The sequence below is a fragment of the Paenibacillus fonticola DSM 21315 genome, from assembly GCF_000381905.1.
Classification (GTDB): Bacteria; Bacillota; Bacilli; order Paenibacillales; family Paenibacillaceae; genus Fontibacillus; species Fontibacillus fonticola.
Genome location: NZ_KB907256.1, coordinates 1 through 57,671 on the forward strand (window position 1 = coordinate 1; position 57,671 = coordinate 57,671).

Annotated in this window: 56 protein-coding genes, 4 pseudogenes and 1 other annotated feature; of the genes and pseudogenes, 45 read left to right on the plus strand and 15 right to left on the minus strand. The window is 46.7% G+C overall.

The genetic code is table 11. From position 1 onward, the window contains the following. Positions 1-847 precede the first annotated feature (847 nt). Both G358_RS0113175 and G358_RS33980 read left to right on the plus strand, forming a co-directional pair. A complete protein-coding gene (locus G358_RS0113175) occupies positions 848-1,726 on the plus strand; it encodes a CPBP family glutamic-type intramembrane protease (protein ID WP_019637702.1) in 879 nt (292 codons plus the stop codon). Then, on the plus strand, positions 1,705-1,887 hold the full coding sequence (locus tag G358_RS33980; RefSeq protein WP_240480022.1) for a MerR family DNA-binding transcriptional regulator: 183 nt from the start codon (positions 1,705-1,707) through the stop codon (positions 1,885-1,887). The genes G358_RS0113175 and G358_RS33980 overlap by 22 nt, the downstream gene beginning before the upstream one ends. Before the next feature lie 71 nt (positions 1,888-1,958). Here G358_RS33980 and G358_RS0113185 read toward each other — a convergent pair whose 3' ends face one another. Beyond that, positions 1,959-2,567, minus strand: coding sequence for a TetR/AcrR family transcriptional regulator (locus G358_RS0113185; protein ID WP_019637704.1), 609 nt, complete (start codon positions 2,565-2,567; stop codon positions 1,959-1,961). A 600-nt stretch (positions 2,568-3,167) separates the two neighbouring features. On the opposite strand from G358_RS0113185, the gene G358_RS0113190 reads away from it, so the two are divergent. Both G358_RS0113190 and G358_RS0113195 read left to right on the plus strand, forming a co-directional pair. Then, positions 3,168-3,950 (plus strand): SDR family NAD(P)-dependent oxidoreductase, encoded by a 783-nt coding sequence (locus G358_RS0113190; RefSeq protein ID WP_019637705.1) that lies wholly within the window; start codon positions 3,168-3,170, stop codon positions 3,948-3,950. A gap of 159 nt (positions 3,951-4,109) precedes the next feature. After that, positions 4,110-4,328 carry a hypothetical protein gene (locus G358_RS0113195; protein WP_019637706.1) on the plus strand — a complete coding sequence of 73 codons (219 nt, stop codon included), beginning with the start codon at positions 4,110-4,112 and terminating at the stop codon, positions 4,326-4,328. On the opposite strand, the gene G358_RS0113200 is transcribed toward G358_RS0113195, so the two are convergent. Next, entirely contained in the window at positions 4,284-5,156 is an 873-nt protein-coding gene (locus tag G358_RS0113200) for an SDR family NAD(P)-dependent oxidoreductase (RefSeq protein ID WP_019637707.1), read from the minus strand. The genes G358_RS0113195 and G358_RS0113200 overlap by 45 nt on opposite strands. Before the next feature lie 155 nt (positions 5,157-5,311). On the opposite strand from G358_RS0113200, the gene G358_RS0113205 reads away from it, so the two are divergent. Further along, entirely contained in the window at positions 5,312-5,665 is a 354-nt protein-coding gene (locus G358_RS0113205) for a winged helix-turn-helix transcriptional regulator (RefSeq protein ID WP_026342240.1), read from the plus strand. A 417-nt stretch (positions 5,666-6,082) separates the two neighbouring features. Here G358_RS0113205 and G358_RS0113210 read toward each other — a convergent pair whose 3' ends face one another. Further along, complete coding sequence (locus tag G358_RS0113210; protein ID WP_019637709.1) at positions 6,083-6,934, minus strand: aldo/keto reductase; 852 nt, start codon at positions 6,932-6,934, stop codon at positions 6,083-6,085. Between the two features lie 177 nt (positions 6,935-7,111). Between G358_RS0113210 and G358_RS0113215 the strand changes: the two genes are divergently transcribed. After that, positions 7,112-7,561 carry a MerR family transcriptional regulator gene (locus tag G358_RS0113215; protein ID WP_019637710.1) on the plus strand — a complete coding sequence of 150 codons (450 nt, stop codon included), beginning with the start codon at positions 7,112-7,114 and terminating at the stop codon, positions 7,559-7,561. Positions 7,562-8,057: 496 nt separating this feature from the next. Here G358_RS0113215 and G358_RS0113220 read toward each other — a convergent pair whose 3' ends face one another. Beyond that, complete coding sequence (locus tag G358_RS0113220) at positions 8,058-9,020, minus strand: NAD(P)-dependent alcohol dehydrogenase (RefSeq protein WP_019637711.1); 963 nt, start codon at positions 9,018-9,020, stop codon at positions 8,058-8,060. Between the two features lie 147 nt (positions 9,021-9,167). Between G358_RS0113220 and G358_RS0113225 the strand changes: the two genes are divergently transcribed. Continuing rightward, positions 9,168-9,728: a Crp/Fnr family transcriptional regulator gene (locus tag G358_RS0113225; protein ID WP_033404043.1), complete on the plus strand. Its 561-nt coding sequence runs from the start codon at positions 9,168-9,170 to the stop codon at positions 9,726-9,728. Positions 9,729-10,076: 348 nt separating this feature from the next. Here G358_RS0113225 and G358_RS0113230 read toward each other — a convergent pair whose 3' ends face one another. Beyond that, the gene (locus G358_RS0113230) at positions 10,077-10,418 is read right to left on the minus strand and encodes a winged helix-turn-helix transcriptional regulator (RefSeq protein ID WP_019637713.1); all 342 of its coding nucleotides are present in this window, start codon (positions 10,416-10,418) and stop codon (positions 10,077-10,079) included. 107 nt (positions 10,419-10,525) lie between these two features. Between G358_RS0113230 and G358_RS0113235 the strand changes: the two genes are divergently transcribed. The 5 genes and pseudogenes from G358_RS0113235 (at position 10,526) to G358_RS31720 (ending at position 17,514) form a co-directional block, all read left to right on the plus strand. Then, entirely contained in the window at positions 10,526-10,915 is a 390-nt protein-coding gene (locus G358_RS0113235) for a RidA family protein (protein ID WP_019637714.1), read from the plus strand. 793 nt (positions 10,916-11,708) lie between these two features. Beyond that, positions 11,709-12,695, plus strand: a pseudogene (locus G358_RS30120) (hypothetical protein); the annotation flags it as partial. Positions 12,696-12,803: 108 nt separating this feature from the next. Continuing rightward, positions 12,804-13,118: a hypothetical protein gene (locus tag G358_RS30125; protein ID WP_019637716.1), complete on the plus strand. Its 315-nt coding sequence runs from the start codon at positions 12,804-12,806 to the stop codon at positions 13,116-13,118. 21 nt (positions 13,119-13,139) lie between these two features. Next, positions 13,140-13,373, plus strand: a complete 234-nt coding sequence (locus G358_RS0113250; RefSeq protein ID WP_019637717.1) for a DUF2249 domain-containing protein — start codon at positions 13,140-13,142, stop codon at positions 13,371-13,373. A 742-nt stretch (positions 13,374-14,115) separates the two neighbouring features. After that, positions 14,116-17,514 (plus strand): stalk domain-containing protein, encoded by a 3,399-nt coding sequence (locus G358_RS31720; protein WP_019637719.1) that lies wholly within the window; start codon positions 14,116-14,118, stop codon positions 17,512-17,514. Positions 17,515-17,978: 464 nt separating this feature from the next. Here the strand turns inward: G358_RS31720 and G358_RS0113265 are convergent, their stop codons facing one another. Then, entirely contained in the window at positions 17,979-18,821 is an 843-nt protein-coding gene (locus G358_RS0113265) for a helix-turn-helix domain-containing protein (protein WP_019637720.1), read from the minus strand. Positions 18,822-19,016: 195 nt separating this feature from the next. Between G358_RS0113265 and G358_RS0113270 the strand changes: the two genes are divergently transcribed. Further along, positions 19,017-21,485 carry a beta-mannosidase gene (locus G358_RS0113270; protein ID WP_019637721.1) on the plus strand — a complete coding sequence of 823 codons (2,469 nt, stop codon included), beginning with the start codon at positions 19,017-19,019 and terminating at the stop codon, positions 21,483-21,485. Positions 21,486-21,758: 273 nt separating this feature from the next. Here the strand turns inward: G358_RS0113270 and G358_RS0113275 are convergent, their stop codons facing one another. Genes G358_RS0113275 through G358_RS34555 form a run of 3 tightly spaced genes read right to left on the minus strand, consistent with a single transcriptional unit; the run spans position 21,759 to position 23,313 of the window. After that, positions 21,759-22,136 (minus strand): VOC family protein, encoded by a 378-nt coding sequence (locus tag G358_RS0113275; protein WP_019637722.1) that lies wholly within the window; start codon positions 22,134-22,136, stop codon positions 21,759-21,761. Between the two features lie 57 nt (positions 22,137-22,193). Beyond that, complete coding sequence (locus G358_RS0113280; protein WP_019637723.1) at positions 22,194-23,057, minus strand: helix-turn-helix domain-containing protein; 864 nt, start codon at positions 23,055-23,057, stop codon at positions 22,194-22,196. Positions 23,058-23,103: 46 nt separating this feature from the next. Next, entirely contained in the window at positions 23,104-23,313 is a 210-nt protein-coding gene (locus G358_RS34555; RefSeq protein ID WP_084662797.1) for a DoxX family protein, read from the minus strand. Positions 23,314-23,449: 136 nt separating this feature from the next. On the opposite strand from G358_RS34555, the gene G358_RS0113285 reads away from it, so the two are divergent. The 14 genes from G358_RS0113285 to G358_RS0113350 all read left to right on the plus strand — a co-directional run bounded on the left by G358_RS0113285 (position 23,450) and on the right by G358_RS0113350 (position 36,015). Then, a complete protein-coding gene (locus G358_RS0113285; protein WP_026342243.1) occupies positions 23,450-23,779 on the plus strand; it encodes an ArsR/SmtB family transcription factor in 330 nt (109 codons plus the stop codon). Next, a complete protein-coding gene (locus G358_RS0113290; protein WP_019637725.1) occupies positions 23,776-24,177 on the plus strand; it encodes an SRPBCC family protein in 402 nt (133 codons plus the stop codon). The genes G358_RS0113285 and G358_RS0113290 overlap by 4 nt, the downstream gene beginning before the upstream one ends. Beyond that, positions 24,138-24,569 carry a ferredoxin reductase domain-containing protein gene (locus G358_RS33080; RefSeq protein ID WP_157274366.1) on the plus strand — a complete coding sequence of 144 codons (432 nt, stop codon included), beginning with the start codon at positions 24,138-24,140 and terminating at the stop codon, positions 24,567-24,569. Before G358_RS0113290 ends, G358_RS33080 begins: the two co-directional genes overlap by 40 nt. 117 nt (positions 24,570-24,686) lie before the next feature. Beyond that, a complete protein-coding gene (locus G358_RS0113300; protein WP_019637727.1) occupies positions 24,687-25,565 on the plus strand; it encodes an AraC family transcriptional regulator in 879 nt (292 codons plus the stop codon). 572 nt (positions 25,566-26,137) lie between these two features. Next, positions 26,138-27,097 (plus strand): sigma-70 family RNA polymerase sigma factor, encoded by a 960-nt coding sequence (locus tag G358_RS0113305; RefSeq protein ID WP_019637728.1) that lies wholly within the window; start codon positions 26,138-26,140, stop codon positions 27,095-27,097. 72 nt (positions 27,098-27,169) lie between these two features. Next, positions 27,170-27,595 carry an SRPBCC family protein gene (locus tag G358_RS0113310; protein WP_026342244.1) on the plus strand — a complete coding sequence of 142 codons (426 nt, stop codon included), beginning with the start codon at positions 27,170-27,172 and terminating at the stop codon, positions 27,593-27,595. A 328-nt stretch (positions 27,596-27,923) separates the two neighbouring features. After that, entirely contained in the window at positions 27,924-28,535 is a 612-nt protein-coding gene (locus G358_RS0113315; RefSeq protein WP_019637730.1) for a TetR/AcrR family transcriptional regulator, read from the plus strand. 7 nt (positions 28,536-28,542) lie between these two features. Beyond that, positions 28,543-29,139, plus strand: a complete 597-nt coding sequence (locus tag G358_RS0113320; RefSeq protein WP_019637731.1) for a GNAT family N-acetyltransferase — start codon at positions 28,543-28,545, stop codon at positions 29,137-29,139. 498 nt (positions 29,140-29,637) lie between these two features. After that, on the plus strand, positions 29,638-31,155 hold the full coding sequence (locus G358_RS0113325) for a UDP-N-acetylmuramoyl-L-alanyl-D-glutamate--2,6-diaminopimelate ligase (RefSeq protein ID WP_019637732.1): 1,518 nt from the start codon (positions 29,638-29,640) through the stop codon (positions 31,153-31,155). Between the two features lie 212 nt (positions 31,156-31,367). Then, a complete protein-coding gene (locus tag G358_RS0113330; RefSeq protein WP_019637733.1) occupies positions 31,368-32,339 on the plus strand; it encodes a hypothetical protein in 972 nt (323 codons plus the stop codon). A 27-nt stretch (positions 32,340-32,366) separates the two neighbouring features. Further along, positions 32,367-33,089 carry an ABC transporter ATP-binding protein gene (locus tag G358_RS0113335; RefSeq protein ID WP_019637734.1) on the plus strand — a complete coding sequence of 241 codons (723 nt, stop codon included), beginning with the start codon at positions 32,367-32,369 and terminating at the stop codon, positions 33,087-33,089. After that, the gene (locus G358_RS0113340) at positions 33,086-33,811 is read left to right on the plus strand and encodes an ABC transporter permease subunit (RefSeq protein ID WP_019637735.1); all 726 of its coding nucleotides are present in this window, start codon (positions 33,086-33,088) and stop codon (positions 33,809-33,811) included. The genes G358_RS0113335 and G358_RS0113340 overlap by 4 nt, the downstream gene beginning before the upstream one ends. A gap of 3 nt (positions 33,812-33,814) precedes the next feature. Next, positions 33,815-35,284: a sensor histidine kinase gene (locus G358_RS31730; protein WP_019637736.1), complete on the plus strand. Its 1,470-nt coding sequence runs from the start codon at positions 33,815-33,817 to the stop codon at positions 35,282-35,284. A 14-nt stretch (positions 35,285-35,298) separates the two neighbouring features. Next, positions 35,299-36,015, plus strand: a complete 717-nt coding sequence (locus G358_RS0113350) for a response regulator transcription factor (RefSeq protein ID WP_019637737.1) — start codon at positions 35,299-35,301, stop codon at positions 36,013-36,015. 204 nt (positions 36,016-36,219) lie between these two features. Here the strand turns inward: G358_RS0113350 and G358_RS0113355 are convergent, their stop codons facing one another. Continuing rightward, the gene (locus tag G358_RS0113355) at positions 36,220-36,777 is read right to left on the minus strand and encodes a TetR/AcrR family transcriptional regulator (protein WP_019637738.1); all 558 of its coding nucleotides are present in this window, start codon (positions 36,775-36,777) and stop codon (positions 36,220-36,222) included. Positions 36,778-36,912: 135 nt separating this feature from the next. Here G358_RS0113355 and G358_RS0113360 point away from each other — a divergent pair, with 135 nt between their 5' ends. The 3 genes from G358_RS0113360 (at position 36,913) to G358_RS0113370 (ending at position 39,728) form a co-directional block, all read left to right on the plus strand. Further along, positions 36,913-38,166 (plus strand): acyl-CoA dehydrogenase family protein, encoded by a 1,254-nt coding sequence (locus tag G358_RS0113360; RefSeq protein ID WP_019637739.1) that lies wholly within the window; start codon positions 36,913-36,915, stop codon positions 38,164-38,166. After that, complete coding sequence (locus G358_RS0113365) at positions 38,163-38,777, plus strand: hypothetical protein (RefSeq protein ID WP_019637740.1); 615 nt, start codon at positions 38,163-38,165, stop codon at positions 38,775-38,777. Before G358_RS0113360 ends, G358_RS0113365 begins: the two co-directional genes overlap by 4 nt. 99 nt (positions 38,778-38,876) lie before the next feature. Continuing rightward, positions 38,877-39,728, plus strand: a complete 852-nt coding sequence (locus tag G358_RS0113370) for a helix-turn-helix domain-containing protein (RefSeq protein ID WP_051107684.1) — start codon at positions 38,877-38,879, stop codon at positions 39,726-39,728. A 74-nt stretch (positions 39,729-39,802) separates the two neighbouring features. On the opposite strand, the gene G358_RS0113375 is transcribed toward G358_RS0113370, so the two are convergent. Further along, positions 39,803-40,204: a VOC family protein gene (locus tag G358_RS0113375; protein WP_019637742.1), complete on the minus strand. Its 402-nt coding sequence runs from the start codon at positions 40,202-40,204 to the stop codon at positions 39,803-39,805. A gap of 174 nt (positions 40,205-40,378) precedes the next feature. Next, complete coding sequence (locus tag G358_RS0113380) at positions 40,379-40,804, minus strand: VOC family protein (RefSeq protein WP_019637743.1); 426 nt, start codon at positions 40,802-40,804, stop codon at positions 40,379-40,381. Between the two features lie 117 nt (positions 40,805-40,921). Here G358_RS0113380 and G358_RS0113385 point away from each other — a divergent pair, with 117 nt between their 5' ends. The 11 genes and pseudogenes from G358_RS0113385 to G358_RS0113430 all read left to right on the plus strand — a co-directional run bounded on the left by G358_RS0113385 (position 40,922) and on the right by G358_RS0113430 (position 51,087). Beyond that, on the plus strand, positions 40,922-41,875 hold the full coding sequence (locus G358_RS0113385) for a helix-turn-helix transcriptional regulator (protein ID WP_019637744.1): 954 nt from the start codon (positions 40,922-40,924) through the stop codon (positions 41,873-41,875). Between the two features lie 116 nt (positions 41,876-41,991). Continuing rightward, positions 41,992-42,102 (plus strand): annotated as a pseudogene (locus tag G358_RS33085) (Crp/Fnr family transcriptional regulator); the annotation flags it as partial. Positions 42,103-42,168: 66 nt separating this feature from the next. Then, positions 42,169-43,023 (plus strand): ABC transporter ATP-binding protein, encoded by an 855-nt coding sequence (locus G358_RS0113390; RefSeq protein WP_019637745.1) that lies wholly within the window; start codon positions 42,169-42,171, stop codon positions 43,021-43,023. Next, positions 43,016-43,678 carry an ABC-2 transporter permease gene (locus G358_RS0113395; protein ID WP_019637746.1) on the plus strand — a complete coding sequence of 221 codons (663 nt, stop codon included), beginning with the start codon at positions 43,016-43,018 and terminating at the stop codon, positions 43,676-43,678. Before G358_RS0113390 ends, G358_RS0113395 begins: the two co-directional genes overlap by 8 nt. Beyond that, positions 43,675-44,040, plus strand: a complete 366-nt coding sequence (locus G358_RS0113400) for a GntR family transcriptional regulator (RefSeq protein WP_019637747.1) — start codon at positions 43,675-43,677, stop codon at positions 44,038-44,040. The genes G358_RS0113395 and G358_RS0113400 overlap by 4 nt, the downstream gene beginning before the upstream one ends. A gap of 321 nt (positions 44,041-44,361) precedes the next feature. Beyond that, positions 44,362-44,763, plus strand: coding sequence for an Rrf2 family transcriptional regulator (locus G358_RS0113405; RefSeq protein WP_019637748.1), 402 nt, complete (start codon positions 44,362-44,364; stop codon positions 44,761-44,763). A gap of 258 nt (positions 44,764-45,021) precedes the next feature. Next, positions 45,022-45,910: pseudogene (locus G358_RS31305) on the plus strand (methyltransferase domain-containing protein). Positions 45,911-46,147: 237 nt separating this feature from the next. Beyond that, positions 46,148-47,056 carry an NAD(P)/FAD-dependent oxidoreductase gene (locus G358_RS0113415; RefSeq protein WP_019637749.1) on the plus strand — a complete coding sequence of 303 codons (909 nt, stop codon included), beginning with the start codon at positions 46,148-46,150 and terminating at the stop codon, positions 47,054-47,056. 198 nt (positions 47,057-47,254) lie between these two features. After that, positions 47,255-47,842: a uracil-DNA glycosylase gene (locus G358_RS0113420; protein WP_033404053.1), complete on the plus strand. Its 588-nt coding sequence runs from the start codon at positions 47,255-47,257 to the stop codon at positions 47,840-47,842. Positions 47,843-47,978: 136 nt separating this feature from the next. Continuing rightward, positions 47,979-48,242: a binding site (T-box leader), on the plus strand. Positions 48,243-48,286: 44 nt separating this feature from the next. Continuing rightward, the gene (gene metG / locus G358_RS0113425; RefSeq protein WP_019637751.1) at positions 48,287-49,927 is read left to right on the plus strand and encodes a methionine--tRNA ligase; all 1,641 of its coding nucleotides are present in this window, start codon (positions 48,287-48,289) and stop codon (positions 49,925-49,927) included. 185 nt (positions 49,928-50,112) lie between these two features. Next, entirely contained in the window at positions 50,113-51,087 is a 975-nt protein-coding gene (locus G358_RS0113430) for a phosphotransferase enzyme family protein (protein WP_019637752.1), read from the plus strand. A 145-nt stretch (positions 51,088-51,232) separates the two neighbouring features. Here G358_RS0113430 and G358_RS0113435 read toward each other — a convergent pair whose 3' ends face one another. Continuing rightward, a complete protein-coding gene (locus G358_RS0113435) occupies positions 51,233-52,162 on the minus strand; it encodes a serine hydrolase domain-containing protein (protein ID WP_019637753.1) in 930 nt (309 codons plus the stop codon). 205 nt (positions 52,163-52,367) lie between these two features. Here G358_RS0113435 and G358_RS0113440 point away from each other — a divergent pair, with 205 nt between their 5' ends. The 3 genes from G358_RS0113440 (at position 52,368) to G358_RS0113450 (ending at position 55,803) form a co-directional block, all read left to right on the plus strand. After that, on the plus strand, positions 52,368-53,381 hold the full coding sequence (locus G358_RS0113440; protein ID WP_019637754.1) for a DMT family transporter: 1,014 nt from the start codon (positions 52,368-52,370) through the stop codon (positions 53,379-53,381). Between the two features lie 136 nt (positions 53,382-53,517). Then, positions 53,518-54,909, plus strand: a complete 1,392-nt coding sequence (locus G358_RS30150; protein ID WP_019637755.1) for an MATE family efflux transporter — start codon at positions 53,518-53,520, stop codon at positions 54,907-54,909. 342 nt (positions 54,910-55,251) lie between these two features. Next, the gene (locus G358_RS0113450; protein ID WP_019637756.1) at positions 55,252-55,803 is read left to right on the plus strand and encodes a hypothetical protein; all 552 of its coding nucleotides are present in this window, start codon (positions 55,252-55,254) and stop codon (positions 55,801-55,803) included. 160 nt (positions 55,804-55,963) lie between these two features. Here the strand turns inward: G358_RS0113450 and G358_RS0113455 are convergent, their stop codons facing one another. Beyond that, positions 55,964-56,392, minus strand: coding sequence for a MarR family winged helix-turn-helix transcriptional regulator (locus G358_RS0113455; RefSeq protein WP_019637757.1), 429 nt, complete (start codon positions 56,390-56,392; stop codon positions 55,964-55,966). Between the two features lie 140 nt (positions 56,393-56,532). On the opposite strand from G358_RS0113455, the gene G358_RS0113460 reads away from it, so the two are divergent. Further along, positions 56,533-57,075, plus strand: coding sequence for a CarD family transcriptional regulator (locus G358_RS0113460; RefSeq protein WP_240480028.1), 543 nt, complete (start codon positions 56,533-56,535; stop codon positions 57,073-57,075). 247 nt (positions 57,076-57,322) lie between these two features. Here G358_RS0113460 and G358_RS33990 read toward each other — a convergent pair. Next, a pseudogene (locus G358_RS33990) lies at positions 57,323-57,578 on the minus strand (aminotransferase-like domain-containing protein); the annotation flags it as partial. Positions 57,579-57,671: the final 93 nt, after the last annotated feature.

A 57,671-nucleotide genomic window follows, 5' to 3' on the forward strand; every position in this document is an offset into this window, starting at 1 on the left:
GAGTTAGCCGGATTTGTGTGGGCGATGGCTCGGGAAATGATGAAGGAAGCTCCCCCAACAGCTGCCGCTTAATTCAGGGAAGGCGCAATAAAAGGACGAAGAAGGAGGGGATAGAAGGGACGGATCGTTTTCTTACCTCGAAGGCAAATCAGGCAAGGTGAAGAGAATAACCCGCGATGGACGCTTGCGTTTCGTTAGGGATACGCGACAATAGTTAGCGGTACGCTCTTCAGACGAATGTAGAATGTGTGTGAACCCACGGATATCAGTATGCCAACTGGCGAATTGCTTTGCCTAGACATTTCCTTCATGTCCTGCTTCAGCCTCCTCTATTACTTGATAGACATGAGTATAGGCTGAAAAAGTCATAAATAGAAAGTACGCTTTGGTCATGATTTGGTCATATGAACATGTCCAAAAAAGCTGGCGACTATAATAAATTGCAAGCAACAACTCCAATATGCAAAACCAGACTTTGTTCATCCGGCGCCCAGGAAACCAGAACAGCAAAGGGACGACAAGGGCTATGCTCAGCCAGATTACGTTAAATAACGTTTGGGTCGAAAACTCACTTCCTGCCAGAACCTGGTACAATCAATAGCAAAATATAATGGTATAAACGAAGAGCGAATATACCCCATTCCATGAAAGATAATATTTTTTTATATCGTCATCCCACTCTTCTGGTAAAATAAACCATCATTAGTGCATCCAGTTTATCATTATAGTTTTCCTTCAACAATTGCAGCAAAGCGAATATAAATACTTATTTAAGACTCTCTCATCCATGACTTGACACTGACCTATACTGGAGGGTTTATAGTCAGAGTGTGGGGGGGGATCACAAATGAAAAAATGGATCATCAGGGAATTCGAGAAGGACGTACATTATAGTAAAGGGCTAATCGTCGTATTTCTAGGCTGGGCGTCTATGGTAATTGGACTTTTCACAGCGACCTTGATAGGACAACAGATAGAACAAGCGGGCAGCCCAATTTGGGTTTCACAATTAACCCGAGGTGTAGTCGTCTCATCAATTGTTGTTTCTTTGGTATTCTGGATACGAAGACGCTACCGCATTCAGCTGAGCTTGATACCATTGTCCAGAGCCGGTATGTTCCATTTGGTGGGTGCAGCGGTGCTTCCTTTATTGTTGGTAGTTTGTGGTTTTATTGCAGCTAGTCAGTTGAACTGGATTGATATTGTGGAGTGGCATTTCTCGTTTCAGCTATTTTTCAGCATTTTTGTTAATGTATGCTTTGCTCTTCTATACGAAGCACTACCTGAGGAATTGACTATGCGCGGCTTGGTCTATAGTGGCTTGCGGGCAAAACTCCCTGCTTTCTTGGCTTTTATAGGACAGCTCCTGCTGTTCGTGTCTATCCCAGTGACGGTAAATTTATTACAGCAGCTTGTTGGCATGGAACCTGGAGTTGTGATCAATACGGACTATGTCATTCTGTTGCTTTCCTTCGGAACAGTACTGCAACTGTTACGCAGTGTTACAGATTCACTTTGGGCATCTATAGGATTTCATCTTGGTTACTTGGAGATATCGAGATTTATGGTCGCGCAGAACGATCTGCGTCTGTTCACGTATTCTGAGCGTTATGAGGGTATTGGCAACCTTTTTATATTATTTACAATGGTGATCTTGGGCGGAATTTTTGCCGTTGGAGCACTCTACCTCTGGCAGAGAGCGAGGTGGAAGAAAGCAGAACCGTGAAAGGGCGGGAGTTAAGATTGTATACTGTAGGACAGTTATCGAAGCTGACGAAAGTATCGATTCGTACGTTGCATTACTATGAGAAACTTGGGCTGCTCCATCCGGTTCGGGACAAAAATAACCAATACCTGATGAAGAACCCCATGGGCACTGCGATCTGATTGGGGAGACTTCGGGGTCATGACAGCCAAATTTTCGTTTTTTGTTTAACGGTATTCCTCTGCACTAAGGTTTAGGATGACTTTCTGGAGGACGAATTGCTGGTAGGCCAGGTGGAGAGAGCCTGCTCAGCAACAGCCTCTAGCATATTGCGACTGAAGCCGGCCTTCGCTTGAACGGCCATACCGTGGAGCACGGCCATCACGAATGCAGCTAGCACAGCACAGTTCGCGGTTTCCGGCAGATCTCCCTCCTGCTTTGCCCGCTCGAAACGATCACGCAGCGAAGCCTCTCCTTTCGCACGCGCATCAATCAGTGCACGTCGAATAGGTTCGGCATCATCCGAGCCAGCCAAGCCACCGTGGACATATAGACACCCCTTGTGATCCGGGTAACGAGTTTGCAATTCGGCCGAACCGCGAAAAATGTGTGCGACCACCTCCCGCGAGGTCGGCAGCTCAAGCGCCGCCAGGAAGAAATCATGATAGCGCTCGTAATAGCGTTCAATAACTCGGAGGAACAATGCCTCCTTGTTCCCAAACGCCGAGTAGAGCGCGGGGCGTTCGACGCCCGTGGCCTGCGTCAGGTCAGTGTACGACGCGCCCTCGTAGCCTTTGCGCCAAAACACGCAAAGTGCTGCGTCCAATGCCTGATCCACATCGAATTCGCGGTTACGTCCCATCAGTCAGATCACCTCAACTTTTTTATAACGGTCGATATTAATACGGTTCTTATCCAATTTTCATTTCATACTTCACGTTATCATAACATACGTTACAGAATGCTGCCAATCCATCGGTCTAGTACCTGCCTCAGCGCACGATCGGTAAAATACTCGGCCGTCTGGATCTGGTGTCACGTATCAGGCGCCATACCCGGCCTGCGCTGTTGACCTATCTCGCCAGAGCGCGGCGCATCATCCTAACATGACGCCGCCTGACACCCCTGCCATGGAACGAATGACAGTGTGCGCAGAAATGTATAACACAACATAAAGTAATGATCGTTATGGTATTGACAATTTGAACCAAGTTCTATAATATCTTCTAACATAACGATCGTTATGATATTTACAGATCACGATTCACAGACATCTAGAACGTACCAAGCGTTTTTTTACATTCTTTTTTATACAAAAATCATTAAGGGGGTTCTTTTTATGTAGGAATATTAATGAGCTAAGCAAAGATATGGGGTACCGCCAGCCAAATAACTTTAAACCCGTGCTGGGGAATTGTTTACCAGAATATCATTTAAAATTCTCTTATAAGGAGTAGATCATATGCCGACAAATGAAGGAAGATTCAGTGGTAAGGTTGCTTTGATTACAGGGGCAAGTCGTGGGATGGGGGCTGAAATAGCCAAAAAATTAGCTGCAGGCGGAGCTGAATTTATAGGCGTTCACTACGCTAGTAATAGGGATGCTGCTTTAAAAGTTGTTGAAGAGATTAAGGCGCTGGGCTCGAATGCCGTGGCCCTAGAAGCAGAGTTAACCACTGGTATTTCCGGTGTAAAAAAGCTTTGGGCTGCATTTGAAGATGCTGTTCGTCCGGAAATTGGATCTGTGCAATTGGACATCTTAATCAATAACGCAGGTATTGCACCGGCCATTCCTTTTGAAGAAACATCAATTGAAACGTTCGAAGATGTCATTAATGTTAATCTTAAAGCTCCATACTTTCTTACTCAAACAGCTAGCCCGTTTATACGGAACGGTGGACGAATCATTAACATATCTACTGGCTTTACTCGTGTTGCTGGTCCTACGCATTCCATTTATTCGGCTTCCAAGGGAGCCATTGAGACACTTACTTTGGCGTTAGCTCCACTTTTTGCATCAAAAGGGATTACTGTTAATGCAGTAAGGCCGGGAATTACGGCTACTGATATGAACAAGGATTGGCTCGCCAACCCAGAAGCCCATGCTGAAGCAGCTTCAATGTCTGTTTTCGGAAGAGTTGGCACCACTAAAGACGTTGCTGATATAGTTGCGTTTGTAGCATCTGAGGAGGCGCGATGGATCACGGGGCAATTTATTGATGCCACCGGAGGAACTAGGCTATAAGAAAGCAACAAAATGAATGGGATTTGATGATTAAAGGGTTTGTAGTATGCTATCCTCCCTGTTAGTAAAACGACGGCAGCCGATCATCTAGGACGGCTACCGTCGTTTTTGCGAGTAAATGTTAATTTAAATCGGGCTCAAGTGGAGAGTAGTTCAGCGATGTTTCCAGCCTATATTCTTTCGGTTATGCTGAAAATGCCGACCATCCAAGGAATTAACGAAGGCAGTCGTGAAATGTTTGAGACTATGAATCGTGCGATTACAGCGATTCAACTGCATCCGGTCATCGATCGTGTGTACCGTATAACAAATGACGGAAAGTTATTGGTTAGTTCATTTGTAGCCGATCATGAGGTCTCCATGTTTACGCTTGATTAATTCTAGCGTGAGGTGAAGCAGTCTCTCGGATTGATCTTTGTTTAGTATAACTTGAGCAATATCTAATTTCTTGTTTTGTTTATAAGCAGTTAGCGATCCTTCAGGCGGCGATTGTACGAAATGAAGAATGGGTTCTACGGCTTTCTGAACAGGCAGTCCGATGATTTTGTACATGAGCTTGACTATTATTTTTATCAGCTTGTGATCGAATGCTTCCGTCGCTCCTTTTGTTTGAACGGCCCCGGGATTGAATAATACATATTTGATATTCGTATCTGCAGCGCTTTGAGCATACGCTACGCCCAGCAGATTATTGAGTCTGCTGCCATGCATAATGGCTTTAATGCTATTAAATGGTCTCTGGCTTTGTAGTTGCAAATCTCCCCATAGGATGTCCCCCTTCACGCCTGGAGCGCAAACATTGATAATAAGAGGATTCGCGCTGTTTCTAAGTAGTTCTCGAAATTGATAGCTTAGAATAAATCGACTCAAATAATACAATGCAAAATGAAGCTCAAATCCTTCTTTTGTCTCCCGATACACTTTACTGAATTTTTGGGACTGTGCGCAGAGAATTAATAGATCGATGTGATTGACTCTTTCGCTTACTTCTTGGACTATACGAATATTTTCCGAGACAAGGCTTAGATCTGCTTGGAGAAATCGGAATCTGTGTTTTCCGTCTAACTTCGCTGCCTCTAGTCGCAAAGCTTCGCTTTTCTCTGGACTACGACCGATAATAATGACATGTTCTCCATTACGTATAAATTGTAAAGCTAATTGCCTTCCAATCCCATCGGTTCCTCCGGCTATTACAATCGTACGCATAATGACTTTACCCCCTAACGACTTAGGTCATTTTCTCACTATTAAATTACTATGAAGTATAATGGAATCAACCATGGGGTTGAAGAAGGCACTTTTTTCTTATTTAGTTTGCTTTAATGAAGCTGCTTACTATAAGTAATAGCGAGGTGAATGTAATGTATACAGACAGCCAGAAAGAAGAATGCTCCGCCTCAATGGGTGAGGCTATGCAAATTATGGGGAGCAAGTGGACGTTCTGGGTCATTGGTGAGCTCGCTACAGCTCCTCGACGATTCAATGAACTGAGGAGAGGCTTAGGCAACATTAGCACCAAATCGTTAACAGATGTATTGCGCTCCTTGGAGCAGGCCCACATCATTCACCGTCAGGTGTTTGCAACCGTACCTGTAACCGTCGAGTACTCCATGACAGACAAGGGAATGGATTTTCTCCAAGTGTACTACGCTATGCAAGGTTGGGGAGAGAAGTGGAAAGGCTATGATATTCAGGTGCAAGGGGATAAAACATAGAAAACTTGCCGTTACGGATAGTTCGGAGAACCGTATTATAAGTAGGCGAAATTTGAAGATATAAACTGATTTATTTCAATAACACTTAGCCTACCCCGCATTAGAGGAGTTGGCATAACAAGAGACATGTTGAAAAGACGAAAGACGTGTCTGGCTTATTCAGTAAACAGCGGCCTAGGCATCACGTACTACCACGATAAGGCGCTTTCTTGTGGTTCTACTAGACTTGATGATCCTGGAACCTATCACAGGCAAAACACAGCTCTCCGATTGGGTGAAGAAGTATAATAGTCATAAGAACATTCTTGAAAAAAACAGGAGTACAAAATAAGGGTAAATAAAGGACAGGGGCATCCGCCCTGTCCTTTCTTAAATAGATGAGGATAAACGCGTAATGAGTTATGTTTCGACCGTGGATTACAGCTCGACTCTCCAGTTGCCCATCATCTTGGCGACTTCCGGATCATGGTACGATAAGAAGAGACTTTCCCGTGTATCGAGGGTCGAAATTTGTTCCATATCGTTCGCACTTAACTCAAAATCGAAGATGTCGAAGTTTTCGACGATTCGTTCTTTGCGCACCGATTTTGGAATGACAACGACTTCACGCTGAACAAGCCAGCGCAACACGATCTGGGCGACGGACTTGTTATGTTTTTCAGCAATCGAGGTCAGCACTTCGTTGCTGAACATGTTGCCCCGTCCTTCAGCGAACGGCGCCCACGACTGGTGTTGAACCCCCTGCTCTTTCAAAAAAGCGGTGGTCTCCGTCTGCTGGTACAACGGGTGCGTTTCGATCTGGTTGACGGCAGGCACCATTTTGTTATGCACGATAAGGTCCATCAGACGGTCGGGCAGGAAGTTGCTGACCCCGATCGCCTTGATTTTGCCTTCACGGTACAGCTCTTCCATCGCTCGCCACGTGCCGTAGTAATCGCCGAACGGCTGGTGAATCAGGTATAGGTCGAGATAGTCGAGCTGCAGCTTCTTCAGGGATTTGGCAAACGCCAGTTTGGCACTCTCGTAGCCAGCATCCTGGACCCAAATCTTGGTTGTAATGAACAGTTCTTCACGCGGTACACCGCTGCGTTTGATCGCGCGTCCGACCGCTTCCTCGTTCAAATAACCGGCGGCGGTGTCGATCAGGCGGTATCCGGCCATCAGGGCTTCATATACGGCGTTCTCGCATTCTTCAGCGTCGGGAACTTGGTAGACACCGAAGCCGATGATCGGCATTTTCACTCCGTTGTTTAATGTTACAGTTTGCATGGTAATTCCTCCTATTGTTCAAATGTATATTAGCAAACGGCCGCCAACCCCGAGGGATCGGCAATGCAAAGTGGGGGCTTTCGCTTGGAGCCGATTTACTCTACAATCAGCTTAGAGCCTTCGTGTTACACGAAGTCAAGCCATGTTCAAAAAATTATTTTCCAAGGAGGATTTCACATGCATACGGTCAAAGAAGCTGCCCAGATCACGGGACTTACCGAGCACGCTGTGCGCTTTTACACGGATAAAGGCCTGGTGCCAAGCGTACAGCGCAATGGGAATAATATCCGGATGTTCGATGAAGAATCGATCAACTGGCTGCATGGCGTCAAATGCCTCAAGCAATCCGGGATGCCGATTGAGGTTATAAAAAAGTACGTCGATTTATGTCTCGAAGGGGATGCGACCATACCACAACGCTACACACTCATGATGGAGCATAAAGAAGCGGCGCTCGCCAAGCTCGAAGAAGCCAAACGGCACGTTGCCCACTTGGAGGAAAAAACCGATCTTTATCAGGCTATTCTTGAGCGCCGCTCCCCGGACACGACCAATCCCGGCAACTGGGACAGAGTTCAGCATATGCATAGTGACGTATTTTACTCGCCCTCTGTTCGTAAGGCATGAGGGATATTGTGTTGGAAGTACCCCCCAATTACGTATTGGGATTTTAATGTACCTATCGAAGAAGGAACATAATAACTAATTGACTTAAAGTCCCGATGGATATCGGGGCTTTTTCCTTGATAAGGATCGAACTCTTATTAAGAGAGGTGATTCTCCGGTTATAGTATAGAATTAGTAGGCTTTGGGGCGTGAAATGCGCTCCATGATCAAAGCTGCTCTGCGCCTAGGAAGAAAACGGCCATCTGGGCCGCCATGTAAATTTTTACGCTCGTCGACGATATAGCTGCTTAACACTGCCGATTCCGCGAAATCCAGCTTCAGCCACGCTTTCCGGGGTGGACAACGGGCTGCCTGCCGCCATTTCCCGGTATGTAAATGGCACCCGTTTGGGTGCCTTTTGATGTCGCCCTAAAGACGATACGTTGAAAATATTGAAAACCTAACAGGGGTGAGTGGTCATAATGGCAAGTTTTGAGCCAAAGGGTCTCGGCTGGCTTTAGAACTGAATAATCACGTTGCCTTTTTTACGCTCGGTCTCTACATATATGTGGGCATCGGGCAGACGCTCCAAAGGATATCGACGATCAATCACGGCGTTCAGCGTTCCATTGTTGGCGAGTTCCATGAGAAACGTCAAATTCGCTTTGTTCTGCATAAGCCCGGCTGCGGCAAAAACAGCCCTTTTGCCTTTTAACATAGATGTCCACATCATCTGCAACAGGATAGACAGCCCGGGTACGGTCGTCAGATAAATTCCCTTGGCGGTGAGCACGCGCTTGCATGCCGAGAAGGAGCGTTTGCCTACAGCATCAAAAATGACATCATAGACTTTGTCCGCCTTCGTGAAATCTTCCCGGGTATAATCAATAACAAAGTCTGCCCCTGCTTTTCTCACCAGCCCCTCGTTGCCGCCAGAGCATACCCCGGTTACTTCAGCGCCATAATATTTGGCCAATTGCACCGCATAGATACCGACAGCCCCTGAGGCGCCATTAATCAGCCCTTTCTGTCCTTCCCGCAATTTCGCCTTATCTCTTAGAAACGTCAATGCGGTGGCGCCCCCGTCACAGACTGCGACGGCTTCTTCAAAGGTGAGAGTGTCCGGTATAACCGCAAGAGGGCTCTCATCGGAAAGACACTTGTATTCGGCGTAAGCACCAAAGGTTTTGACGCTCATTCCCAAGACGCAGTCCCCTGGCTTAAATTGTTGTACTTCCTTGCCAACGGCCTCGATCACTCCAGCTAATTCGCATCCTCCAATGGCATATTTCGGCCTGGACCATCCATAGATCAATTTAATCATCGACGGATCGCCCTTGCGAAAAGCGCAATCCGACGGCCCTACTGATGCTGCCTGGATACGTATGCGAATTTCTTTGTCTCCCGGCGACGGTTCTGCGATTTCTTGCAGAACAATAACTTCCGGTGGACCATACGAATTTTGAACCATCGCTTTCATGGGTGTTCCCCTCCTAACGGCAATTTTAAATACTCCTTTGCATCGGCCCTTTACAATAAGCTCCAACCGTTAGAATATGAATAAGAGACGAGACGGAAGAGAAGGAGCTGAAGGGCACTGGCAAGGAAAAATATTTTATATAAATACATGTCGAGATGGACTTCTCTTAACGAGGAAGATCAGCAAGCTATAATGAACGAAATTTGTACGGAGGAATTTACAAAAGGAACCGTGCTCATTAAGCAAGGAGATATCCCCACAGTATGCTATTTCATCTTGAAAGGCTGCGTAAGGCAGTATTCGCTCGATGAAGAGGGTAGAGAGGTCACGTCCAATTTTTACACCGAGGAGCAAGCCATCGCGATTTTCAATTATCACAAACCTGACAAGTCTTCCGATTACACTTTCGTGTGTGTAGAAGATTCGGTCATGGTCGTTGGCGATCTGGATAAGGAACAGGACATGTATGACAAGCACCCTCAACTGGAATTTATGACCCGCAGGATGATAGAGGAGAACTTCAGTCAGGTCCAAGAGGAATTCGCTGCCTTTATCGCTTCTTCGCCTGAAGAACGCTTCAAGACGCTGCAAAGGAAACGCCCTTCTTTGATCGACCGGGTACCCCAACATCAACTGGCTAGTTATCTCGGCATGACTCCGGAGTCACTAAGCAGAATTAAGAAGAGAATTCACCAAGACCACCGCTGATCCGATCTTTCTATCCATGGCATACTTATGACAATCCCCCTAAGTTCAAGTAATGATTACATTGTAACTAGGGGGATGTTTACGTGCATTGACTTAAGTCAAGAGATGAGACCGGGAGTTTGATTATATTTAAAGTTTCCCTGGAATTCAGTGGAATTCTTTTCGTGTTGATCCTAAGCTTGCCGTTACAGACAGGGCGGTGAGCCATTTCACAGGTAACGGCAATCTTTTATAGTCAATCGCCGGCAATAGTAACGCTATTTGAAGAAAGACTGCGGTGCCACATTAAAATTAGGGATACAAATTCGGAAATAAGGCGAGCCGTTATACCAAAGAGAGGAAGCAGATTCAAGGGTGTTGGTTTTTTGCTCCCCACTCACATAGGCCTTCCAAAATAGGCAGCAGTGTCTTCGCTTTCTCTGTGAGACGGTATTCGACTTTTGGAGGAATTTGCGGATACTCTTTCCGTTCGACGATACCGTCTTCCTCCAATTCTTTGAGTTGTGAGCTCAGTATTTTATAAGTAATGGCCCCAATCTGTCTCTTTAGATCGTTAAAACGAACCGGTTCGTTTTCTGCCAGGAGGTAAATAATTACCATCTTCCACTTCCCGCCAATGACGGATAACGTATATCCGAACGGGGTATCTTGAATATTTTTAACCTTACCTTTGTAATCCGCCATTCCCATCTTTACACTATCCTTTCTGATAGTATCTATCTATAAAGTGCGTACTACTTTTTTATTTATCCCTATTTTATACTAATCGTACTTTGAGCTAAAGGAGTTAAAAAATAATGATGGCTAAAACCTATAATCACGGTGTTGCATGGGAAGAAGGTAGCGGCATTTCCCAAGGTTATTCCGTTAACGGCACGATCTACATTTCCGGGCAGTTTTCCCATGATATGCAGAGCGAGTTCGTCGGGGCAGGAGATATTGAGGCGCAAACCAGACAGACGCTGGAAAATCTCGATCGTGTACTAGCCGGATTTGGGGCCACGAAGTCTAACCTCGCTTATGTTGAGATCTATCTGACCAATGTAAAAGAACATTTTGAGCCCTGCCTCCAGCTGTTTAAACAATATATGGGGCAGCATCGGCCCGCCGGCAGTCTTATTGGCGTCACCTCGCTAGCGTTCCCTGAGCAGCTGATCGAAATCAGCGCCGTCGCTCACACGGACTGACACTCACGGACATAAAAAATTACCGATAGCATCGTTCCGCGAAAAGCAGAGCATCCGGCATCGATAACGAGGTAAACCTTATCATAAAGAAGGGCAAGTTACTCAAAGGTAACTTGCCATTACATACAGCGCAGTGAACAGAATCAAAAGAAGAAGCCAGAACTTTAAATTAACGGGAAGATTTTTATCCAAACGATAATTTTAACGAAGGCACATGACTACAATCGGTCGAGTGTCATATACCCTTTGCAAACCCAATAGTTATGATCTAAAATATGAACATCATAAGAGACAGTGGAATTAAATAAAGTGATTAAGCAGCCTTAGCCCTAGCTCCCATTGGGTTAAGGCTGTTTAGTTTTCTGCAACCGCTCGTAGTGGAGGTAAGAGAAAATTATCGTATGGATTGAGCTTGTCCCTATAACGTCACTTACAGCCCCTGCCACTAATCCTACAAATAATACAAATAAATATGCTCCCAAATGTCCCCAATTGAACACTCCAAAAATCTATCATAGCTTGGTCTCATGAAGAAGTGAATCGTGCACATTTCCAGGGTTAGGGTAAAAGGTAGATAGATTAAGGATAAGAGATCACTATAATGAAAATAAGATACATATTATATAGGGCTGCTATGTTAAGAAATGACCATAAAAAAGCCTTGTTTTAGGAGGTTCCTCCAAAAGTAAAGTAGATCAAGAAAAACAAAATTCTTTATTGAATTTGGGTTTCCAAAATGGAGCATCTGATATAAGGGTACAAGAAAGGATGCAGAAATGCCAAGTGATAACCAGGCCCGCCCTGGCCGCGAGTTCTGCACTATACAGGCGGTGATGCGGGCTTCTTTGAATGGGCGCAGAAACGTCCCATTGAAAGGATGAGTTGGGCTCCGGTCCTGACTGAGGATACGGTGGTGGACGCCAGCCAGTCCATTTTGCATGGCTTGCATATCGAGCTGGGCTCGTCAGGCGGGCGTCTGAGCTTGAAGCTTCCGAAGAGGCGTCTTGACCTGAACGTGTCCGGCAATCTAACCCGCTTCTCGGCCACTGGCGATATGCCATCATCTCTGACATTAGCGCCACGCACCGGCCGACGCAAAAATGATCCTCCTTTCATGCTGCCCGACCTGGGTGAATTGCATCAGGTGACGAGTCTGATTGTACAAAATGAGCCAATGGGACAGCCCATTTCGTTAAACTGCCTAGACCGTTTCCCAAACCTTGACTCGCTGAGTTTGTGGGGGAACTTCTGCGACTTGGACTTGTTGGCTCGTCTTACCGGGTTAACGAATCTGGAGCTGCGCTTCATGCCGGATCTGGAGGGATTGCCGCCCTTGGACACGTTGCCGTTGCTTGATAGATTTATCGCCTACAATGTGGAAGAGACCACGGGCAAGCGCCTAAGGCAGCAAATGAAAACACGTGCTAAAACCCGTCCGTGGAACGGTTATGCTTCAGTGAGCCAATTGCGCAAGCCGGAGTGGTGGACGACCGAATTTGGCCGCCCGTTCTCGTCCTGGCCTAAACGTCTGGCCAAGCTGGCTAACGAAGCTTACAACGTTGCCCAGGCGGCCTTGGCTCAGGCCCGCAGTTTTGCCGATGCCGAGGCAGCCATCACCGCTTTCACCGTGCGCTTCAATACCCTCAAAGGCATCGAAACTACCGAAAGAGAAGACCTTGGCGAAGCAGTATGGCAGCTCAGCCAGTCCGATCACTTGATTGGCGAGCCTATTCCAGAGGAGATGGCTCAAGGCTGGTTCGATGCCGCGCGGGATTACTGATTAACATCAAAATATATGACTCATCTATGAAATGTGACGGGGAACACAATTGATAAAGATATGTTCATTAGAATAATAAATAGTAAACAAGTTAGGGGTGATAATGAAGTGGCAAATGTCCGCATAGAAAAAAATGAACTACTGCTCGAAGCAGGCCTTGAGGATATTGAAACGATCGTGAAGGAAGCCGTAAAGAATATCGATCAATATAAAGATGAAATTGCCGTCATCTATGATAAAATGCCAAAATTCGAGTATAAGTACTTCTGCTTCTATGCCTATTCAACGTATCGGTTATTGGAAAAGGCACTTAACTTTTCTTGTGATGAGGTCGGCCATTTCAGATTAGTTGCGCCAGAACAATTTTATTATGCTTTCTTCGGTGTGATATCAACACTGTATCACGAACATTGTGAAAAATAAGACTTTCTAGGAGGAAATCAAATGGAAAACTTTAAATCTACAGTAAATGCGACCGAATATCCGCCACAAATTAAACATAAGGTCATTTTCGAAACCTTCGATGCGTTAAATCCAGGAGAAGATATGTTGTTGATCAATGATCATGATCCCAAACCGTTGTTTTTCCAATTTCAAATTGAACGGCCTAATCAATTCACATGGGAATATCTTGAGCAAGGACCGGTAACCTTCCGTGTGAAAATTGGACGTGTCTAAAGAATCGCTTGTGGTAAGCTGGCTACCCGTTTGTCATGTGCCTCATGGTTATCGCAGAGTTTTTATAGTATCGAATAATCATCAGGTACAATATGTGGTTGTGCTATCCTTCATGGGATATGAGGATGTGTACAACATCAAACAAATGGTACAATCACATGAGATACAGGATCCTTCCCTGTTATGGGGACTTTCAGTTGTAAAGTCTCTCATTGATACGGAGGCTATAGAATCAGAGGATGGGTATGTAAGTTTGCGACCTAAACCGATGCATGAAGATGGACTCTTGCCCATCGACGTTTTTCTGAAGGCTGCAGAAGACGCAGAGCTTGCTATCTAACAATTATATGCGCGAATAGAAACAAGGAGAGGCTCAATCGGCCTCTCCTTTATTATTGTACACCCAGCATGGATCACAAAAACTAGTAGACTCGGATTGTATTAAATATTAAAATTTTAATAAAAAGGGCATGCATATTCCCCGTCAGTAGCTTTCAATCACACCAATCACCCCCAGATCTAGCAGATCGCATTGCATTGAACTCTCCAAAATAGGAAATACTGCTACGCGACATTCAATCTAGTTACAGTATTTTCTTTAGTATATTAATAGTCACATGTGCCCGATAAAAGGAGGTAGGCCGTCTAGAACTACATAGCAGCATCAGCTTTTGTGGCCCGACATGCAGATGACAATAAAAGCAACTTAGAATTTAAGCCTATGAGGTGAAAGGGGAACAATATGAGGAACATGTATAGTCGTTTGTTAATCGCTGTTATGATTATGACCTTAATTGGAGGTACCGTCGCAGGGGCTGCTGGTGTTCAAAGCGAACCGTCCCAGGGTGACAGCCATGAGGCTCTGTCAAGGATATCGAGTTTTGCAGGAAGCGGCCATTTTGACGATTGGGATGGAGGGGCATCAGAGGCCTCGTTCCGTATGCCCCAGGGAATCGCTGTCTTAAAGGATGGTTCTTTGCTTGTGGCAGACACCCAAAATCATCTCATTCGTCAGGTGAAGCATGGAGAGGTTTCTACTTATGCAGGCTTGGTGCTTGAGGAAGACAACGTAACTCCTGAGGGAGCTTGGCAGGACGGTGCTAAGGATGACGCCGTGTTTAATGGTCCTTCGGGTATAGACATAGATAAAAATGGAAATCTCTACATAGCGGATACGGACAATCATCGGGTAAGAAAAATATCTAAAGACGGAACGGTAACCACGATTGCCGGAGATGGCATCATCGGCGATGAAGACAGTACAGGTACCAGAGCGAGATTCTATCATCCTCAGGATGTGGCTGTTGCTTCAGATGGAACGCTGTATGTCGCGGATACGTTGAATCATTTGATCCGTCAAATCACGCCAGATGGGCAAGTGACTACGCTTAATGCTCCATCAGATCGTGTGGTAGAGGTTGAAGCCGGCTACGTGGTTCCTGCAGGAGACTATGCGGACGGTGCATTATCGGCATCCAAGTTTAATGAACCGGCCAGCATTGCAATCGACCATAAAGGCAATCTATATGTAAGCGATACAGGTAATCACGTGATTCGATATATTGACCTGGCAAAAGGTACGGTTGCAACCGCGGCGGGCTTGTCCCCGGGGGAGAAGCCAGTGTATGCGGCAGGCAGCCTGTATGCCGAAGGCGGTTATGCGGATGGAGCAAGTTCGGAGGCACGTTTTCTGTTTCCGAAGGGGATCGCAGTAACGGAAGAGAATGGGCTGATGATCGCCGATAGCTTGAACCACACCATTCGTTATTTTTCTGATGGACTTGTGAGTACAATTGCCGGTGTACCTGCGCAGTTTGGTCAGGTAGATGGCATTAACGGTCAGAACCTGCTCCATTATCCGACCGACGTAGCGGTGCTGCCAAGTGGCGGTTTGCTCATTGCGGACAGTTATAACAATAAAATCCGTGAGCTTGAATACTATCGGCTTCCATCCAATCTGCCCCGCAATGAGCAGGTGAAGGTTGTGTTGGATGACTCGGTGATCAGCTTTGCTACCCAGCCCGAGGTCGAAAAGGGATACACGATGGTGCCTGTGAGAGCCTTAAGCGAAATGATGGGCTATAAAGTTGGGTTGTTGGATAACCAGCGTACCATTGAATTGGCGAAGGGCGAGGTAAGCATCAAGCTGCAACTAGGGAGTGAAGTGATTTCGGTCCAGAATGCCGCGTCGGAAGCGGAAGAGCAGCGGGTAATTGAGGCAGCGCCTTATACAAAAGATGGCCGCATCTATGTTCCAATCAGGTTTTTCAGCGAGGCCTTCGGAGCAGATGTACAATGGGATCCTTATACGAGAACGGTTGTTTTGCGTGAAATCACGGAAGCCGTCGATAAGCTGCCTGTTGTAGATCGCAAGTCGCGTACTGCGGTAATTGAACAGATTCGAGGAAAGGTCTGGATCAATCAGGCGGGCGGTTCATTGACTTACCAGGCCTATAATGGCATGAAGCTTCATCAAGGTGATCATATTGTCACTGAAAATGATACCAGCGCGATCATCAAAACAGCTGACCGTGAGGATGAAATTACGATTAGCGAAAACTCGAAGCTCTACATTTCAAATTTAAGTGTAAGTGATACCTCCCATACAAAGCACACGAGCTTTATGTTATGGAGCGGGCTGGCTTCGGCCAACGTGTCTTCGCTGGCAAATGCCAAGGATACCTTCAACATTCTGACGCCGACGGCTGTAAATAATGTTCGCGGCACGAATTTTATGGTGAGCATCGATCCGGTTACGGGGCTGCCGAAGCTTTTTGTGAGCAGCGGCCTTGTTCAGGCAAGCGGCAAGGGAACCAGTCAGGATCCTGCTTTCGTCTATCCTGCGCAGCAGCTGACTCTTTTTCCAAATTCGCAAGCGCCGAATGAGCCTTATATAGTTGACCCGTCCGATCTCGTTAATCAAGCTTCACCTGCTGTTATCGAGGCCCTATTAAGGGCTAAGCAGAAAATAGATCGGGAAAATGAGGAGCTGCTGGAAAGAATGCGGAATGGAGCTTCCGGCTCTAATCCTGGCGACTTGCCTCAAGGTGATCTGGATCAATATCAACAAAATTTGAATCAACTGCTTGGCAATATTGTAAAGCAGACTCTTGTTCAGAAAAAAATGGACCCGATTGATCTCCAGACACTTATCGATCAGGTCAATAAGCAATCCGATGCAAAGATCGATTTGAATCATGTCCCGCCGCTTCAATTATCGGAAAAGGAGAAGCAGCAGCAGGAAAGACAAAAGCAATTAGAAGAAGAACAGAAAAAGCGGCTGGAGCAACAAAATAAGGAGCGTCAACTAGCCGAGCAAAGACAATCCCTGATCGCTAAAGTAGAAGCGGAAAGGGAACGGATCGAGCAGGAAAATAAAAAGAAACAGGAAGAAGCGGCCAAGCGAGCGGAGGCATTGTATAAGCAAAGTCTCTCGGACGCTGAAAAACAAAAATTTGAACAGCGACAAAAAGATTTGGAGCAGAGAAAGCAGCAGCAGGAACAAGTACGGAAATCGGAGGCACCAACGCCGACGCCAACATCAACATCAACATCAACATCAACATCATGGCCAACACCGACACCGACACCAACGCCAGCCAATACTGCTCCAGTGGTGGTTGAGCTATTATCCGATATCATGGTGAACGAAGATCTTCCTTTCGAGTTCAATTTAAGCGAGGTATTCCATGATGCGGATGGAGATGAGTTAACATTTGCAGCCCGTTCGAGTGATTTGGCAGTTGCAGAAGCAGCCGTGGATGGACCCCTGCTGCACATTACACCAACAGGCAATGGTTCATCAGAAATTCATATTACAGCCGATGATGGAAGGGGCGGATTAACTGAAACATCCTTCCGTGTCGCGTATTATCGGGAATTACAAGATTTGAGGGCTGAAGTCTCGTCCGATTTCATTGGACTCTACTGGGATGAATATGAGGAAGAAGAGGTAAGCTATCAAGTTTATATGAATGGTGAGCTAATCGATTCCGTCGATACCAATCATATTTTACTTACGGATCTTGAGCCGGATACGGTTTATGATCTCCGTGTATTTGCGGTTAATGGCGATGAAGAGATTAAGGCGTTCGGCGACTATTCAGTAACGACACAACCTATGTATGAGCCTATGGAATAACTCCAAGAATTGTCGTACCACATAAAATGTCCGGAAAATCTGCACATGAGGTTTATCATGAAATTTATTCGTTAGTTTTGCGTTGTAGATGATAGGCGCAGTAGTTCAAAAGAGGGTGTCTCAAAGTCCTGAAAGGGCGGAGAGACACTCTCTTTTTCCACATGATGGAGTAAGTTTGTTGCCGAGATTCATAGCTGAGCGACCCTCCGTTCTGTCCTGCTGAGTTGTTTCATCCGTTCCTCCAAGCTCTGCTTCATGCTTATACTACTTGATAAGCCTAACCTGAAGAAAGACTAGACGATTCTTAAAAATGTATTTTTCACCTCGTTTGATGAGTGACTCCATTATACAGCTTATTGGAACGGCCGAAAAAGAATGGATTTCTAAAAGTTATCATCCTATGACGACTAATTAGCCTACCAGTAGGCAGAATTTAGCCGAGGCAGACCTGCTTTCCCGACCGGCTAACGGCTGCGAATTTTTCCCGGGGCGATCCCGTAGGTGTCTTTGAATAGATGATAAAAATGGCTTAAGTTGTCGAAGCCGGCTTCGTAGGCGATGTCCATGATGGCCAGATTAGTTGTTAGCAGCAAATTTTTGGCGTAGGCAAGACGCAGTTGGTTGATGTAAGCCGTCGGCGTTATACGGAGATATTGCTTGAACACGCGGTTCAAGTGGCCGCTGCTGCGGTCCGAAAGCTCATTGAGCCGGACGAGCCCTGCGGTGAAGTTTTCCTTTTTCTGCAACTGGGTGAGCAGGAGGTCGAGCCATTGGGGCATCGACTTTTTTTTCTCGTTTCGGTAATCGAGGAAGTAATGCATTAGCGCGTCAGTCAGAAAACATCGTGCCAAGATACGCGCTTTCTGCTTGTCGGTTGTCGTGTAGAGCTGGATTTTGGCGCTTTTATTGATCAGTTCTTCCAAGTCCGTCTCTGGCAGCATAATGTAGGGGGACAAGTCCGGGCTCTTGAGCGAATGTGCGAAAGCAGAATTGTCAAAGTAATCGAAAGCGCTTTCCACCATCTCCCGATAGAAATTCACATTGATGAACTGGCAATCCTCGCCTTCATAGAAGTCGTAGCAATGTGTATCGTTCGGACGGATGAATACCATGGCCCCTTTTTCCAAATATTGTGCATCACCGTTGACTATATGGGTGCATTTGCCCGCCGTAATGATAAAGATTTCGTAATAATCATGGCCGTGCAGCGGGGAAGTGTGCTTAACCGAATATTCGATATGAAAGTTGGACTGCACCAGCGGGTCGATTAGCGTCGCCGCACGCAGCATGGGAATGGGCATTGACATGAAATTCTCCGCCTCTCTCGTCAAATAATGAATTAAGATATATGTTACTATAGCACAAAAAAAGTAGGAATATAACAAGACTTGATCTGCACGAACTGCTACGATCAGGCTATATTCCCTGGGAAAGTCTTTTTTAATCAATCCGGGGTATGCAATTATAGAACAAAAATAAAACGAGAAGCAGGTGGAGTGTGCATGCAAGAATTGACGCTGAACGGTGAATGGAAGATGAAAAGAACCGACGAGACGGAGTGGATCGATGCGGTCGTTCCCGGCTCCGTATTCCATGATTTGCTTCAGGCAGGGAAGATGGAGGATCCGTTCTTCAGAGACAACGAGTACGACATTCTTGAACTGACCAAGTTTGACTACCAATACCGGAGAAGCTTCTTCGTCGAGCAGGCCGTGCTGGATCACGATACGGTGCTGCTGCGCTGCGACGGATTGGATACGTTGTGTGAACTGTCCGTGAACGGGACGGCCGTGTTGAAGACGAACAATATGCACCGGACCTACGAGGCGGACGTTAAGGCGCTGCTTGTTGCAGGTTGGAACGAAATACATGTTATCATCCGCTCGGCGACGAACTACGTACTGGAGAAGGATAAAGAATACCATCTAACGAGCTGCGCTGACGCGGTGCCCGGCATCTCCCATCTCCGCAAGGCGCACAGTATGTTCGGTTGGGACTGGGGACCGAAGCTGCCGGATATGGGGATTTGGAGAGATATCTCTATTCGCGGTTACGATTTGGGCAGAATTGACGATGTTTATGTGACGCAGCGGCATGAGGAAGGCAAGGTTGAGCTTGAAGTCGCAGTAGGAATCAAGAACTGGACGAATGCTGGCCTACAGCTTCGGGCAACGCTGGAGACGCCTGACGGGAGAATGCTTGAAGCAGAAGTGGAGGACATTGGAACCGCAAGCACGCTTGTGCTTGAAGTGGAAGATCCTGAACTCTGGTGGCCTAACAACTACGGCAGCCAGCCGCTCTATACATTGCGCGTATCACTGATTGAGGGTGGACGGGAACTCGACGATACAACACTGTGCATCGGCTTGAGAACGTTAACCGTCAAGCAGGAGCAGGACGAGTGGGGAGAATCTTTTGCGTTTGAAATCAACGGGAAGAGCATCTTTGCCATGGGCGCCAACTTTATACCGGAGGACAATGTGTTCGGTCGAAGAAGCGCCGAGCGGATGGAGCAATTGATTCAAAGCTGTGTGGAAGCCAACTACAACTGCATCCGAGTATGGGGCGGCGGCTATTACGCTGACGATTATTTCTACGATCTGTGCGATCGCCATGGCCTCATTGTCTGGCAGGATCACTTGTACGCTTGCGGCGCCTACGATTTCAACGACGAATTTAAGGAAAACATCAGGCTGGAGACTATCGACAACATGAAGCGAATTCGCCATCATGCCTCCCTTGGCATATGGAGCGGCAACAACGAGCTGGAATACGCCTGGGCGTATTGGGGCTGGGTCGAGCGTTACGGCCAGAAGCTGAAAAACGATTACTTACTCCAGTTTGAGCAATATTTGCCGGAGCTCTCCAAGTCACTTGACCCGAATACGTTCTATTGGCGTTCGTCGCCTTCCTCCACCGGAGGCATCGACGACCCGAACAACGAGCATATCGGGGATATGCATTATTGGGACGTGTGGCATGGCCGCAAGCCTATTACAGAGTTTAGAACGCTCTACCCGAGATTTATGTCTGAGTTCGGTCTGCAGTCGTTCCCGTCGCTTAAGACGGTAGAGACTTTCACGCTCCCGGAGGACCGGAATATTTTTTCCTACGTAATGGAAGCTCATCAGAAGAACGGCACAGGCAACGAGAAGATCATGTATTACATCAGCGAATATTTCAAATATCCAAAAAACTTCGAGTCGCTGCTCTACGTGTCCCAATTGATTCAGGCCGAAGGCATGCGCTGCGGCGTGGAGCACTGGAGACGGAACCGCGGCAGATGTATGGGCGCCGTATATTGGCAGCTAAACGACATTTGGCCGGGGGCTTCATGGTCGAGTCTGGATTATTTTGGCCGCTGGAAGGCTACCCATCATGCCGCTAAACGGTTTTACGCGCCGGTACTGGCTTCGGCCTGCGAGGAAGGGACGCAAGTCGCGCTGCACGTGACCAATGAGACCTTGCATCATGTTGACGGACAACTGCGCTGGCGTTTGATGAATCATCTGTCCGAGGTTATCCAGAGCGGGGAAGCCGAAGTGTCCATGGACTCACTCTCCACCCGGGAGGTTATCGGCCTCGACTTCAGCGAGACGCTGAACACCAAGCAGAAACTGCGGCAAAGCTATCTGGCATTCGAGTTGATCGTTGATGGCAAGCCGATCAGTTCGGGGACGGTGCTGTTCGTCAAAGCAAAGCATTTCGATTTCCTTGACCCCGGGATTAGTGCGAGCGTGACCGAGGAGGAGGAACGATTCGTGATCAGGCTGGAAAGCAAGGCCTTTGCCCAATTTGTGTCACTTGACCTGAAGGGGGCAGACGCGCGCTGGAGCGATAACGTCTTCGATTTGTCAGCGGGCCGTCCAGTCTCCGTCGTGGTTGGGAAGGACAGCCTTTCCGTGTCGCTTTCCTTGGAAGGATTCAGGGAGCAGCTTACGGTCATGAGCTTATTCGATACGTTCGAGTAAACAAGTGAACATCCATTTTGCGAAGGGTCAAACGTTGGGGCAGTTCCGTCTGGACCCGGCGTTTGCCTTTTTTCGTCGGCATAGCAGCCCGGTCTGCAGATGTGTCGATTGTTGCTGTTGTGGCTGCCATAATCCTGCCATGATCCGCAATGATCTGTACAAATAAGCAAGCATAACGATAGAAATCCAATCGTTGTTGCCTAGTATCACCTTTCGGCTGCTTTAAACAGTAGGAGACCGTTATGTTATTTAGACGGTCTCCTTTTGGTTTTCTTAAACTTGTACTTCACTCATTAATGCATGAGTATTATCTTCCGTATCTTTAAAAAATACCATCCATGTTTCTGATTGTCCCATTTTTGCCACAACATGTGGTTCATCGATAAACATAACTTCTTTTTCTACTAAGTGCTTATATGTATCTTTAATATTATTTACTTGAAAATAAATAACTGAACTGGAATGGGCAAAATCCTCCTTTTCAGGAAGTGTTAACATAAGCCGCAAGCCATCGCATTCAAAGAATGCCATACGATCCGTGTTAAATAAAAGAGAGAGACCTAGTTTCTCTTTATAAAAATTTAGTGCCCTATTTATGTCTGTAACAGGTACACCGATTTGTCCAACATTTTTAATCATTGTAGTTTCCATAAGGCATTTTTTCTCCCTTCAAATATCTTCTTCTTAACTAAGAATAAATAATTTCACTTAAAGTGTCTTATCCAATATCACTTTTTTTCGATATTCTTTTGGAGATAAACCAACATGCTGCTTGAACATTTTACTAAAGGATACAGGGTTTTGAAATCCAAGTTCAAAGGATATTTCAGTCATATTATGATCTAATTCTGCTAGCAGTTGTTTTGCCTTTTGTATCCTAAATAATGAAATATGCTGATGGGGTGTTCTACCGTATATTTGAGAGTAAGTTCTTAATAAATGATTAGGTGATAAACAAGCAGCCTTAGCAACTTCATCTAGCTTTAAAGGTTCATTATAATAAGATCTAATATAATCATGCGCTATACTTACCCTTCTATACAATTCTTCACGTGTGGAATTACGAATTGCATGCAATGATTCGATTTCTTTGTATGTATTAAAATGTTCATTCAAAATAGAACCCATTATCTTATGAAATTGTTCCTCATAGCCAACGGAACCGAGTTCAAGACTAGGTAATATCTGTTTAAAGGTTTCTAATTGAGAAGACAAAGTATTATTTTTATGATAGGTTTTATCAAAAAAGCGAATAGAACCTGTATCTTTATACGGATCGCTTAAAAGTACATTGTTTGTTGCTTTTAATGAATGAAAGACCTCCGCCGGAAACTCATCTTTAAAGAAAATACAAAAAGACTCCACTTCATCTGTTTCATCAATTGAAATGGTGTAAGGACCCTCATTGAGAAGAAGGTATCTACTCTCTTCAACAGCATAAAAGCCTTTATCAGTTTTATAATGAGCTTTACCATTTGAAAATGTTTTTATGGATAGTTGGCCCATTCCTTCCCAATAAAAGTGATCACTTTTTGCATGTAAAACAAAATTGGAAGAATCTATTTTTTTCATAACACAACTCTCCATGAAGACAACTTTTTTTCTTTTATAACTTTTATTATACATAATAGTGGAAATTAAGTATGAACATTGGGTAGTCAATGGAATCGCCTATAACAAGATGAGAAATAATCGCTCCCGCTATTGTAAAGAAGAAATCAGCATAGGCCCATTCTTTAAGATATGGAAATTTATGTATGAATATGGCGGCCATTCCCAAAGTTTTAGAAACTTCTATTAGCACGAGTAAATAGGGGGATACCCCAATTCTGTCATCTTCTCGAGTTCAAGGTGCTCTTTTGACGGGCGCCTTTTTTTGTTGACTCGACACTAAGTGGTGTCTTATAATAAAACGGACACCGAACGGTGTCTAATATAAGACATGAGGAAATTTGGTGGTTGCGATGAACCAAGCTGTACAAAAACGGGATGTGTTTGACGCGATTGCGGATCCGACGAGGCGCAGGCTGATTCATCTGTTGTCAGATGCAGATGAGTTGCCTTTACACGAGATCACGCCGCATTTTCCAATGGGCCGGACGGCGGTGTCCAAGCATCTGACTATCCTTAAAGAGGCCAGTCTGGTGCAAGATCGTAGAGTAGGCAGAGAAACGCGATATAAGTTAAACGCATCTCCACTCAAGGAAGTTGAAGACTGGGTTGCTTTCTACAGGAAGTATTGGAGTAACAATATGATGCGATTAGGCCAGTTATTAGAGGAGGATGAAGAATGAGTTTATCATTAAACATGGATTTTCAATTTACGACATCAGTTGAAAAGCTGTGGACTGCCTTAACCGATTCAAGCAAGTTAGCCAAATGGATTGCGGATAATGATTTTGAGCCCGTTGTCGGACATCGCTTTCAGTTCCGCCATCAACCGAGCGAATATTGGGATGGAATCGTAGACAGCGAAGTGCTTATCGTGGATGAACCGAACCTATTGTCCTTTACTTGGGCAGTCGGGGAGGAGAGACATACGGTTACGTTGACGATACAGGATTTGGGAGATGGGAAGGTGAACCTGCACCTTGAACAAACTGGAATTACCAATGAACAAGGACTTGCAGGCGCTAAATATGGTTGGATGGCATGGATCGACAAGCTGGTAAAAGTGTTGTTGGAACAATAAATAACCGGGCGGGAACAGCAAGAATTGGCGGGTGCGACTTAACCTGGAAAGCGGGGCAATACGGTTTGTTTAGCATTACACATAAGTCCGTAAAAAATGGTACGCGCCCGTTCAGCGTGTCATCCGCTCCAACTGAGAATGCGGTTAGAATCACAACGCGTATTGGTGAACAACCGAGTGAGTTTAAGAAAGCATTGCTGGAATTGACACCAAATATGAAAATCACGATGCGCTGCCCAGCAGGCCCCTTTCATCTCCAAGATGAAAACCCGGCACTTTTCATTGCCGGACGGAATCGGCATTACCCCGTTTCGGTCGATCCTCAAGCAAATCGATTCAACACCGAAGGAAGTCGGAAAGCCGATCCATCTTCTTTATATGGATGGGAATAGGGAATACCTAAGGGGGCTTTGTTTTGATCACGAATATAAACATGATATTTCTGTGCAAGAATTGCAAGGCTCCATTTTCCACCATCACCTAAAATTAAATTTGGAAGGAGGATCTGAATGGATTGGCTGGACCGCATGAATAACGCAATGGAATATGTCGAAACACATCTGTCTGAAGCAATCGATTACGAACAAGTGGCTAGAATTTCCTGTTGCTCGACTTACCACTTTCAGCGGATGTTCTCGTTCATCACTAATGTTACGCTGGCGGAGTATATTCGGCGCAGGCGGCTGACCCTTGCCGCATTTGAACTGCAGAACAGTGGTGTAAAGGTCATCGACATTGCATTGAAGTATGGTTACGAATCGCCTGAGGCATTTTCCAGAGCGTTCAAAAAAATGCATGGCGTGGTGCCGATGGCAGCGCGTGACAAGGGCGTTTCACTCAAGGCCTATCCTCGGCTATCCTTTCATATTTCAATTCGAGGAGATGTGGAGATGAATTACAGAATCGAGGAAAAACAAGGTTTTGAAATGTTCGGGGTTTCAATTATGGTCAATGCCAATGGCGAGAATCCGTATGTTGAAATACCTCAATTTTGGGAGAGGTGCATTTCCGACGGAACAGTAAAGCGAATTCGTTCCGCCGCAGGTTTGGGGGAAGATGGTCAAATTCATGGGGTTTTATACAACCACCAAGGTGAGCGATTCTCCTATATGATCGGTTATTTCTTGCCTCAGAATGGCTTGTCGCAAGGGTTTGAAAAGCTTCAAATTTCCCCACAGACTTACGCGATTTTCTCTACAGGAATTAATCCCGATGGACAGAATGATATTCATGGATTGTGGAGGCGGATCTGGGGTGAGTGGTTTCCGAGCTCTAATTACGAATTTGCAAACGGTCCCGAGTTCGAAATGACCTATGATCGAGGAAACAACATGTACGAAATGGAAGTCTGGATTCCTGTCGTTAAAAAAACAGAGTTTGCTAACTGAAACCATGTGTTGAAATAACGTGGACTTAAAAGAAGGGCCATCCCCACAAAGGATGGCTTTAATCTTGCCATTACCGTTTAGTTGCGTCAAAATTGGCATTAAATTCGCATTATAGATGATATGGGCTTGCGGCAGGATCATCAAGAACAACATCGATACGAATTTTGAGTCAATACGATTATGTTCGAAATTTCATACTGGATCGTTACTTTATTGCTAATTTGAGCAAATGTATATGAATTTCCATATAGAAATCATAGAATCGGCCATTCGAAGGATCATTTAGTATGATTTTTCGACCACATTATACGGAACGGAAATTTGACTGAATTAACGTAGTATGGGTGCACTTGCTGTGCTGAGGTAATAGATAGATATGGGGTGTATTGGTACACAACTGTTTAGATATACATTGCTTAAGGGATTAATTGGCGTACCATTTTAGAGAATAATGATACAATGAGTTTACTATAGACATGGACTTCCAATTCACGACATCGGCTGAAAAGCTGGGGTCAGCCTTGGCCGTTCAAGCAAGTCACCTATTTCCCCGTCAAAAAGGAGGGACTAATATGACCGAGACGGCATTGGACGTGCAATTACTAGAGAATTTAAAGCCTGGGCTCACATCGTTTTGCTACCGAATGTTGGGTTCCATTGAGGACGCAGACGATGCGGTTCAGGAAACCTACATCCGTGTTTGGCAAAACTGGAATTCATTCAGGCAGGAATCGTCGCACAAAACATGGATTTATCGAATCGCCTCCAATGTGTGCCTGGACAAGCTGAGACAAGCCAAGCGCCGTACTCTGCCCGTTGATCTGTCCGATCCGGCGGTCTCTATTATTGAACCCCGCGAAACGCTGCCCGACTCCTCATGGATATGGCTTGCTCCTGACTTTGGAGAGAATCCCGAAGATGTTCTTATTCGTAAAGATACTTTGCAGATCTGCTTCATCGCACTTTTGCAAACGTTACCACCTCGCCAACGTGCCGTTCTGATTTTGAAGGATGTTTTCGATTGGTCCTCCAAACAGATCGCAGAAACTTTGGGGATGTCGCCGGCGGCTGTGAATAGCGCTTTGCAAAGAGCCAGGGAGACGATGAGGGGGACCCGGCTCCGTTCCGACGAGCTCAGCCGGATGGATACAGAACCTGATCGTGAGCTGCTGTCACGATACGTGGATGCCTTTGAACAATTTGATATCGATGCGCTGGTCGCATTATTTCATGAGGAGGGCTGCTTGTCCATGCCGCCTTTTGCGATGTGGGTGCGAGGGAAGGACGATTTGTTCAAATTTTTTTCGCTGACTCGCTGGCATTGCGAGGGCTCCCGCTTTTTGCCAGTCAGGGTGAACGGCGGCTATCCTGCTATTGCACAGTATGCGCCGAGTCCTGAAGCACCAAACGTCCTCATCCCTTGGGGAATTCACGTGATTGAAGTTAAAGACCGGAAAATACTCCATGTCCAAAATTTTATTAACACCAAATTATTTTCCCGATTTGGGCTGCCGGAGCAAATTCACCGATGAATTTTGATTTCGAATGACGTCTATATCATTGAGAAGCAAAAAATGATGATATTGAGCGAGGTGTCTTTCAAAATGGGAACAAGTAATCCAACGAAAGTAACTGTACAGGTAGTTGTTCAAGCGCCTATTGAAAAAGTATGGAGCTGTTGGACGGAGCCGGAGCACATTACGAAGTGGAATCAAGCTTCCGAGGATTGGCATGCGCCGAGGGCTGAGAATGATTTGCGGGCTGGCGGCAAGTTTATGACCCGAATGGAAGCGAAGGATGGCAGCATGGGGTTTGATTTTGCTGGAGTATATGACGAAGTGAAGCCGCATGAATGGATCTCATATACGATGGCAGATGGGAGAAGGGTCGAGATCACCTTCACGGATCAAGGCGGGGAAACGAAGGTCGTTGAAACGTTTGATGCAGAAAGTACGCATCCGATTGAGTTCCAGCAAGCAGGATGGCAAGCGATTATGGACAATTTCAAAAAGTACACGGAAGAATCCTAGCATACATGGCGTCCAATTGAGCGCTCAGATTGCTGCCTGAAGGGGACTTTTGCTTGCCAAGAGCAAAAGTCCCTTTCGCTATTTTTTGGGGAAGGCACTTTAAATAAATGCCCTCAGACGATCGGTAACTCAAGCTCTATGACAAAGACCTTAGTAATGCCCTTTTATGCGATTCTGCTAGACCACATTCTGGAGCAGTGTCTTCTGTATGTCGGAGTATTGTAATTGGTATGGGGTAACAGGCCAATTTCATAAATAGGAATTGACAGGTTCATTTCCATTATTTTATAATGAGTAAAAATTCATTCATTAAAAGAGGTTGATCGTTTTGCCGCGTACTAAGGAACAGTTTGAAGAAATGCGCAATGCTACCAGAGAAAAAATCCATTCGGCCGCGATGCAGCTATTTGTTCATCGAGGCTTCGGATCGACGACCGTTCAGGATATCGCGGATACAGCCGGCATTAGTGTGGGGCTGCTATATCGCCATTTTAAAACGAAGGATCAGTTGTTTAACGAATTGGTTGCCTTCGCGATGGAAGGATTGGAGCGTAATATTAGGTTTTTCGAGTCCGATCAATCTCCTGCAAAGTTATTGGTACAATTTGTTGATGAAATCTACACCGATATGATCAACGGGGAGGAATTGGCCCATCTGTTGATCCTTATCAATCAGTCGCTATTAGCTGGGGCTGCTGCAGACTCTAAACAAAATGAAGAGATCCTCCAGGTAAACTTCAGGTTGCTGGATTCAACGACACAGCTCATTCGCAAGGGCCAGCAGCTTGGGGAATTTAGGCCGGGTGATGCGAAGGAGATGGCCTTCCTTTTTTATGGATCGATTCATGGGTTAGCTCAGATGAAAGTATTGCTAAAGAGCAGCTTTGTCATGCCGTCACCGTCAACTCTCACTGCATTTCTATTGAAGGAAAGGAAGTGAACCTGTCATGATCAACGTGATTCGAGCCGATCTGGCTGATTCGGACGTGAGAAGGGGAATTTCTAAAGTATTCGCAGAGGGATTTACACAATGGCTTGTTTTTTTCTCTAAGGATCCGAATCGGATTGCTGCAGCGTTCGCCCATATGTTCGTCTTGAACCAATTTTACGTGGCTTTATACGAGGAGCAAGTGGCAGGCATGGCTGCATGTACGGATGGAGCTTCAACTTCGGTTAAACTGGATAAGAAGGAGCTTCGTAAACATTTAGGTTTTATTAAAGGCACTTTGGCCGGTATTTTTCTAAAAAAGGAATTTGAAAGGATTGTCGTTCATCCTTTATCGGGTATAGCAGGCTCCATTGAATTTGTTGGGACGGCCGCTGAATTCAGGGGGCAAGGTATTGCTTCCCAACTGATTCGTCATATCCTCGAGCACACCCCTTATGAAACTTATTTGATTGAAGAAGTAGCGGATACCAATACTCCGGCCATGAAACTATATAGTAAATTAGGTTTTAAAGAATACAAACGCAAGCAAATTCCCATTAAAGTTGCAAGGAAAATCGGGGTCAATTACATCGTATCCTTGAAGTTATGCTTATGAATAGCAGATTAAGGGTATTGGTTTTTCGCTCCCCACTCACATAGTCCTTCTCGGCGAAGATCTGGAGTGTGATGAGGATTTGTCATACCGGATAAAGTGTAGGGAATATGATATCCCGTACTTGGGTTTCTTCCATGGAATTTACTCGTGTGAAGATCTCTTTGAGTATGAGAAACGAACGATTTAGTCTTTATGAAGCAGCCTTTGAAAAGGTTGCTGTGATCGCGCTACGCTAAGGGATTACTATAGTTGAAAAAAAGCAAGATAGAAAGGGCCATCCCGTAAAGGATGGCCTTACTTGCCGTTACAGACTGCGCCAAGAACTGCATTATAAATTTGAGTGGAACATCCTCGTCACATCCCACGGTTGGAAGAGGGCATCGTGAACGGAGGAGGCTCCCCAAGGCCCGGAAAGAAAAGCGTTAGAGGCCACTTCCATTTGTTGGTGGATGTGACGTAGTATAAAGATATTGTATGTAATGTAAGGAGGTCTGTTTAATGAAATTACGTGAACTGACTGCTCTGATTCCTAATGCGGTTGTCCAAGGGAATACAGATGATATCGAAATTACTGGAATAGCCAATCATTCGCGGCGTGTTATGCCGGGTGACCTCTTTGTGTGTATCTCAGGCATTCCGGGTTATCAAGAAGATAGACATCCCTATGCTAAGGATGCAGTACAGGCAGGGGCGGTAGCAGTTGTTGCAGAACGGAATGTAGAGGTCAACGTGCCATTAATTCTTGTGAAGGATGCACGGCATGCGCTTGCGGTACTATCTGCGCATTTTTTTGGTTATCCGAGCAGTGAACTGAAACTGATTGGGGTTACTGGCACAAACGGTAAAACGACGACAGCTCACATGATTGAGGCGATTCTTCGGTATGCTGGCAACAAGACCGGGCTGATGGGAAACATAGGTACGAAGGTTGGTGACACGCTATTCAAAACAGATATTAATACGCAGGAGCCGCCCGTATTACAGGCGAACCTTCGACGAATGGCCGATGCGAACTGTGCGTTTGCCGTGATGGAGGTAACTTCGCAGGGACTTGATGCTGGTCGGGTGCTAGGTTGCGATTTTCGGACAGCGGTGTTTACGAACGTTACACAGGACCATCTGGACTATCACGGCACGATGGAGAATTATATCGTTGCAAAAGGGCTTTTCTTTTCCCGTCTAGGTAATGGGTTCACAGACGATCCTAGTGCGTGCAAATTCGCCGTTCTGAACGCAGACGACCAGGCATCCGCCATCTTTCAGAAACTGACTGCAGCTTATGTGCTGACGTACGGTATCCGAGAGGAGGCGGACGTACGGGCAGAGGAAATTCGACTAAGCGCGCGGGGGACGTCGTTCCGGGTCGTAACTTATAAGGGGACTGCTGAAATGCAGATTCGTATGGTAGGCACCTTCAACGTTTATAATGCGTTGGCAGCGATTACGGCTGGACTCGCTGAGGGACTGACGCTGGAAACTATCCGGGCTGGACTTGCGTCATTGCCAGGGGTTCCGGGACGGCTGGAGATTGTTGACGAGGGGCAACCGTTTCTTGTGCTGGTAGATTACGCCCATACGCCAGACGGGCTGGACAATGTACTTCGGGCTGTCCGAGCGATTGCTGATAATAAGATCATCACAGTGTTCGGATGCGGTGGCGACCGCGACCGGACGAAACGCCCTATCATGGGTGGTATCGCGGCCGAATACAGTGACTATGTGGTCATCACATCCGACAATCCGCGTTCCGAGAATCCTGAACGGATTCTCACAGATATAGAGGAAGGTTTGCGTGAAAAGCAATATTCGGCCGAGAAGTATGAATTAATGGAAGATCGCGCCGCGGCTATCGTGCGTGCGGTCGCCATTGCGAATACAGGGGACGTCGTCGTGATTGCGGGCAAAGGTCACGAAACGTATCAGATCACAAAGGATGGAACGATAGACTTTGACGACCGAGACGTTGCTCGGGATGCAATCCGGGAGAGGAAGGTCTGGGGCGCCTGGTTAAATTGAGCAATACTCGATCCCTGTACGATATAGCCTGTTTGGAAACGATAGTTGAATAAAGAAGTCTCAAAGAAAAGGCCATTCCCAACGGGGTGGCCTTTAAACTTGCCATTTTAGAAAATTTTTATTTTTCCTTTCGAGGGAGTTTAGACTCCTCCTTTAGACTAAGGTTGTAGGCAAGAAAGAGAAACTATATAACCTTAAGGAGCGTGTTGGAGATGAAAAAGAAAAGCAAAGTATTGATGATTGGTGCGTCGGTGGCTGCAGCAAGTATTTTTACGGTGACGGCATTTGCGTCCACACCGGATACGGGGGGTTACGAGGCATTTAAAGAGGTGCTGAAATCGAATCTAATGTCGGAGCAAACGATCGAGAGTGCGACGGTGAACGGAAACTTCGCGGTTACGCTGAATGGCGAGACGGTGCTGGAGGCGGACGGCTCGACGAAGTTCAAGGCAGCGGGAGATACCCAGAGCGTAAGCGGCGACTTTGATTTCACCCTCATGGGTATTGAACGCAGCGGCAGCATGTATAGCAGTGACGATGACACGGCATATCTCGTAGACCGAACGCACGGTTTGGACTATCGGGTGATTAACCTGGACGGCGAGCATGCCGGGAAGCACCATGAATGGAAGGAAGAGGGGGACTTCGATCATCGTCCGATGAATAAAGCGGAGGAAGCACTTCTCGACTTCATGGTCGGCGATCTCAAGGATAACTTCAGCGTAGTGAACCATACGGATGACTCGAAGACGATTTCTGTCGACGTGAGCAAGGAGGAGGTTCCGCTAGCGGTCCGTTTGCTGATGGACGTGGCATCGGCCAATGACAGGGAGAAGCATCCGAATGCATCGGAAGTGACGACAGAGTGGGAGGGGCTGAAGCAGATTCCTTTCTTCCAGGGTTTGGAAACAGCAAATCTTGAGGAGCAGCTGCCGGAGCTGACAGAGGAGGTCGCAATTGAGCATTTGCGTCTGCAACTGACGGTCGATGCGGACAATAGACTGCAAGGGGTGGAAGGCAAGCTCGAGGTGAGCGGCAAGGACAAAGCGGGCGTCACCCATCGCGTGAAGATGGAAGGCGAAGGCGGCATCAGCGGCATCAACGCCACGACGCCTGAAGTGTATAATCCTGCGGGCAAATCGATAGAGACCATCGACGCTCAAGCGTTAGAAGGACGTAAATAACAGCTCAATTTGGGGAGGACCTAACTTATGTTTGAAGTCTACGATCTTACGAAGGTCTACCCCGGCGGCCGAGGCATCCAGGGGCTTAATCTCACCGTACATTCCGGTGAGGTTGCAGCCCTGCTGGGGCCGAACGGTGCCGGGAAGACGACAGCGCTGCAGGCGATGGCCGGATGGATCACGGCCGACCGCGGGGAAGCTCGCTGGAACGGTGCTTCCGTCGAGGAGCGGCCTGATCTGACGAGGCTGCACATGGGCCTGATGCTCGGCGAGCCGGCCCCGTACCCCTATTTTACAGGCAGTGACTATCTGAAGCTCTACTCCAAACTGTATCCGGGTATCGATGAAGCGCGTATCCAACAGACGCTGGAACTCGTGGGCATGTCCAGGCACCAAAAGATCAAGATCAAGAAGTACTCCACCGGCATGAAACAGCGGATCGAGCTTGCCAGCGCGCTGCTCCACAGGCCGAAGCTCCTGATGCTCGATGAGCCGTTCTCGGGTATGGACATTGAGGGCCGCCTAGAGATGACGGCGATGCTGCGAAGTCTCGTGACCGAAACGGGTATAAGTATCGTCATCTCTTCTCATCAGGTACACGAAATCGAAGATTGGATTACGCATGCTTACATTATTTATGAGGGGAAACACGTTGATACGGCAAGCATTGCACAGATTCGAGAGTCGTTCGCAAGCGTTGAGGACTACTATTTGTACTGTATAGCCAAGGAAAGGGGCGGAGCTGCATGATGGCACCCATTCTTTATCTTACTGGAGAAGAGCTGCGCAAGCTGTTCCGCGGAGGCAAGCTGAAAGTACTGCTGACGCTCTCTTTTCTTATCGGTGTGATCTTCGTCTTGATCGGCGAACGCGTCGGACTGAGCGGCAACCTGCCGGTAACCGCGCTGGAACTGCTGCTGGCAGTCGTTCTGCCCTTGTTCATGGTTTCGCTTGGCAGCGACCTTATGGTGGGCGAATTTAAGGATGGTACAATGAAGAATGCGCTGAAGCTTCCGCTCAGTCGGGAGACCCTTTTCATAGGAAAAATACTCGCAGGATGGACGGCGGGCGCCTTGATTGTTCTAAGTGTGTTTGTGCCAACGTTTATCGGAAGCATCGTGCTAAAGGGCATGTCTGCCCTGTCGACATTTGGAATGACTATGGCAGAGGTCGGCGGCGCGATCCTTTTCTGCGGCTTGTTGGTGGTACTGGCAAACAGCGTGTCTCTTTGGACGGGGAGCGGCGGGGTCGGAATGGTCGTCGGCATCGTGCTGTGGATGACGATGGGCGTCGTTGGATTTTTCGAGCCGCAGCTGAACCGGTTCTTCCTAACGGACTTTACGGATTGGTTACATCCGCTCTTGTATAGAGGCGATTTCGGCGCGTCTGTAACGCCATTGCTATTTATGACAGCTTACTATATTATGGGCATTATTACGGGCTTGCTAGCCTTTCAAAAGAAAGAAGTTTAACTCATGTCCATTCGGCTTAAGCTTATTTTAACGTATATTATCGGCATCATCCTGACTGCAGTAATCGTTACGGCGACCGGCATCGGGATCGTCTCGGCTGTCTTTTCCTATTTCGCGAATAGTTTCGTAAAGGAACAGACTACGGAGGATGCGCTTCATCGAGGCATCGATCTGTTCGTAGACCTGCGTTATGCGGAGCGGTATACGCCAGAGGAGCTGACGTCCCCCTCGTTCGCTGAACAGCTTGGAGACCGGTTGGAGCCGTTCGGGGGCTTCCTTGTTGTCCGGCAGGGGGAGCAATGGGCAAGCTACGGCAAATTGAGAGAAGGAGAAGCGTTCCTTGCGCAGATGCAGCAGGACATTTCAACTTCTGAGAAGCACGCGGATAGGGCGTTCGTGATGAGTGAGTGGGAAGGGCGCGAATTGCTCTCCGTGCGCTACGAATTTCCGGGAATGGACGATTCCTTATCGTATTATCTCGTCGCCGATGTGACGGAGACTGGGACCAAGGGCAACCAGTTCCACATCTTCGTGTTTCTAGCCATTGCGATCTTATTCGGTATCATTCTGGTCCCATTGATCTGGATCACGACGAAGGATATCGTGAGGCCGCTGCGGCAGCTCGAGCAGGGCTCACGCCGTATCGCAGAAGGGGACCTGAACTTCAGTCTGCACTCGGAGGTTCGCAACGAGGTCGGCAGCGTCATTCGCTCGTACGAGAAAATGCGCAGCGAGCTGCAGCTGGCGATCGGCGCGCAGCTGGCGATGGAAGAGAGCCGCAAACAGCTGATATCGAATATTTCGCATGATCTGAAGACGCCGCTGACCTCGATTAAGGGATATGTGGAGGGAATTCGGGAAGGCGTAGCGAATGATCCGGAGAAGCTGAAGAAGTATATCGATGTGATTCATTCGAAGACGCTCGACATGGATCGAATGATTGACGACCTGTTCCTGTACTCCAAGCTGGATCTGGATCAGGAGAGATTCGATTTCGAAGCGGTGCCGCTGCAGGAGTTCTACCGGCAAACGCTGAATGAGCTGTCCATGGAATACGAGAGTGCGGGGGTTCGTTTGACGGGCCAGTACGAGGCCGGGGCCGACGCTGTCGCGACGATGGATGCACAGAAGATCAAGCGTGTCATTCTCAACATTGTCGGCAATTCGGTGAAGTTTATGGATAAACAGGAGCCAAGTATCCAAGTTTACTTTGGCAAGCAAGCGCAGCAGGAATGGGTCATTGCGGTGACGGATAATGGACCCGGGATGGATCCAAGCGAGCTGGAGCAAATCTTTGACCGCTTCTACCGCGGGGACGTAAACCGGAATCAGAACGTGGCTGGCGCGGGGTTGGGCCTGTCGATCGCGAAGCAGATTGTCCAGCACCATGGCGGGAAGATGTATGCAAAAAGCGAGCCGGGGCGGTTCATGACTGTGATGTTTACGATTCCGATTGTTCAGGATAGAACGTGACTGGAGAGTGTGAGATGTCGAAGCGAAAGGTGTTAATCGTCGAGGATGACCAAGCGATCGCCGAGCTGGAGCGGGACTACCTCGAAGTTCATGGTTATGAGGTTACCCTTCGGGCAGACGGCAAAGAGGCGCTCGAGGAAGCGCTGGAGCAAGAATACGACCTGATCATCCTGGACGTTATGCTGCCGGGCATGGACGGATTCGACCTCTTGCGGCGGATCCGGGAAACGAAGTATATTCCGGTACTGATGGTATCCGCCCGCAAGGAGGATATCGACAAGATCAGGGGATTGGGTTTAGGCGCGGATGATTACGTGACCAAGCCGTTCAGCCCGTCGGAGCTTGTTGCGCGGGTGCGGGCACACCTCGAACGATATGACCGATTGACCGGGGCTGCGGTTGGCGCCGGCGCGTCGCCTATCCGGAAGCCGCGCGAGCTGAACATCCACGGACTTGTAATTCAGGTCGATGCCAGGCGGGTGATGCTGCATGGGGAAGAAGTCTCACTCACGGCAAAAGAGTTTGATCTGTTGCTCTTCCTCGCGGAAAACCCGGATCGGGTATATTCCAAGGATGCGCTGTTGGATAAGGTTTGGGGGATCGAGAATTTTGGCGATTCCGCCACGGTCACGGTCCATGTCGGAAAGATTCGTGATAAGATTCAGAAGGATCCGTTGCAGCACCAGTTTATCGAGACGGTATGGGGCGCGGGGTACCGCTTTAAGGTTTAAGGTGCTGGAAGGTTTTTTTCTATGGGGTCGCTGTTGGCTTCGCTTGGGGTGAGGACGGGTTAAGTTGTTTTGGAATGGCCCTAGAAGATACCCCAAGTCCGCTCCCGCCGCTAGGTGAGGGCTATTTGATGACCCCTTAAAAAGGGCCGTGGCTCTAAGTCAGGTGCAGCTCGCAGGCCATGCCCGCCGTAGGAAAATATGAGGTTATTCTGCAAATTTCTCTTCTGAAAAAATGTTCATTTTTGAAAATAGTTCCTCGTGATCGATAGGCACGTTGCTCTCAATCCACCAAGTGACCACACCAAGCACGGCTCCGATGTAGGCCTCTATTTTGATTTGCATATCGATGGAAATCTCATGGATCGAATTATGCTGGGCTAAGTATTCCTTGATGCCCCTCCCCATTTCTTTTCGCAACAGATTTCTCAAGGAATCCCTCTCTTCCGCTAGAAGAATAGAAAACAATTTCTTATGTTTCTTGGCTAAAGAGAATAATTCCCTGAAATTTTCGGATGGAGAAAAGGAGGCATCAACAAAGTCCTTAAATTCTTCCTCCGCAATTTGTTTCATCGCACGTGAAAGCAAATCGAATTTATCCTGAAAATGCGTGTAGAACGTAGTTCGATGCACCATCGCCAGATCACAGATCTGCTTCACTGTGATATTCTCAAACGGGTGTTTGTCCATTAACTCTAACAGAGCAGTGTATAAAAGCTTACGCGTTCTTTTGACTCGAAGGTCTTCGGTTGTTTTATGGTCCATGACAGATTTCCCTCCTTGTATCGTTTCTCGACATATTCCTGATTTTATCGGTTGTTGAAATCAATTATACATTATATCATTTACCCTACAAATGGATCTTAAGTATATAAATGTATAATTAAGGAGTGGATCTTAATGGCAAATTTAAGTACAGAATGTCAGCTCACTGATCTTGAACAGCAATTGCTAGACCGGGCTGCCGAGTTAGTTCCCTATCTGCAGAAGTTCGGTACGAGGATTGATGAAGAACGGCATATTCCTGAAGAAGTGATTCAAAGAATTTCAGATGCGGGGCTGTTTAAGCTGGGCACACCGAAAGAGTACGGGGGTCATGAGGTTGGTATCCGCGCCATGGTCGAGATTGTATCCGAGGTGGCTAAGGGGAATGGTTCTGTTGGCTGGGTCGTACAAATCATCAACGGAAATAACTATAATGCAGCACTATCCTTACCTCCGGGCGTATTAGATTCGATCTATAACCCGGTAGAGGAGATCCGCTTTTGTTCTGTTTTGCTGGCACAAAAAGCGGTCGTGAAGAAAGTAGACGGAGGATATTTGGTAGAGGAAGGATTGTGGAGGTTCGGTTCAGGTTCAAAGCATGCCACCCACGCCTTGTTGAATTTGAAGGACGTAAAGTCTATGCAAGAAGGCAAAGCTATGGAGATGATGCTGGCCGTTGTTCCGATGAGTGAAGTCACGATTGTTGACGATTGGTATACGATGAGTTTAAAAGGATCCGCAAGCAATAGTCTGGAAATCAAAAATGTGTTCATCCCCGACAAATATGTCGTCGCCCATCAGGAAGGTTCGTTGCCTGCCCAATTGCAGGGGCGTGACAGATACAGACCTTACGGACAGCTAATCATTATCATCACGACAGGAATAAGCGCGATCCTCGGACTCGCCAGGGGGGCTGTCGAGTATTTTGTTGAACAAGCACCTCACAAGGGAATTGCAATGACGGTTCATACTTCTCAAGCGGCAGTGGGTCATATTCAATATAAAGTAGGACTTGCGGCGATGAAGGTCGAATCCGCGCATCTTCATATCAGTCGAACGATTGACCAATTGGAGCGCCACGTGCAAAACACAGAACCGTTTAGTTTAAGGGAAATGGCACAGCTGCAGACAGATATGACCTATGCAGCCATGCTGTGCTGGGAAGCCGTAGATCTGCTAATGGCAGAGAGCGGAGGGAGTGTCATTGCCGACTCGAATCGCTTGTCTCAAATCTTCCGGGATATTCGAGGCGGTTCCAATCATGCGCTGACTACCGCATCGACGGGACTAGAGCTATATGGCAGAGTATTGATGGGTTTGCCTCCACAGCATCTCATGACATTAGGTGCCGCATCTGTTTTAAATGGGGCTAGGGGGAGGGTCACATGACTCTTTCACCCTCTCTCCGTAAGCTTGTACTCGCTATACATGTAATTACTACCATGGGATGGCTCGGCTCCGCAGCCGCTTATATCCCCTTAGCCGCCTATCTCCTAAACAATCAAGATGCCGATACGATACGATCCGCTATTCAAATGATGTCCTTGGTTGTTCGTTTTATTGTGGTCCCAGCCGCTTTTGTCTCGCTGCTCACCGGAGTTGCGTTATCCCTTGGCACCAGGTGGGGGTTGTTCCGTCATTATTGGATCTCTTTTAAGCTTTTGTTTACCGTGATAGCCGTATTTATGTTAATCGCATACTTAGTAGAACTGAACCATGCGGCTTCCATAGCCGCAAAAAGCATATTGACGAGCACCGACCTAAGTATCTTGAAAGATTCGATTCACATCGTACACCCAAGTGGAGGATTGTTGATCGTGCTTGTGGCAACAGTCTTGTCGGTATACAAACCAAAAGGTATGACTAGGTATGGACGGCGTAAGCAACAAGAAATCATAAGCAGCACCGAGCCCTATACAACACCAATCTGGATAAGAATAGTTGGGTCCGCAGTTATCGTTTTGCTTCTGCTAATCGTTGCTTTAATCCTTTTCAACTAGTGATTCTATTAGATAAGCGATCTGTAAGGCAGCGTCACAAGAGCGGAAGTCATGATCAGGGTACAACCATTGTCGCTGAAGTCGGATCTAGGTTAAAATATGGTAAAGCATGAGCAATTTTCAAAATGGGGTGATGACGTGGTGAAAGAGGTAACAGATCATTATTCAGAAATCGACGAAGTCATTGCCTATATTCACAAGCATATTGACGAACCGCTTCAGCTTTCGCGTCTGGCCAACATTGCGTTATACAGCCCGTATCATTTTACGCGCATCTTCAAAGAGAAGATCGGGCTTCCGCCCTTGTATTATGTCTCGGCTCTCCGATTGCAGAAGGCCAAAGACCTGCTGCTGCAGACGAACTTGACCATTCGCGATATCGGACTCGAGATCGGGCAGCAGAGCCTTGGCACGTTCACTACCCGGTTTACCGAGCGGGTAGGCGTTACGCCGTCCGAGTTCCGCCGTTCAGCGCAAGAAGCAGACGCGCATTTCAAGTCGTTGCGTAATCTGAGCGACTGGGGAACGACGTCTTCTGTTCTACTTCCCGGCAACTCCACGATAGAAGGAAGGATCTATTCGTCAGTTCCGTTCGACGGCTTCATCCTCATTGGCTTGTTTGCTAAACCGATCCCCGAAGGACTCCCATTATACGGGACACTGCTTCCTTCATTGGGGCGCTTTCGTTTTGTGGATGTCAGGCCTGGCACTTATTATTTGATGGCAACGTCCGTCTCATGGGAGATGCAGACGAAGGATTTCCTGCTGCCGCATGCTACCTTGCGTACCCGGTCGCACGCGCCGATTGTCGTTCAACCTCATACACCTGTCCATTACCAGGAAGTCATGCTTCATCCTGCCCGGCAAGATGATCCCCCGATTCTGATATCTTTGCCTTTGCTAATGCAGAACTTTCTTAGTCGAAAGAATCAATCCTGGCAGTGGATTTAGAGTTTATAGCCTGCAAACTATAAAAAAGGTCAGCCTAATGGCCAACCTGTGTAATAGGGAGTCGCCCTATCCGTCTAGTTCGGTTTAACCTCGTTAGAAATCATCCACAGCACGCCGAATTTGTCCTCAAGCTGTCCGTGCAGGGCGCCCCAGAAAGCGGGTTCTAGAGGGTACTTCACCTTGCCACCTTCCGCGAGCTTTGCGAAAGCTTCACGAGCTTCGTTCTCCGTTGCGAATTCGAGTGACAAGTTGATATTGTTCCCACATTGAATCGGTTCGAAAGAGTCAGACATGTAGAGATTAACTCCGCCCGCCACAAGGCTCAGGTGAACGACTTTGTCCTTAATGGCGTCATTGGAATCGGGCAGCTGTCCGTATGTCATGATGGAAAGAACTTCCCCTCCGAGTGCATTCGTGTAAAACTCAGCTTGCGATCTTGCATCCTCGGATAAAATGTAGGTTGTGTGTTTGGCCATTGTTCGTACATCCTTTCTTCGTTATATTTGAATATTTATGGACTCAGTATAGCATCCGATCCACAAGTGCATTTCTTCTGGATTGCTACGATTTCGCTCAGTAGATGATATGGTGATCTCGAAGAGCCTTAAGCCATGGAAGCTTACAACGAGTTTAATCGATCTGCTTGAAAATTAGTCTTTTTCTGTGAAAATTTGAAATGTAACCCCAAACCGATCCGTTACCATGCCATAGGCGGGACTGAAATAGAGTGGCTGCAGGGGCAAGAGTACCTTTCCTTCTGAACGCAATGCTTCATAAATTCGCTCCGCTTCTGATACGTCCTTCACAGTAAGGCAAATGTTGACCTGATCCCCGCGCTCCAATGGCTGGCCCGATTCCGAATCGCTGACAAACAGTTCGGAGCCGCCGGCAACGAGTATGGAATGGGCAATTCTTTTCTTCATTTCTTCAGTCATCGCCGGAGCATTACCGTCCTCCGGAGCTTCTCCGAACGTTTGTTTGAACACGACTTGCGCACCTAGAGCCTGCTCGTAAAATGGGATTGCTTGATTTGCGTGGCCATCGAGCATAATAAATGGGGTGAATTTTACATTCATCTGCTTTCATCTCCTTAAACTTGATTTTGTACTGGGTTCATCTTCGATTGTATTAGATGATAGTGACAAATCACGTCATGGTTATAGATAATTTTTACAAGCGAGGAGGATTGGAATGTGACAAAGGCCCAACGGTTGATGGAATTGATTTTTGCGGTCAATCGCAAGCGCCGATTTACGGTAAAGGAGCTTGCCCATGAGTTCAGTGTTTCTGCCCGCACGATTCTTCGGGATTTACAGGAGCTCAGTGAACTGGGCGTACCTTTGTATTCTGAAGTAGGCCCTCATGGCGGGTACCGGATTTTGAAAGAAGGGCTCTTGCCTCCGATCGCCTTTACGGAACGGGAGGCGGCGGCGGTATTTTTCGCTGTCCAGGCGTTGCGTCATTATTCATCTCTCCCGTTTCAAACAGAAACTTCAGCTGTGTTGAACAAGTTCTATAATTTTATGCCGGAAGATGTGCGTGACCGGATCGATCAGATGAGAGACCGGGTTGACTTCATTACGCCGGTTCGACAAGCGCAGTCCCCGCATTTGTCCGTATTGCTGGATGCAGCCGTTCGGCAAGTTGTCTTGCTGGTGGATTATGAATCTAAACAGCAGCGGGGAAAGCGGGAGATTCAACCGGTTGGCATTTACACTCAGGAGGGATTGTGGTATTGCTGGGCCTACTGCTTTCTTCGCAAGTCTTTTCGTGTATTCCGCTGCGATCGGATTGATTCTGCTGTCCCTTCGGATACTCCGCCGCTTGACTTGCAGCAGATTGATCTGGGGAGTAAGGAGGAGCTAGTTCACCCGGAAGACGATAGCTTATACCTGTATGCTGAGCTGTCCAAAGAAGGGGTGGAAGCCTGCGAGGCGGATCCTCACCCGGTCCCTCTTCTCCATGTTCGCGATGACAATACGGGGTGGCTTGAGGGAAACGTGCCGAGAAGTGATCTCCCGTTTCTTGCTTCTTATTTTGTCGGGCTCGGGAAGGAAGCTGCGGTGCTGCAACCGAAGGAGTTGCGAGCATCGATTAGGCAGCTCCTGTCTGAACTGATGATTCGATACGACGACGAAGTGAGTTAGATGTAAGAATAAATTAGGGGGGGAACAATTTGCCATGATAAGTCCAATTCAGAAAGTAACTGGTGGGTCGAGGAGGGCTTATACATACGGTTGAAGCGGTTCAGAGCGCTATAGATTATATTGAGGAGCTAATGAAACGCCCTTCTCTGATCGAGCGGGTACCCCAACATCAACTGGCTAGTTATCTCGGCATTACGCCGGAGTCACTAAGCAGAATTAAGAATTGACTTTCTCCACCCCTTGGTGATATATTGTGAATACACGGTATACACAATTTAGTGAGGAGGTTTGATATGCTAGCATTAGATGTTCAAAATTTAAACAAGGAGTATCCTAATTTTCAGCTCAAAGATGTGTCGTTCCAACTGGAGAAGGGCTATATTATGGGCTTCATCGGCGCCAATGGCGCTGGAAAGACAACTACCATCAAATCGATCATGAATATGATTCAAACCGATGGCGGCGTTGTCCGCGTTCTGGGCAAGAACATGGCTGAACACGAAATAGAGTTGAAGCAAGAGATCGGGTGTGCATTTGGCGGCATCGACTTTTATAACCGCAGCAAGATCAAAACGTTAACCGACGTAATCAAGAGGTTCTATAAGCATTGGGACGAAGCAGCCTATTCCCGCTATTTGAGTCGATTTAAGTTGGATGAGAATAAAAAAGTCGCCGAATTGTCGACGGGGATGAAAGTGAAGTATACTCTGGCCCTTGCGTTATCCCATGGCGCGAAGCTGCTCATTCTCGATGAGCCGACAAGCGGGCTTGACCCGGTGGCCAGGGACGACCTGCTGGATCTCTTCCAAGAGCTTGTCGCAGGCGGCGAGATCAGCATTCTTTTCTCGACCCATATTACCTCCGACTTGGAGAGGTGTGCAGATTTTATTACCTTTATCGCGGATGGGAAAATCATTAGCAGCGCTGAGAAAGAAGAGTTTAAGGAGTCCTATCGTTTGCTGAGCGGTAACACCAGCCAACTGAACCGGGTGAAGGAACGGATGATTTCCTACAAAGTCAATTCGTTCGGGTTTACGGGATTGATCCGTTCCAAAGACTTCGATCCCTTTTCCGGCATCAAAGCTGCCACGCCGAGCCTTGAGGAGATCATGATCTACTTCGCGAAGAAGGAGCCTGCATATGTATAATTTAGTTATGAAGGATTTGAAATTAGGCATTCAGCCGATGTTTTTTGTCCTCCCCATTTTGTTTGGATTGCTAGTGCTCATTCCTAGCTGGATTTACTTTCTTGTCCCTATGTATTTTTTCTGGATCTCGGTCCCTAACTTATTCGGCAATTTTAAAACGCAGAACGACTTGATGTTTACCTCGTTGATGCCCGTAACTAAAAAGGATATTGTGAAAGCAAGGGTATCCGTTATTGTCATCCTGGAGATTTTGCACATCGGGTCTGCGTTGATCTTCGGTCTGGTCCATGACCTTGTATACTCGAATTCAAACATAACCTACTATTTCTTCGCACCTTCCATCGGTTTTTGGGGACTTTGCATGGTCATGCTGGCGATCTTCAACATTATTCTTATCCCCATTTACTACAAGACGGCGTACAAATTTGGCAGGGCGCTGTTCTTAGCTACTGCAGCCGCTATGATTTTTGCCGGAATCGTACAATGGCTGGGAATTCAGATCAAGCCCGTGTCCGACATTTTTAATGTGACCATCGCTGAACATATCGCTGTTCACGCATCCGTATTGATCGCAGGAATCGTCATCTTTGCTGTATTTACCCTGATGGCTTACCGGATTGCGGTGAAACGATTTCTCAAAGTGGAACTTCTATGAACATATCGATTTCGAACACAACGGAAAAACCGATCTACCAGCAGTTATACGAGCAGATCAGCGGCCAGATTCTTAATGGTGAACTAGGAAGCGGGTATGTATTGCCGCCTATTCGGAAGGCCGCTCATGAGCTTCGCGTCAGTGTCATCACCGTTAAGAAAGCTTGGGAAGAGCTTGAACGAAGTGGTTTGATCAACACCGTAACTGGCAAAGGATGCTTTGTCGCCGAATTTTCACCCGAGGAGATGCTGCAGAAGCGCAATGAGATGGTTTTGAAGCAAATGGAAAGCGACACTTCCTACTACAAATCCTTCGGGCTTACCTTGGATGAAGTCATTGAGCTGTTGAAGAGGATTTATTGAAAAAAGGAGCACAGAGGCCGGAGGGGCGCACTGGACGTATATTCCGGGATCAGTGCGTAGTATTCGCTGCAGAAACGGGATTCGTGCTGTGTACTTATTTTGGAACGTATGGAGCAGTCATTCAGATACCCGGAAATTTCGGCAGACGTTCTCCTGCGTTTGATCCGACATCAAGAAACCATGCTCGTGCTTAATATGAGGAAGTGTGCTTACAACAGTACACTTCCTCGTTTTCTTTTATCGTATTTTTCTGGCGGTTTGACGCAAAGGAACATAATGGTTATTATAGATATGTGAAATCCTTGATTGAGGTGATATTTTATGAAATACTCCAAGGCAACCGATTATGCTCTTCATACTATGCTCTTTCTTACTGCGGCGACTCCGCAAAAACCAATAGGGGTACAGCAGTTAGCAGAGCGGCAAAATGTGTCTCCATCCTATTTATCCAAAATACTGACCAAGTTAGTGAAGGCGGGCATGATTGAATCGATAACGGGGGTAAACGGCGGATATCGGCTTAAACGAGATTGGGAAAACATTTCGTTCCTTGATATTATTCATGCGATTGAAGGCTCGGCTTCCTTATTCGATTGCAGTTTTGAACATGGACCAAACTGTCCGATTCAAAAGGTGGTATTATCGGCAGAAGAGAAGATGGAGGAACAGTTGAGAAATCAGAAGATGTCGGACCTTGTGCGGGATCTGAATATCGAGATATAGTACATCTTTTTTTTAAGTTAATTAAAGACAACATATATCTTTAAAGTATTTAATAAGGGAGGTCGAGCGAATGGATGTATTCAAAAGCAGTAGGAATTGATCCAACGCACTAGGGAATCATTGTTGAGGCATATTCACATACCGGATTCAGAAATAACGTTTAGCCATTCTCGACCCATGTGGAAAATGGTTATGAATAATCCTCCGGCTTGGGTCCGATGGAATCATAAAAATGGAGAGAAAAAGGTGATAAATACAATGAGCAATGAACTGTTTGATGCGGTGGTATGGGAAAAAGCTTGGAAGGAAGATTCGAATACAGGCGTCAACAAGATGAAGAGGGCTGGCATCGATCCGGCACATTCACTTGATTCATCGGCCAAGTCGTTCAATCAGGAGGTATTCAGCGAAGAAGGCAGACGAAGGGCCAGACGGATAATGAACTGGCTAAGGGATCAGGGAGTTGAATTTTCGGGATCTTCTGTTTTGGATATAGGTGCGGCATCGGGCGGCTTTTCCGTACCTTTCGCGGAGCGGGGAGCGGATGTAACGGCGGTAGAAACATCCCGTCCGTTGATCGAGCTCTTACACCAAAATAGTTCGGGCTTGACAAATGGAACGGTTAAGGTAGTGCACGAACCCTTCGAAAACATCGATCTTGAGGCGAGGAGCCTTTGATCTCGTCTTTGTCTCCATGTGCCCGGTTCTGGTCGATTGGGCCAGTGTGGAGAGGGTGCTGAGCTGCGCGAGATCGTTCTGCTACATGAGCCTGCCGGTAGGTTCCAGGGAGCACAGCCTGGTCGACGAGGTATGGCCACTTGTCACCGATCGCCCCAGAAAGACCGAACATTTGGAGATGCTTTACCTGACTCAATTACTGCTGCTAAAGGGTTATTCTTATCAATCGTTGATAACCCGGGAAATGAAAACAACAACAGTCTCTAAAGAGGCGGCATTCCATGATACGGTCAATTGGTTGAAAATGCACGGTATCCCGTTGGATGAGAAGGTTCGTCATATCGTCTCCCGTCATTTGGACACACGCTATCCTGGCGAACAAGTAGAAATCCGGCAAGGCGGCCGGTTCGGCAAAGTGCTTGTTCAACTGCAAAGCCAGTATATGCACAGCAGAGAAGACCGTATCTAACTTACAGTCACGATAAATATCGAATAGTTGGCGAGTTGGGTTAAATTCTGAAATCCCGTCGGATTTCGGGATGCTTCTCGCTTTTGACGACAGTGGTAGCACACTGTACTAGAAGCGGACAGCGGCAGTCCACTCAATTTCACGCGATTTGTAGTGTACTGACGATCTCTGCAACGCAAGAACAAAAAAATCGCTCAAGAGTAACGGATTGAGTGAAGCGAGAGGGATGGAATAATCATGAACAAAGTGGATGTAGCGATTATCGGGGGAGGTCCCGCCGGTTTGAGCGCCGGACTTATGCTTGGACGTGCGAGGAAGCAGACGATCGTCATTGACGAAGGACGTCCCCGTAATGCTGTGACTCGGGAGGCGCACGGTTTTTTGACGCGGGACGGCATCAGCCCGGATGAATTTCGACGCATTGCGAAGGAGCAGTTGCGCGTCTATCCGTCGGTTTCCCAGTATGAAGATACCGTTGTGTCGATCACGGGTGAGGATGGGGACTTCTTGTTGGAGACGGCCACAAGGAAGAAGATCGCCAGCAAAAAACTGCTGTTTGCCGTAGGCATGAAAGATCAAAAGCTTGGAATACCGGGATTAGCCGAGGTATACGGGAAAAGCGCATTTGTTTGCCCGTATTGCGATGGCTGGGAACTAAGGGATGAGCCGCTGGTTGTCATTAGCAGGGGGGCGGCGCTCATGCATTTCGCTCCATTGTTGTCGGGGTGGACGAATCAGTTTGTCGTATGCACGAATGGCCCCGATGAATTGAGCGAGGCTGAACGCGAGGATTTGCGAAATCATCATATCCCGCTATTCGATACGCCGATTCGTGCCATTGTATCCAGTAAAGGTATGGTGAACCATGTTGCGCTTGAGGATGGGACGGAAATTCCGTGCACAGGAATTTTCTTCAAGTCGGAGCTGGTCCCGGGAACGGATTTGCCGCAGACCCTTGGTTGCCGCATATCAGATACGGGGGAGATTGCAGTCGACGAAGTTGGAAAATCCAGCGTACCCGGCGTTTACGCAGCGGGTGACGTGTCATCACTCATGCATCAATCCATTGCCGCAGCTGCATCGGGGGCTAGAGCTGCAGCCGTCATAAATGGTGAATTAAATCAGGAAGTCTGGCGAAATAACTAAATGATTGATCCAACCAAATGATATGCCATAGAGTAGCAGATTCTAACAACATAAGGGTCATCGCGCAAAGGATGGCCTAAAGACTTGCCGTTGCAGACAGTACGGAAAACCGTATTACAAGTAAACAGCAAGTTTTTTGTTGTGAGTGGGCATAATAGATCTATTGAGTGTGAAAGGAAGGAGCTGCATGACAAGGAGATGGATCGATCCTTTGTAATCTTACCTGAAGAGCAAGCGCCTGAAGGTATAGAGCATTGTGAACTGTGCGAGCTATCCAAGCAGCGGAATCGGGTCGTCTGGGGTGAAGGAAATCCGCAAGCTTCGCTTATGATGATTTTGGATAATCCCGGAGCCAGGGAGGATCGGGAAGGAAATTCATTTCTATGCGGTACCCGAGAAACACTCCAATTCGGCATGAGGGAAGCAGGGATAGATGTAAATGAGGTTTATGTCACTTATTTGCTAAAACGCCGACCGATGCGTGCTTATAATAAGCCTGAGGTTAGAGCCGCGTGTCTTCCTCATTTGCAGATGCAGATCTTTCAGAAGCGGCCGCTTGTACTATTTGGATTTGGAAATGTCGTGGCGGAAGCCTTATTCCCAGATAAGGAGAGTGCCGTTGTTAAGGAGTTACGTGGCAGCTGGCATGAGTTTCAGGGTACGTCTATCAGCTTCACCTATCACCCGCTTGCAGTAAGAAGACGACCCAATCTGCTAAGATTCTTCGTAGAAGATTTAAAAGCTTTGAAGGAGAAGTGGAAGGAGATTCAACACGCCAGGATATAGAATGACCACTTGTTGAGGCTCACGACAATGTCGTCCAGTAGTTTTGGCGTTTGTACTACCGCCGCAAGCCGTACCCGAATAATAACCTTGACTTTGGAAACGGTGTTCAGTATAATTTCCAATAACTTGAATAACCAAAAAAGCTAAGAAGAGAAAGAGTACCTTGGTGACGTCTTTTTACAGAGAGCTCCGGCAGCTGAAAAGGAGTAAAGAATAGCCTAGGGAATATGGTCTCAGAGCTGCGCATCGAAACCTCATGTGGTTGTAGGCTGCGCCGGAACCCGCACCCGTTACTGTGCTAGGGTATAAACGCGAATAGCGTCGTACCTGAAGAGGTGAATGCCGTGAGGCATTTAATAAAATTGGGTGGTACCACGTGAGCACAACTCTCGTCCCTTTGGGATGAGGGTTTTTTTGTGTGTCAAAAATGAGGGAGGGAATCTTATGGCGAAAATATTTATCGGCGGAGCATGGCCGTATGCGAATGGTTCATTGCATCTGGGACGATTGGCAAGTTTATTGCCGGGGGATGTATTGGCACGTTATTTCCGTGCGAAGGGAGATGACGTATTATATGTGTCAGGCAGCGATTGTCACGGAACTCCTGTCGCTGTTCAAGCTATGCAGGAGGGGGTCTCGCCAGGTGATATTGCAGATCGTTTCCATCTGGAATTTGTCGAATGCTTCAATCGGTTGGGCTTCACTTATGATTTATACACGCGTACCGATCAAGAATTTCATCATCGTGTAGTTCAAGATGTATTTCTGAAACTTCTGGAAAATGGACATCTGTATAAAAAAACTATCCTGCAGACGTATTGTGAAGTAGATCAACGATTTTTGCCAGATCGATACGTTGAAGGGGATTGCCCTGTCTGTGGTCATCGTGCCCGAGGGGATCAATGTGACTTTTGTTCAACATTGCTTGATCCAGCGGACTTGTCAGAAAAAACATGCAAAATTTGTGGCAATCCACCTGTCGAGCGCCCAACGGAGCATTATTACCTTGCATTGTCTCAATTTCAGGCTGAATTGACCCAATATGCTGAACAGGCTCAGGGATGGAAGGAAAATGCTGTCCAGTTGACCCGAAGGTACTTGGAAGAGGGCCTTCAAGATCGTGCAGCGACGAGAGATCTAACATGGGGCGTTGAAGTTCCGGTTGAAGGATTTGATGACAAGAAAATCTATGTCTGGGTTGAAGCCGTTAGTGGTTACTTGTCTGCAAGCAAACAATGGGCAAGTCAGACAGGCGGCAGTTGGGAATCCTTTTGGCTGGATGAGGAGAAGGATTTAACCGCGTATTATGTACATGGAAAGGACAATATACCTTTCCACACACTGATTTGGCCTGCTTTGCTCTTGGGAGTAGGGGGACTGCACTTACCTGATCGAGTGATTTCATGCGAGTACATGACACTAGAAGGGAAAAAGTTTTCGACAAGCCGGAATTGGGCGGTTTGGGTACCAGACATTCTGAAAAGGTACCAGCCGGACTCCATTCGCTATTTTCTGATCGCAAACGGGCCCGAGAAACGCGACACTGATTTTTCATGGAGGGAATTTATTCATAGTCACAACGGGGAGCTGCTAGGCGCGTTCGGAAATTTGGTCAACCGTACGTTGGCGTTTATCGACAAATCCTTTGAAGGTTATGTTCCTTTAGGAGAATTTAGTGAGGAATGGACAAGGTCAACCGAAGATATATATCGAGATGCTGGAGCCCTAATTGAAGAAGGCCGTCTAAAAGAAGCGATTGAATTGATTTTCACCTACGTCCGTCAAGCAAATAAATATTTTGATGAACAAAAACCATGGGTGCAAATCAAGGAAAATCGGGAGGCATGTGGACTTACACTACATTCATGTGTACAGATTATAGCCAATCTCGCAAACTTGCTCGAACCCTTTATTCCCTTTTCATGTGAGAAAATAAGAACGTTTCTTACGCTGGAAAGACCGAACTGGCAGTTGATTTTTGTTCCTGCTGGCTTACAGATTCATAAGTATGAGCTTTTGTTCGAGCGCATTGACGTAAGTCGGATTGAAGAAGAGATAAGTTTATTGGAGAAGCAAAAGATGTAGCTGGATAGGGAAGGGCCATCCATTGGATGGCTCTCTTCAAAATTTGCCGTTACGGACAGCTCGGAGAACCGTACCATAAGTAGGGCAAGTTTTTTGCGGAATGGCAAACATGATATTTCTGTGCAAGGATTGCAAGGCTCCATTTTCCACCATCACCTAAAATGAAACTTAAAAGGAGGCATTGAATGGATAATGCAATCATTGCGCAGCATGCGCTTGCACAGTACGATATAAACGTTGTATCCGTATCGCCGATAGCTCAAAGCGGTGCTGCCGTGTTCAAAGTTGAAGATCACCAGGGATTATTATACAGTCTGCGTGTTCACGAATCTAAAATCAGTACGATTGAGAAGATGTGGATAAGCCCAGATGTGCTGGATTCCGAGTTGGTATGGCTGGATGCGCTTAATCGTGATACTGGCCTTACCGTCCCCGTACCCAAACGCAATCGGCAAGGGGCGTATGTTACGCAGGTGGGCGATATGAATTGCACTATGCTCAGTTGGGTGACAGGCGAGCAAAAGCCATACTTTACTAATAAGCAAGAAATGAAATCCACCGCTGTAATGACGGCAGCTTTGCACCAACATGCCAGTAAGTGGCAGCCGCCTTCATCCTTTATCCGTCCAACGGTTAATCGCGCACGCATACAGAATGCTCTGGACTTGCTCAAGCAGGCCGTACGGGAAGGATTATTAGATGCAAATGATGTTCAGATACTTGAAGCCGCTGGGGAAAAAGCAATGGCTCTGCTCGACACGCTCCCTAAAAATAACTTGACTTGGGGCATATTGCACGGAGATATCATTCCTCCCAATATTGTGTATGTGGATGGGGTTGCAAACTCCATTGACTTTGGCGCGTGTGGATTCGGTTTTTTTCTCTCTGACTTGGCCATCACATTCTGTTTTATTCACCCCAATACTAGACAGCAGTACATTGATTGGTATGGAAAGCACTTTCCGCTACCGAATGATTATGTGGTACAAATAGAAGCATTATTTATTGCATTTCGGCTAATTATGATGAGGAACGCCCTCGGTATGCCTGACGCAAACAACTGGCTGCCGATGGATGTGCAAAAGTCTGCGTCCCGTGAATTTGGCAGGTATGTAAATGGTGAAGGTTTTTTATTTTTAGGCACACCATTTTGGGAATGATCAACCTTTTCTTATCAGGAAAATGATACTTGATTGTGCTAACTAAAAACATTTTAGTTGAAATAACGTGAGTTCAAAGAAAAGGCCATCCCCACAAAGGATGGCCTTAAAATCTTACCGTTACGTGAAGAGAAGTTAATGATGATCAGCTTGATGCTGCCGGACTGTTCTTTAGACACTCGAGAAGTGTATGATTAAACGCCATTTGGTCTTCTTTGTAATTGTTCGTATATCTATTAAACATTCTTACTCCAACAGCATTATATTTTGGAAGAACAACACAATGACAGCCTGCTGCTCCGGTTGCATAGTACCAGTCCTCCTGATAGTACCACCCAAAAAGACGTTTGCTGGCATCTTCCTTTAATTGAAGATCGGCATATAAATCAAAGACTGCTTCTGGTAGTATCTGCTTGCCATGCATAAGTCCATCTTTAAGGTGTAGATATCCCCAATGTGCAAGGTCAAGTGAACTAGTATATAGATTTCTTTCATGGCCTTCATTGGACTCGATTCGAACAGAAGCATAATTACCATCCGCCTGAAAATCACATACTAGACTCTCTTTAGGAGACGTTACCCATTCTGTGTGATTAAGTTGCAGAGGCTTTAATACACGCTCGCTTATAAGCTGCGCAATGTTCATGCCTGTAATAGTCTCAATCACCTTTCCCGCCAATTCTTCTCTTTCGATTCTATTGGCTCCGAAATATTTAGCACCCGTTTTTGTTGCTAAGTCACGGATTGTTATTTCCCCGAGATCGTCCTTAGGGATGTCGTGAACCAGTTTGTATACAGGTGTCTCCAGGGGGATATTACTTTCAACCACAGCAATCGCCGTTGCTAATCCTATGTATGTTTTTCTTGTTGAGTAAATGTTAAACATAGAGTCTGCATCAATTTGCTTTGCTCCCTTTTTAGAATGGTGGAAGCCGTCATACCATTCGAGCACAACCCTATCATTTTGAATTACAATTAATGAAGCAGCAGATGAGTTAAATTCATGCATTTTTTTTTGAGTAAGAGCTAATAGAGGGCTAAAGAGAGCGGTTTGATCTTCTATAATAAAATCCATTTTACTTACCTCCAAACAGATGGTGAAAGATTAGTATTAATTGTACTGGTGAATGGTAGAATGAGGCAATATAAAAACAAATGTTCTTGTTTTTCTATGCTGATGGGATTCGGGTTTGTGTAATCGAAAAATAGTCGATACTGTCCATTAAGATCGATTGATCGGGCTGAATGACTAATGTCGACATCATGCGAGGCAAAGTGACATGTTTATTTCTTTTCCGATCCTCAACATTTATGGTGAAATGAATTTTGGAAAAGAGGTTAAGTTAATGAATTTAAAAAGTATTAAAAAAGCTAAAATAGGTATAGGTCTAGGGGCTACTTCAGCGATAGCTTGGGGGGTAGATACAGTATTAATTGGCATTATTATAGCTAGCTCGCCATTTAAAGAGGCTATTATGCTTGCTCCAATAATTGCCGCGTTCATGCATGATTTTTTCTCTGCACTATGGGTATCCTTGTTTATGATTGTAAAAGGTGAATTTATTAATGTGTTAAAGGTGCTGAGAACAAAGAGCGGCGTGATTTTAATGTTCGGAGCGTTGTCTGGCGGCCCCTTGGCAATGACCTTTTATTTTCTTGGTATTCAATATGTAGGAGCAACCTATGCAGCAAGTATTGCCTCCATATTCCCAGGTATAGGGGCTATACTTGCGTTCACTTTTTTGAAGGAAAAAATGGGCAAGAGAACTTGGCTCGGTGTTGTTATAAGTATTACTGGTGTCATTATTTTAGCTTATATGCCATCGAAGTTTAGCGTGGATAGTAACTTTTTCATCGGCATATTGTTTTCATTTGGAGCTGCGATATTTTGGGGTCTTGAAGGGATAATCGGTGCTTGGGGAATGAAAGGCAAAGAAGCCGTTCCTGCTTATGCAATTAATATAAGACAGATGACCTCCGCGTTTTGTTATGGAATATTAATTGTACCGATGATTCATGGCTATCCGATAGCATTTCAAGTCGCGTCATCAAATATAGTATGGTTGATCATCTTAGCAGGTTTATTAGGAGCTGCCAATTATTCTTTATATTACATGTCAATTAATATAATCGGTGCTGCTAGAGGGCAATCGCTGAACAATACTTATGTTTTCTGGGCGATCGTGACGGAAGTTTTATTTATAGGTACCCCAATTACCTTACAATTTGTCATTGGAACGGCAATAGTGCTTACAGGTTCTATCCTTGTTTCAGGACTAAAAAAGTTAAAATAAAGCTCCTGATAAAGAGGTGGATTTCAAATACTGTTAAACCGAGTTTTCTGCAATGGTAAAAGGGTAGACTTGTTGGATTGCGGGCGCTACACTAGGGAAAGCGATAGAGAAAAAATAGGGTAGGAGTTTGTTAAACGTGACATTAACTGATCGTATTCCATCATGGAAAAAACTTAGTCTTTTTGCTGTAACCTGGCCGATTCTCATCGATTCCGTGCTGCGGATGATGCTGGGCACAGTGGACGTGTTCATGTTAAGCCGGATCTCCGATAAGGTCACCGGGGCAGTAGGCTTAGCCAACGAAATTATATACTTCTGCATTCTGATGTTCGGCTTTGTCGGCATTGGCACTAGCGTCGCGGTTGCCCAGTATATCGGCGCCGGGCGGGAGAGAGAAGCGGGCCGCATTTCGGCCAACGCCATTACGTTAAATCTGATTTTCGGGGTGCTCGTCAGCCTGGTCCTTTTTCTATATGGGGAGCCTATTTTGCATTTGATGAAGTTAAATCCCGAGCAAATCGGAATTGCAAGTCATTATTTAAAAATCATTGGCGGTTTCATCTGGATCGAGGCGCTCTCTTATGCGGTTTCGTCAGTGATCCGTTCGACGGGACACACCAAAAGCGTGATGTTCGTCACCCTAGGTGTCAATCTCGTACACGTCGCAGGAAACTATCTGCTTATTTTCGGGAACTTCGGCTTTCCGGAGCTAGGCGTGACGGGAGCGGCCATATCCACGGTCGTTAGCCGCTTGCTCGGCATTATCGTTCTGTTTATCATTCTATATCGCCGGAGTCCTGCACCGATTCGTGCTAAAGATTACGTGGTCTGGAACGGCACTTACGTAAAACAGATTTTGCACGTCGGATTGCCCGCGGCGGGCGAACATCTCGCCTGGCAGTCACAGTACCTCATAATCATCAGTTTCGTCAATATGATCGGCATCACTGCGCTAAATACCCATGTTTATGTCATGAACATCTCGAACTATTTTATGGCCCTTGCTCTGGCGATCGGAGCAGGTACGGAAATTATTGTCGGACAAATGGTCGGGGCGGGGGAAATGAAAGAGGCCTACAAGCGACTCATGAGAAGCGTGTGGATCAGCTTTGGGTTAACTTTAGGCATTGTGGGTATTGCATCGCTGTTCCGGCATGAGCTGATCGGCATGTTCACGAAAGACCCCGTGATCATTGCCGCCGGGGCGGGTATTTTTCTGCTCTCCATTATTCTCGAACCCGGCCGGACGTTTAATATGGTCATCATTAATTCGCTGCGTGCCGCCGGGGATGCGCGTTTTCCCGTCTTGATGGGTGTGCTCTCGATGTGGGGCGTCTCTGTGCCGCTTGCTTATGCGCTGGGCGTTCATTTCGGGATGGGACTGCTTGGTGTGTGGATCGCTTTCACGGTAGATGAATGGCTGCGCGGCATGATCATGCTGCTTCGCTGGAGAAGCCGGGCCTGGGAGAAGAAGGCGCTCGTGAAGCCTGTTTCTACGCTGGAAAACGGCGTGGGGATGCAAGCATAGACAGGTATATTTGTTTAGAATGATATCGCAAGAAGCCGCTTCTCAAGGGAAGTGGTTTTTTGCGCTGCCTTTTCGGAGCGAGAGGAGGAACGATATGAGGATCGTGATCATCTCGGGAACCTGGGCGGCAGGGCCGCTTGTTCTTTAAAGAGTCACCAGACCGGGCTACATGATCCATCATGTGCGCAGCTTGGCATGTACTTGCGTCTGCTCGATCCAGCCGGTCCCGGAAATCGCCGTGGGTTCAGCGAAGAGGGCTTGATCGCATCCTGCATTCGCACAATCAGGCAGCCCGCCCCTGGCGTACAATGAACTATTACCAGTGAGCGAGGTGAACTTTCCATGGCACAATCCAAAGAGGTGTTCGCACGGGCCAAGCGGCTGCAGGGCCGGCCGGTGTGCATCACACTGCACAACGGAAAGACCCACGTCGGCTATATTACCGACGTTAACAGCAGCGTCTTGACGCTGGCTAGCGCCGGAGCTCAGCCGCGCACCTCATACGGGAAGCAAAGCTCCCGGCCTAAGCAGCACAGAGCCAACTCCCCTGCCTCGGGCAGCCGTTCCGGCAGCCGGCGAAGCGGCGCACGCAAACCTTCCGTCCGTTCCCGCTCCCGTTCCCGCTCCCGCTCCCGCAAACCGGATGCCCAAGTATCGTCCTTTCTACCGATGATAAGCTCGCTGTTCGGGGGATTAGGCGGCAGCGGCGCTGCTGCGGGAGCGCTAGGCGGTGCATTGGGCGGGGGGGTGCGGCTGTTCAGCATGATCCAGCGATTTGTCCCGGTCGTGAGGTTGGGATACGGCATGATCAAGTCCATACGCCCGTTTCTCGGTGCCGTTAAAGGCTTGATGGCGCCACCCGAAGCTGAAGCGGCAAAAGACGAATCACCGTAACTGCAAGAGGAACAGCCCTTTTGGATGGCCCAAGGGGGCTTTTCGTGGTCAATAAGGAGCCGCCATTACTGCAACCAAAACCAAGCTGTATATATATATATATATTGAAAAAGGAAGTATGATCAAAAAGGTTGCAGTCTGCGGTAAAGTGATTGCTTCACTATAGTCCCCAATCGGATTGCAAAATCTTCTTAAGAAGGGTTGCTTGTTCAGCCCCGATCGTTTCGATGATTTTTGCCTCAAGTGTTGCTTTGATGACCTCTCTCTTTTCAAAACACTCTTCGCCAAATTTTGTTAACCGTATGCATTTATCTTTATTGTTATGCTGTGCCTTGCTAATCTCAACTAATCCCTTGGATTCCAGACTTTTAATGAACTTATGAGTAGCCTGCCGAGAAATATCTACATGTTTGGTAACATAGGATATCGTTGGCTGCTTCTTGTAGATCCTCGCCATAATAAACCACTCTGAATTAGATATATGTAGGTCATGACTTTCATTCCACAATTGGCTGTTCAAGTTGCGAAGCAGGACATGACGCTCGCTAATCAAGTCTATCAAGTCTAAGTTCTGTGATGCTGAACTCATTCTATTCATTCCTTTCAATATAATTCTCATCCAATATACAAAAGCGTTTGTTCATCGTCAACTAAGATGACAATATGGTATAATAGAATTATATTGTCATCTTAGTTGACGATCGCGAGGAGGCGACTGCATTGTTTGAAGTGGGTGAATTGATTATATATTCAGGACATGGCATATGCCGAATCGATAGTATAAGTGAAAAAGAAATTTCCGGCGTTTCAAGGTATTATTATGATTTACATCCGCTGCATGGGGCTGATTTAAAAATCAGTATTCCAGTAGATAATAAGTCCAAACTTATGCTGGATCTTATTCAAAGGGATGAAGCAGAGAAAATTATTCAATCCTTTAGATTGCCAGGTATTCATTGGATAGAAAGAAATACGGGACGGAATCATACCTATTCAAGTATCGTTAATACAGGCAATAGGGAAGAGATTGCAAAAGTTATTAATACTCTAATGCGACAAAAGCTTAAGGTTGAACTAAACAATAAAAAGTTTAGCCAACAAGATCAGAATTTGTTAAACTCTACTCAGCAGATTTTGTTTCATGAGATTGCAATCTCACTGGAAACTAGCTACGAAGCTATATTAGACGAAGTTCATCATATCATTCAAGCTGACTTCGACTGCGAGAATAAACCTGAACCTAGTTATCCAGGTTCATTAGATAATAAATGATTTAAGAAATAGTACAGATTGGTGAAAGCCGCCGCTGACGGGCACCTACCAACCGATGCCCGTTAGCGGCGGCTTTATGTCTATCCCCCGATCCCCCTTTTCACTTCCTCTAATATCACCTTCCCTCCTGTATAAAGATGCCTGAATCGACTCCCGATAGCGCCACCGCTCCCTCGCCGTTATGACGATTTACCGACCCGTTTATCGCCCGGATTCGTGCAGTATATTGGCTGCTGATCTTGTGCAAGTCGTCCTCGACAATGTATACATCGTATATTCCCGCCAGACTGGCTATGGCCTTTCGCTCTTCCGCACTATCCGTAGTCCTAGTGGATTTTGATATCTGGACATGGTGTAGAAAACTTGATTCCGCCGCTCTTGAACTTTTGCCCCAACTCCTGCAGGTCAATGCCAACTGGACTGCGTGGAATTCCAACCACCGGAATGCCTTCCGTTTCCAAATATCGCAAATAGATATCATAACTCGGCAGCACGACCAGAATCGTTTTTATAATCGTTACGTAGAACAGTATCGATAAAGTTCTGGAAATTTGTAGTTGTTGGGATCTCCATTTTGTTTTACCATTTCATGTATC

Excerpts from the sequence above, each read along its gene's own strand:
- G358_RS0113320 (WP_019637731.1), top strand. The coding sequence starts at position 28,543 with ATGATCAACGTGATTCGAGCCGATCTGGCTGATTCGGACGTGAGAAGG.
- G358_RS0113290 (WP_019637725.1), top strand. The coding sequence starts at position 23,776 with ATGAGTTTATCATTAAACATGGATTTTCAATTTACGACATCAGTTGAA.
- G358_RS0113270 (WP_019637721.1), top strand. The coding sequence starts at position 19,017 with ATGCAAGAATTGACGCTGAACGGTGAATGGAAGATGAAAAGAACCGAC.
- G358_RS33080 (WP_157274366.1), top strand. The coding sequence starts at position 24,138 with ATGGATCGACAAGCTGGTAAAAGTGTTGTTGGAACAATAAATAACCGG.
- G358_RS0113305 (WP_019637728.1), top strand. The coding sequence starts at position 26,138 with ATGACCGAGACGGCATTGGACGTGCAATTACTAGAGAATTTAAAGCCT.
- G358_RS0113435 (WP_019637753.1), bottom strand. The coding sequence starts at position 52,162 with ATGGATTTTATTATAGAAGATCAAACCGCTCTCTTTAGCCCTCTATTA.
- G358_RS0113220 (WP_019637711.1), bottom strand. The coding sequence starts at position 9,020 with ATGAAAGCGATGGTTCAAAATTCGTATGGTCCACCGGAAGTTATTGTT.
- G358_RS31720 (WP_019637719.1), top strand. The coding sequence starts at position 14,116 with ATGAGGAACATGTATAGTCGTTTGTTAATCGCTGTTATGATTATGACC.
- G358_RS31730 (WP_019637736.1), top strand. The coding sequence starts at position 33,815 with ATGTCCATTCGGCTTAAGCTTATTTTAACGTATATTATCGGCATCATC.
- G358_RS0113190 (WP_019637705.1), top strand. The coding sequence starts at position 3,168 with ATGCCGACAAATGAAGGAAGATTCAGTGGTAAGGTTGCTTTGATTACA.
- G358_RS0113275 (WP_019637722.1), bottom strand. The coding sequence starts at position 22,136 with ATGGAAACTACAATGATTAAAAATGTTGGACAAATCGGTGTACCTGTT.
- G358_RS0113235 (WP_019637714.1), top strand. The coding sequence starts at position 10,526 with ATGATGGCTAAAACCTATAATCACGGTGTTGCATGGGAAGAAGGTAGC.
- G358_RS0113205 (WP_026342240.1), top strand. The coding sequence starts at position 5,312 with ATGTATACAGACAGCCAGAAAGAAGAATGCTCCGCCTCAATGGGTGAG.
- G358_RS0113335 (WP_019637734.1), top strand. The coding sequence starts at position 32,367 with ATGTTTGAAGTCTACGATCTTACGAAGGTCTACCCCGGCGGCCGAGGC.
- G358_RS0113250 (WP_019637717.1), top strand. The coding sequence starts at position 13,140 with ATGGAAAACTTTAAATCTACAGTAAATGCGACCGAATATCCGCCACAA.
- G358_RS0113285 (WP_026342243.1), top strand. The coding sequence starts at position 23,450 with ATGAACCAAGCTGTACAAAAACGGGATGTGTTTGACGCGATTGCGGAT.
- G358_RS0113430 (WP_019637752.1), top strand. The coding sequence starts at position 50,113 with ATGGATAATGCAATCATTGCGCAGCATGCGCTTGCACAGTACGATATA.
- G358_RS0113340 (WP_019637735.1), top strand. The coding sequence starts at position 33,086 with ATGATGGCACCCATTCTTTATCTTACTGGAGAAGAGCTGCGCAAGCTG.
- G358_RS0113330 (WP_019637733.1), top strand. The coding sequence starts at position 31,368 with ATGAAAAAGAAAAGCAAAGTATTGATGATTGGTGCGTCGGTGGCTGCA.
- G358_RS0113230 (WP_019637713.1), bottom strand. The coding sequence starts at position 10,418 with ATGGGAATGGCGGATTACAAAGGTAAGGTTAAAAATATTCAAGATACC.
- G358_RS0113400 (WP_019637747.1), top strand. The coding sequence starts at position 43,675 with ATGAACATATCGATTTCGAACACAACGGAAAAACCGATCTACCAGCAG.
- G358_RS0113265 (WP_019637720.1), bottom strand. The coding sequence starts at position 18,821 with ATGTCAATGCCCATTCCCATGCTGCGTGCGGCGACGCTAATCGACCCG.
- G358_RS0113420 (WP_033404053.1), top strand. The coding sequence starts at position 47,255 with ATGGATCGATCCTTTGTAATCTTACCTGAAGAGCAAGCGCCTGAAGGT.
- G358_RS0113350 (WP_019637737.1), top strand. The coding sequence starts at position 35,299 with ATGTCGAAGCGAAAGGTGTTAATCGTCGAGGATGACCAAGCGATCGCC.
- G358_RS0113215 (WP_019637710.1), top strand. The coding sequence starts at position 7,112 with ATGCATACGGTCAAAGAAGCTGCCCAGATCACGGGACTTACCGAGCAC.
- G358_RS0113185 (WP_019637704.1), bottom strand. The coding sequence starts at position 2,567 with ATGGGACGTAACCGCGAATTCGATGTGGATCAGGCATTGGACGCAGCA.
- G358_RS0113405 (WP_019637748.1), top strand. The coding sequence starts at position 44,362 with ATGAAATACTCCAAGGCAACCGATTATGCTCTTCATACTATGCTCTTT.
- G358_RS0113195 (WP_019637706.1), top strand. The coding sequence starts at position 4,110 with ATGTTTCCAGCCTATATTCTTTCGGTTATGCTGAAAATGCCGACCATC.
- G358_RS0113390 (WP_019637745.1), top strand. The coding sequence starts at position 42,169 with ATGCTAGCATTAGATGTTCAAAATTTAAACAAGGAGTATCCTAATTTT.
- G358_RS0113450 (WP_019637756.1), top strand. The coding sequence starts at position 55,252 with ATGGCACAATCCAAAGAGGTGTTCGCACGGGCCAAGCGGCTGCAGGGC.
- G358_RS0113360 (WP_019637739.1), top strand. The coding sequence starts at position 36,913 with ATGGCAAATTTAAGTACAGAATGTCAGCTCACTGATCTTGAACAGCAA.
- G358_RS0113370 (WP_051107684.1), top strand. The coding sequence starts at position 38,877 with ATGGTAAAGCATGAGCAATTTTCAAAATGGGGTGATGACGTGGTGAAA.
- G358_RS0113380 (WP_019637743.1), bottom strand. The coding sequence starts at position 40,804 with ATGAATGTAAAATTCACCCCATTTATTATGCTCGATGGCCACGCAAAT.
- G358_RS0113300 (WP_019637727.1), top strand. The coding sequence starts at position 24,687 with ATGGATTGGCTGGACCGCATGAATAACGCAATGGAATATGTCGAAACA.
- G358_RS0113280 (WP_019637723.1), bottom strand. The coding sequence starts at position 23,057 with ATGAAAAAAATAGATTCTTCCAATTTTGTTTTACATGCAAAAAGTGAT.
- G358_RS0113175 (WP_019637702.1), top strand. The coding sequence starts at position 848 with ATGAAAAAATGGATCATCAGGGAATTCGAGAAGGACGTACATTATAGT.
- G358_RS0113225 (WP_033404043.1), top strand. The coding sequence starts at position 9,168 with ATGTCGAGATGGACTTCTCTTAACGAGGAAGATCAGCAAGCTATAATG.
- metG (WP_019637751.1), top strand. The coding sequence starts at position 48,287 with ATGGCGAAAATATTTATCGGCGGAGCATGGCCGTATGCGAATGGTTCA.
- G358_RS0113310 (WP_026342244.1), top strand. The coding sequence starts at position 27,170 with ATGGGAACAAGTAATCCAACGAAAGTAACTGTACAGGTAGTTGTTCAA.
- G358_RS0113395 (WP_019637746.1), top strand. The coding sequence starts at position 43,016 with ATGTATAATTTAGTTATGAAGGATTTGAAATTAGGCATTCAGCCGATG.
- G358_RS0113200 (WP_019637707.1), bottom strand. The coding sequence starts at position 5,156 with ATGCGTACGATTGTAATAGCCGGAGGAACCGATGGGATTGGAAGGCAA.
- G358_RS0113365 (WP_019637740.1), top strand. The coding sequence starts at position 38,163 with ATGACTCTTTCACCCTCTCTCCGTAAGCTTGTACTCGCTATACATGTA.
- G358_RS0113355 (WP_019637738.1), bottom strand. The coding sequence starts at position 36,777 with ATGGACCATAAAACAACCGAAGACCTTCGAGTCAAAAGAACGCGTAAG.
- G358_RS0113440 (WP_019637754.1), top strand. The coding sequence starts at position 52,368 with ATGTTTATTTCTTTTCCGATCCTCAACATTTATGGTGAAATGAATTTT.
- G358_RS0113210 (WP_019637709.1), bottom strand. The coding sequence starts at position 6,934 with ATGCAAACTGTAACATTAAACAACGGAGTGAAAATGCCGATCATCGGC.
- G358_RS0113325 (WP_019637732.1), top strand. The coding sequence starts at position 29,638 with ATGAAATTACGTGAACTGACTGCTCTGATTCCTAATGCGGTTGTCCAA.
- G358_RS0113375 (WP_019637742.1), bottom strand. The coding sequence starts at position 40,204 with ATGGCCAAACACACAACCTACATTTTATCCGAGGATGCAAGATCGCAA.
- G358_RS0113415 (WP_019637749.1), top strand. The coding sequence starts at position 46,148 with ATGAACAAAGTGGATGTAGCGATTATCGGGGGAGGTCCCGCCGGTTTG.
- G358_RS0113455 (WP_019637757.1), bottom strand. The coding sequence starts at position 56,392 with ATGAGTTCAGCATCACAGAACTTAGACTTGATAGACTTGATTAGCGAG.